Below are 48,712 nucleotides of genomic sequence, written 5' to 3'. Positions count from 1 at the left end.
CACGCTGGTTATCTCGTTTGCCAGATTAAAGACCTGATTGACCTCAAAGGCCATTTGCCGCAAAACGGCGACGTGGCGGTCTTTAACCCGGACTGATAGTGTTTTGGTCTGAATGTTCACACTGTATGTATATACAATGTTTGTGCAGTTATTATTGACGGGCATCAATGAGCGGGCTGTCGCCCGCTTCGCTCTACCTCCCAGACCTAAAAGGACGGGGCTTCCCGCGAAAAGACCTGGTGAAATCGCGGTCAAAGGGCCGATTGTGGTCGATGAGCCGGAGATGCTCACCCCCATCGCGCTGGCTGGAGTGGGTATCGCTTACCAGTTTGCTCATCAGGTTGACGGTTGGTTAGCGTCAGGGCAGCTGGTTCAGCTCCTGCCTGAATGGACGCCCGCCTTCCCCGGCTTTTACGTTTACTACCCGAGCCGTAAGCAAATGGCGTCGCCGCTGCGGGCGTTTGTCGATTATCTGCGGGTTGAATGCGGCGAATAAGCCCATAGCGGATTTGCCCGATACGTACCAACTGCGCGCTCGCACTATATTTTGCTTTTATTACACAGCTTTATGAAAGCCTTTCGTTCAGCGATAATACAACTCTATGAGTTTTACCCTGGGGTCGGAATGAATAAACTAGCGCAGCAGGCTGCGCCCGCGCGTAAACGTCCAATGAGTATGAAGCTGAGCACCGCCGTCACCTTAATGATTGGCAGCGTGATCGGTTCAGTACTGATTCTGGTCTATGCCCTGTGGTTTATGCAGATAAGCGGCGCAACCCGCGACGGGGTGAAGGACACTGCGCTGGCGGTGGCAAGGACGTTGGCGGACACCCCGGAGGTCAAACGCGGTCTGGCGCTGCCGCCGGATAGCGGTATCATCCAGCCGCTGGCGCTGGCCGCCACCAAACGTAATGGCCTGCTGTTCGCCGTGGTCACCAATATGGACGGCATCCGCTATTCGCATCCCAACAGCCAAATTATCGGCAAACCTTTTATCGGCGATGACATCCTGCCGACGCTGAAGGGTAAAGAGAACGTCGCCGTCAACCACGGCGTACTGGCCCCGGCGCTACGGGTATTTACCCCAGTATTTGACGATAGCCACCAGCAAATTGGCGTGGTGGCTATCGGGATTTCGTTGAGCAAAGTCGATACGCAAATCGCCGCCAGCCGCTGGGATGTGATTTTAACCGTGCTGTTCAGTGCGCTGGTTTGCGCCATTGGTACCTGGAGCCTGGTCCGCGGTCTGAAGCGCGTACTGCTGGGCCTTGAACCTCAGGAGATCTCAACTCAGTTCCAGCAGCGTCAGGCCATGTTGCATTCATTAAAAGAAGGCGTCGTAGCGGTGGATGCTGACGGCCAGGTCACGCTGATTAACCCCGCCGCGCGCAATATGCTGTTTAGCAGCCCCAACCACGATATTGCGCAAACGCCGCTGTTGGCGGATTTGCAGGAGGTGCTGCAAACCGGGGAGCCGATTTACGATCGGGAGCTGGGCTGTAACGGCCTACTGCTGATCAGCAATACCGTTCCCGTCCGTAGCCAGAATGATGTGGTCGGCGCAATCAGCACCTTTCGCGATAAAACCGAAGTCAGCCAGCTTCTACAGAGACTGGACGGGATGGTGAACTATGTTGACGCCCTGCGCACCACTTCACATGAATTCATGAACAAGCTGCATGTGATTCTCGGCCTGCTGAATATGAAAAGCTACGGCAAGCTGGAAGAGTACGTGCTGCAAACAGCCCATACCTACCAGGCGGATATCGGTGAAATCCAGAACCGCATTAAATCACCGGTCGTGGCGGGCTTTTTAATCGGTAAAATTCAGCGTGCGAAAGAGCGTGGCTTTACCCTCACGCTTGCGGAAGAGAGCCTGGTGCCGGACTGTCCGAATGAAAAACAGGTTACCGTACTGGTCACGGTGCTGGGCAATTTAATCGAGAACGCGCTGGATGCTATGAGCGGCCAGGCCGAAGGCGAAGTGGGTCTGTTGCTGCACTACCAGAACGGCTGGTTGAGCGGCGAAGTCAGCGATGATGGCCCCGGGATCCCGGAAGCGTTTATTGATGATATTTTTAATAAAGGATTCTCCACTAAAGGCGAGAATCGCGGGGTCGGGCTGTTTCTCGCCAGCCAGCAGCTTCGTGAACTGGGCGGGTCGCTGGCCGTCGAATCCGAACCCGGCGTGTTTACCCAATTTTTTGTTCATCTTCCCTGGGATAGTAAAAGGAAAAGTGCGTGATAAATGTATTAATTGTTGACGATGATGCCATGGTTGCCGAACTGAACCGCTTGTACGTGGCGCGGGTCAGCGGCTTCCGCTGCAGCGGCACGGCGTCGACGTTGAGTAAAGCCAGGGAGATGATTAACGATAAGGATCTGGAGATAGATCTGGTGCTGTTGGATGTGTATATGCAGCAGGATAGCGGCCTGGATCTGCTGCCGACCATTCGCGCTTCCGGGCGAGCCATCGACGTGATTATGATCACCTCCGCCGCTGACGCTGCGACGGTGCAGACCTCGATGCACTATGGCGTGGTTGACTATCTCATCAAGCCTTTCCAGTTCCCGCGCTTTGAAGAGGCGCTAACTGCCTGGCGCGAAAAGCGTAAGCTGATGACCGGTCAACCCTATTATGAACAAGCAGATGTTGACCGCCTGCTGCACGGCGGGGTGCCAGAAGCTACCGATGCACGTAAGCTACCGAAAGGTCTGACCGCTCAGACGCTACGTACGCTTTGCCAGTGGATTGATGCCCACCCGGACATCGAGTTTTCTACTGACGAACTGGCGGCGGCGGTGAATATCTCACGGGTATCTTGCCGTAAATATCTGATCTGGCTGGCGCAGATTAATATCCTCTATACCAGCATTCATTATGGCGCCACCGGTCGTCCAGTGTATCGCTATCACCTGATAGCCGAGCAGTACGGCTTGCTTAAGCAGTACAGTCAATAAGGCTATAGCTGTCGTCCAGCAGCCGGAAGCGAAAATGGCGCTGTGAAGAGAGGATAACGTCGCGGTTTTTGGTCACAAAAATCGCTTCGATATCTTCGCGCTGGCGCAGCGCCGCGCAGCCTTTCTCAACGCCAAGGCCGTAAATCAGGGTGGTCCAGATATCACCGTCCAGAGAGTCGGCGGAAATTATGGTCACGCTTTCCAGCTCGTTATCCAGCGGGTAGCCGCTTCGCGGATCAAGAATATGATGCCAGCGTTTACCGTCCTGTTCGAAGTAACGCTCGTAAATTCCCGATGTCACCACCGACTGCCCCGCCACTTCAATGCTACCAACCAGCGCCTCCGCCTCTGAGAACGGTTTTTTTAAGCCGATCGCCCAGTCACCGAGAGTGTGCACGTTGCCGCCCAGGTTAATCAGCGCGGCACCCACGCCCTGTTGCTGCAAATAGTCGCGTACCCGATCGGCAATGTAGCCTTTAGCAATGGCGCCGAGGTCAATCTCCATTCCCGCCTGGACGAGATAGACGCTGCCGGCAGTCTCATCGAGGATCACATCCTGTGGACGCGTTAACGCCAGTCGGGCGGCGATATCCTGCGCCTCGGGGACGCGGTGCCCCTGAAAACCAATACGCCACAGCTTAACCAGTGGACCAATCGCCAGATTAAACGCGCTATCGCGCACCATACTGGCGGCTTTGGCGCATTTAATCAGCGCATAGACCGGGCGGCTCACCGCGACCGGATGACGTCCGGCGGCATGGTTAATGTCCATCACCTGCGACTGCGCGCGGTTAACGGTAAGCAGGTCTTCGTAGCCTTTAATCAGTTGAAAGACGCGCGAGGCGAGAGATTCATCATGAACATAGAGCTTAAGCAGAATGGGCGAACCCATCAGAACGGCAGAGTAGCTGTAGACGCGATTATCTGACATAACGTACCCCTAAGAAGACGTTTACGCCGGGCCGCGTTATCGCTTGCCCGGCAGGTATCGCCTGTGCGTTAACCTCTGGCGCGTTTCGCCGCCTGATGGCCCGCGAGGGTGCCGAAGATAATGATATCGGCCACCGCGTTACCGCCGATACGGTTGCCGCCGTGGATGCCGCCAACCACTTCACCCGCAGCAAAAGCGCCTGGAATCACCTGATGCCCGGCGTTCAGCACCGCGGTTTCGGTGTTGATGGTCACGCCGCCCATGGTGTGGTGAACCCCCGGCGCGATACGAATCGCATGATAGGGGCCTTCATTAATTGGCGCACGGAGCGCGGTGGTACGGCCAAAATCATCGTCATGCTGTTTTTCGACAAAACCGTTGTAGCGCTCCAGGGTTGCGAGGAAAGCATGGTAATCCATCCCCAGTTTCTCCGCCAGCTCACGCGGCGAGCTGGCGCTGGTGACAAAGCCTTTGGCGATATATTCATCGGCGGCTTTGTTTTTCGCCCTGACGTGCTCATCGAACACGATGTAAGCATAGTGCTCCGGCAGCGCGATAATCGATGCCGAGACTTTATCGCGGGTTTCCATCTCGTTGAAGAAACGGTTGCCCTGCTGACTCACCAGGATAGCCCCGCCGCCGCGAATCGATTCGGAAATCAGATACGAGGTTTGCTGTTCCACCGTCGGGTGGATCTGGATTTCGCCCATATCCACCGTGCCCGCGCCGATGCGTTCCAGCAGCGCAATACCTCCGCCGGTCGCCCCTTTATGGTTAGTGGTCACGAAGCCCGCCAGGTCCGGGCGATATTTCACGACCATCGCGCTATTGGCGCTGAAGCCACCGGTCGCCACCACAATACTCTTCGTCTGTACTACAACGGTTTCTTGTTCATCATTAAGCAAGCGTACGCCGCTTACTTCATCGCCGGTCATCAGGACCTCTTCCACCGAGGTATCGAGCAGAACATCGATGCCGCGTTTGGTGATATTGCGCACCAGGCCGCTGATTAAGTAACCGCCAACCGCCGACCCGTCGCGCGGACGGTGAGTACGGTCAATGCTCATCCCACCGGTAGTGGTGATATCGTTGAGCATAATGCCGCGACGCGCCAGCCATTCAATAGCTTCCGGCGCATTTTCGACAAAGCGACGTAGCAGCGCTGGGTTGTTTTTGTTTTGCCCGCCTTTCAACGTTTCCTGATAGAACAGCTCTTTGCTGTCTTCAATACCTTTCACGCGCTGAAAGCGAGTTTCTGCCGCATTCATTCCGGCAGAAGCTTTAATCGTGTTACCGCCGATAGTCGGCATTTTCTCGACGATCAGCACGCTTGCGCCTTCATCGTGCGCCTGAATCGCCGCAGCCAGACCAGCTCCGCCGCTGCCAACCACCACCACATCATAGCTTTTCGGCGTTGCATCGCCTTCGCCTTCTTCGGCGGCCAGCGCTTTGCTGGACTTCAGCATCGCTTTGGAGACCGCTTTTTTCACCGCTTCGCTCTGGCTGGTTGCGCCGGAGATCGCATCCACATGCGGGGTATTCGCGGTCAGAATGCGTTCGCGGATCTCTTCAAAACTGGTGGTGAATTCGACGGTTTGTACCGGGCTGGCGGCCAGTTCGATATCGGCAATACGATCGTTTTCCAGACTGACGTTAATCACCAGTTCGTTGGCGTCGTCCTGAACGGTTTCGACGAACATCCCCGGTTTGAATTTCGCATCACCCATGCTCATATCGCGGATCATCGCTTCTACCAGCGAGAAGCGCCACAGCGGTTCCGGGATGTTCAGCGCTTCACGCTGGGTGCTGTCGATAAACAGCTCCAGCTCTTCACCGGCGGCAATTCGCCTCGTCCAGTCAGGATAAGCGATACAGGCGCGGCCCACCGCCATCAGATCGTAGCCGTGATCCAGCCCCTGTTCGGCATCGGCGGCGTTCACCACGCCACCTACGCCCATTACCGGCACCTGAGCCAACGTTTCAGAGCGCATAGCACAGTATTTTTCAATCAGCGGAGTCGGGTCAGTGGTATCGACAATGGACGGACGCAAGGTTGCGCCAACCGAGAAATGCAGATAATCCACGCCGCGAGCGGCCAGTTTTTCCAGCAGGTACATGGTGTCATCAAAACGGATGCCGGGGACTTCCATCTCCTCAGGGGAGAAGCGATAGCCGATGATAAAGGCATCATCAGCGTACTGGCGGGCCATTTTGTGGGTAATATCCAGCACCGCCAGCGGGAATCTAGCGCGGTTGTCTCGGCTACCACCCCACTCGTCGTCGCGCTGGTTGGAGTTCGGCGAGTAAAACTGCTGAATCAGATAGGTGTTCGCGCCGTGAATTTCAACGCCGTCAAAACCCGCCTGAATTGCGCGGCGCACGCCTTCGCCAAACTTGGCAATCATGCCTTCAACTTCTTCACCGCTCAGCGCACGGGGAGTTGCTGCGCCATCACGCGGCGCGGCAATCGCGCTGGGCGCTACCGGCTGACGTCCGCCGATAAGCTGCGGGTCAACCATCCGTCCACCGTGATAAATTTGCAGAATCGCTTTTGAACCTTCCGCTTTAATCGCCCCGGCAATTTTGGCCAGACCGGCGACTTTTTCATCATTATCAATGCCGATTGCGCCCGGGAACGCCAGGCCGTAATCATCGATAAAGCAGCATTCAACAATAATGGTGCCGATACTGCCGGCACGAGCGCGGTAGTACTCCACCAGCTCGCTGGTCACGGTACCGTCAAAATAACCGGTACAGGTGGTCATTGGCGCCATCAACAGGCGGTTTTTTAATTCAGTACCGTTCGGCAAAGTAAAAGGACGCAGAATTCGTTGGTTACTGGTCATAATGACGCTCCAGATTTTAAATATTGAAAATTCAGAATTGGGTGACGGAATTGTTTTTAGTTGTATTTGGTAATTCCTTAAGTCATAGCCATAATATAGCGCTATTTTTAGTTACCAAAGTAATTACGTTAGTTAAAAAACTATTTAATACCAGCAATAACACCAATACCTCTATTGTATTATTAAATTTAAATACATCATTCACATAACGCAAACACACCATAACAAAAAAGAAACTTTTGTTAATGATTTAAAATCTCAAAGGCAATAATTTTATTATGCAAAACAGTCACATGGAAAAATAAAGACAAATGTTATTTTATTGAATTTAACATTTATCGTTATTTTAAACAAATAACCACCTCATCATATAGGGTTATCAATAAATTAAAAAAAGTCGCTAGCAACCTGCTTTTCTTGATCTCAATCAATTGCAACAGCGTATGAAAGCGCAATATATAAATATCCAAACATTTTAATTTAACGCCCAACAAACAGCGTTAAATAATCGTCATCGCACTAACCAGATCCGACAATTAATAATTAAAGAAAGTTTTGCAACTAAAGAAATCGCATGGTTGCCCGGTGACAGAACCTTATTTTTAACTACTTGCAGATACTCATTATGAAAGAGAAAAAGACAACCATACCGCCTGCCGGTGCAGCAACCAATGCTGCTTACAAACGTCTACTGATGATGGCAATGCCCATTATCGTCGCCGTTCTCCTGCTGTTCGTCCCGGTGCCCGATGGCCTGCCTCCTTATGCCTGGCACTACTTTGCTATTTTCGTCGGCGTGATCGTCGGCCTGATCTTCGAACCGCTGCCTGGCGCGGTGATTGGCATCACGGGCGTGGTGGTGATTGCCCTGTGCAGCCAATGGTTACTGTTCAGCCCTGAACAGCTGGCCGCGCCAAACTTCAAGCTCGCAGGCGCTTCCTTTAAATGGGCGGTGAGCGGTTTTGGTAACTCCACCGTGTGGCTTATCTTCGGTGCCTTTATGTTTGCCGCAGGCTACGATAAAACCCAGTTTGGCCGCCGTCTGGCGCTGATTCTGGTGAAATATCTGGGCCGCCGCAGCCTGACGCTGGGCTACGCCATTACCTTCGCTGACCTGCTGTTGGCACCGTTTACACCCTCTAACACCGCACGTAGCGGCGGGACTATCTACCCGATTATCGCTAACCTGCCGCCGCTGTATGGTTCTAAACCTAACGACCCGAGCGCGCGCCGCATTGGTTCTTATCTGATGTGGGTAGCCATCACCGCCGCCTGCATCACCAGCTCCATGTTCCTCTCTGCGCTGGCGCCGAACCTGCTGGCGCTGGCGCTGGTGAAAAGCATCGTTGGCATTAACATCTCCTGGGGCACCTGGTTTATCGCCTTCCTGCCGCTGGGTATCCTGCTGATTCTGGCAATGCCGCTGCTGGCCTACTGGTTCTACCCGCCGGAAGTGAAGGTTAACAATGAAGTGCCGCTGTGGGCTGCCCGCGAACTTGAGAAACTCGGTCGTCTGTCACGTAATGAAATCCTGCTGCTGGTTTTTGTCTGCTTCGCGCTGATGATGTGGATCTTCGCCGCCGAATGGATTGAACCCGCGCTGGCCGCCCTGCTGGTTATCGTGTTGATGTTGTGGACCGGCGTACTCTCCTGGAACGATATCACCAGTAACAAAGCGGCATGGAATACCTTCGCCTGGTTCGCCACCCTGGTTGCGCTGGCCGACGGCCTCTCCTCTACCGGCTTTATCGCCTGGCTGGGCAAAGAAGGCGGCGCGCTGATGAGCGGCATCTCCCCGGGCGTGGCCACCGTCGTGCTGCTGCTGGCGTTCTATCTGCTGCACTATCTGTTTGCCAGTACCACTGCGCACACCACCGCGCTGCTGCCGGCAATGCTGACCATCGCCTCTACCATTCCGGGTATGAATATGCAGGTGTTCGTTCTGCTGATGGTGACCTCACTCGGCGTGATGGGAATCATCACCCCGTACGGCACTGGCCCAAGCCCAATTTACTACGGCAGCGGCTATCTGCCGACCAAAGACTACTGGCGTCTCGGCACCATCTTCGGCGCCATCTTCCTGGCCGCCCTGCTGCTGATTGGCTATCCGTGGATGTCCATGATGTTCTGATTCATAACCGTCGGGCGTGAAACCCCGGCGGTTTTTACTCTTAGGGAGCAAAGCAATGTCGACTAAACCCTTTGTCTATCAGGAAGCGTTTCCGTTAGCAAAAGATGAAACTGAATATTATCTGCTGAGCAATGAGCACGTTTCCGTGGCCGAATTTGAAGGCCAGGAAATCCTTAAAGTAGAGCCTGAAGCCCTCACTCTTCTGGCGCAGCAGGCCTTCCACGATGCGGCGTTTATGCTGCGCGTTTCCCACCAGAAACAGGTCGCGCAGATCCTTCTCGACCCGGAAGCCAGCGACAACGATAAATACGTGGCGCTACAGTTTCTGCGTAACTCAGAAATCGCCGCCAAGGGCGTGCTGCCAACCTGCCAGGATACCGGTACGGCGATTATTATGGGTAAAAAAGGCCAGCGTGTGTGGACCGGCGGTGGCGATGAAGCAGCCCTCGCCCGCGGCGTCTATAACACCTATACCGAAGACAACCTGCGCTACTCGCAGAACGCCGCGCTGGATATGTATAAAGAGGTCAACACCGGCACTAACCTGCCCGCGCAAATCGATCTCTACAGCGTCGATGGCGACGAATACAAGTTTCTGTGCATGGCTAAAGGCGGCGGCTCAGCCAACAAAACCTACCTGTATCAGGAAACTAAGGCGCTGATCACTCCGGCAAAACTGAAAAACTACCTTGTAGAGAAGATGCGCACCCTCGGCACCGCCGCCTGCCCGCCGTACCATATCGCTTTTGTGATTGGCGGGACGTCGGCGGAAGCCACGCTAAAAACGGTCAAGCTGGCCTCCACCCACTACTACGACGGGCTGCCGACCGAAGGCAACGAGCACGGTCAGGCTTTCCGCGATATTCAGTTGGAACAGGAGCTACAGCTTGAGGCGCAAAACCTCGGCCTCGGCGCACAGTTTGGCGGCAAATACTTCGCGCACGATATCCGCGTCATTCGTCTGCCGCGCCACGGCGCATCCTGCCCGGTGGGCATGGGCGTCTCCTGCTCGGCAGACCGTAATATCAAAGCCAAAATCAACCGCCACGGTATCTGGATTGAGAAACTGGAGAGCAATCCGGGCCAGTATATTCCTGAACACCTGCGCCAGCAGGGCGAAGGCAACGTGGTTAGCATCAACCTGAATCAGCCGATGAGCGACATTCTGGCTCAGCTTTCCGCCCACCCGGTATCAACTCGCCTGACCCTCAACGGCACGATTATTGTGGCTCGCGATATCGCCCACGCGAAGCTGAAAGAGCTGATTGATAACGGTGAAGAGCTGCCGCAGTACGTGAAAGATCACCCGATTTACTACGCAGGTCCGGCGAAGACTCCGGAAGGCTACGCTTCCGGCTCTCTCGGCCCAACCACCGCGGGTCGGATGGATTCTTACGTCGACCTGCTGCAATCTCACGGCGCCAGCATGGTAATGCTGGCCAAAGGCAACCGCAGTCAGCAGGTGACCGATGCCTGCCACCAACACGGCGGTTTCTACCTCGGCAGCATCGGCGGCCCGGCGGCGGTGCTGGCGCAGCAGAGTATTAAGAGCCTGGAGTGCGTGGCGTATCCGGAGTTGGGGATGGAGGCCATCTGGAAAATCGAAGTGGAAAACTTCCCGGCGTTTATCCTGGTGGATGACAAAGGCAACGACTTCTTCCAGCAGATCCAGAATAAGCAGTGCGCGGGTTGTTCACAGCGTTAAAAAGGGGTTAACCTGACTTTTACGGCCGCCGAATGGCGGCCTTTTTGCAATCAGCGCTGGCTCGATTTCCGTGTTTTCAGCCGCCCGGCAAGCGTCACGTGGGTTGCGGCATCTTCCTCGTTGCACAAATACTCAACGGCCAGACGTCCCAGTTCACTGTAGGGTAACTGAATACTGGTCAGGGGCGGGGTGAGCTGTTCAGAAATTTTCTGGTCGTCATAACCCGCCACCAGAATATCCTCAGGGATCGCGATGCCCTGCATTGCCAGCGCCTGATAGCAACCAATCGTCAGCCAGTCGCTGGCGCAGAAGATAGCATCGGGGCGCGTTTCCAGCGCCAGCAGCTTTAACGTCGCCTGATGGGACTCGCTGAACTGCCAGTTGGTTTCACAAATCCATTCGTCCTGAACGGTGATCCCCGCCTGTTCCAGCGCCGCACGCCATCCCGCCAGTCGCTGTTTTGTCGCTTCCATCCACGCTTCGCCGGTGATATGCGCTACCCGCTGCGCCCCCTGATTAATCAAATGGCGCGTCACCTGAAAGGCGTTAGCGTAATCATCCGGGACAAAAGACGGCAGCAGTGGAGAATCAGGATCGCGCTGGTTGAGCAGCACCAGCGGCAGTTCAGTACAATCGCGAAACTGCGACATGTCAGTGATAGTGGTCACCGGCGAAGCCAGGATAATCCCTACGCAGTTACGCTTCTCAAGCTGACGGATAATGTTGATCGCCAGCTCGGCATCATCGCCATATTCATACACCGTCAGCAGAATTTCATTGCGCCACGCCGCTTCTCGGGCCTGGCTGATGGCATCAATAAACGGATCGTAGCTCTGCAGCGAGCTAATGAGCAGGGCTATCTCTTGCTGATTGCGCGGGGAGTGAATCGCGGGTAGACGGTCGTAACCCAGCGCGGTTGCCACCTCAATAACTCTCTGGCGGGTCTCTTCGCTAAGTTTTATATTGCGTGACTGATTGAGCACCAGCGACACCGTTGCCTGAGAAACCCCAGCGGCTCTGGCAATATCGTTCATCGTCACTTTGGTTTTGCGTTTCATCATCCCTTCCCTTCGCGTACGGAACCAACATCATAACCGTAGATTGCGTTAGCTGCGCTTTCGCTCACGTTTCTTTGCCCTGCCACCGCCAGGATTGTGATCCTCTTCGCTTTTTTTTACTTCGCCATTTGCTCATTTATACACCAACTAATATTTATTAGCTAATTATTATCAGCTAATGAGGCAACGATGAAACAGCAGTGGACAACAGAACAGGCGCAGAACTGGTATCAGCAGCAGGGCTGGCTATGCGGTTTTAATTATCTACCATCGACGGCGGTGAACTGGACCGATATCTGGCAGGCGGAAACCTTTGATGCAAAAACTATCGACCGTGAACTGGGCTGGGCGGCAGATGTGGGCTACAACTCCCTGCGCATCAATCTGCCGTTTATTGTCTGGCAGCACGATCGCGATGGGTTGATTGCCCGTATCGATCGGTTTCTGGAGCTGGCCGATAAACGCGGCCTTCGCACAATGCTCACGCTGATGGATGATTGTGGATTCTCTGGCGATGAACCCTATCTTGGTCCGCAAAAAGCCCCGGAGCCCGGTAAACACAACAGCCAGGCAGCCGCCAGCCCGGGGCGGGAAATCGTCTGCAATCGTGACGCCTGGCCGGAAGTCGAACGCTATTTACGCGATATCGTGCGTCAGTTTCGTGACGATCGCCGCGTGCTGCTTTGGGATCTGTATAACGAGCCAGGTAATCGCGGGATTTTTTCTACCGGCACTGTGGAAGTGCTGTATGACGAAAAGCTGGAGCATTACGCCCTCGAACTCATGCAGTCGGCATTTCGCTGGGTGCGGGAAGAGGATCCGACGCAGCCGCTCACCGTCTGCGCATGGAAATTGCCGGAGGAAAAGGAAAACGAAGTCTTCTATCAGCACCCTTTAGACCAGGCGGCGCTGGCGCTCTCTGATGTCATTAGTTTTCACGCCTATACCAACACTGCGCGAATGGTCGCCATTATTCACCAGCTTCAACAGCATGGGAGGCCGTTGTTCTGCACCGAGTGGCTGGCGCGCCATGTCGGCAGCCTGATTGAGGAACAGCTCCCGCTCATGCATACCGCCAATATTGCCCCTTATCAGTGGGGGCTGGTACGCGGAAAAACACAGACCTGGCTGCCGTGGCCGGTAGTAATGAAAAACACTCCTGACTACTGCCGTCTGTGGTTCCACGATGTATTTGATGAAAACGGCATTCCGTTTGCTAAAGCCGAAATGGCGCTGGTACACAAACTGAGCCGGATTGGGCTGCATCCTAATAAAGCATAAAAACATTATCTCTACAGACGCTCCGACCAATGCGGACGGAGCTTGAGGGAACACACGATGGCAAGCACCATGAAAATACCTTCTCGCGAGTTATGGTCCTATTTTGGCTATGGTTTAGGTCAGTGTTTTAGCTTTGGTTTAGTGGGTTCATTTATTAACTATTTTTATACCGACGTGCTGGGGATCTCCGCTCTGGCGGCGAGCACCATCTTTTTAATCGCTCGTGCCTGGGACGCGATTCATGACCCGCTCTTCGCCAGTATTATGGATACGCTAAACAGCCGTTTCGGTAAGTTTCGTCATTTCCTGCTGATCGCGCCGCTGCTGATAACCGGGGTCACCCTGCTGGCGTTTTACAAAATAGAGGCCGATCTCACCACGAAGATCCTTTACGCCGGAGTGACCTACATTCTGTGGGGCACCCTGTACGCAATTTCCGATATTCCGTTCTGGTCGATGTCGTCGGTGATGACCAACGATTCTGGTCAACGCACCCGTGCGGTAACCGCCGCCATGCTCGGGGTTAACGCCGGCATCGCCTGCGCGAATATTTTCTTCCCTAAACTGGCAGCGTTCTTCGCTCAGTACAGCAATGACAAAGGCTATTTCATGGCCGCGCTGGTGATGATGCTGGTGGGTCTGCCGCTGATGCTTAACGGCTTTCTGCAGATTAAAGAACGCGTACCGCCCAGCCCGGAAAAGGTCACCATTCGCGACACTTTCCGTAATCTGCGGCACAACAAACCGCTATTTATCATTCTGCTGTCGTTTTTCTTTTGCGTCTTTCACAACGTCGCGAACGGTATTTATATCTACTTCTTTATCTACAACCTGGGCGATGCCAGCCTGCAGATGGCAATCGGCATAATGGGAATTGTTGCCGCCGTGATCTGCCTGGTTGCCCCGCTTCTCACCCGGCATATGCAAAAGCGCCGCCTGTTTATGATCCTTTGCACGCTGGATATCGTTGTGCGTCTGCTGATGTGGTTTATCGGTTACCAGAACGTGGTGCTACTCTTCCTGCTACTTGGCCTCAGTACGCTATTTGTGATGATGAGCAATATCCTGACTTCGTCGATGATTGCCGACACCATCGAGTATGCCGAATATCACACGCATCGTCGTTGCGCGGCCATCACCTTCTCCGGTCAGACATTTACCGGCAAGATGTCAGTAGCGGTAGGTGGTGGTCTGATTGGTATCTGGCTAACGATGATTGACTACATTCCGCAGGCGCAAAGCCAGAGCGACGGTGTTCTGACCGGTCTGTTCTTCGGTATCTGCCTGCTTCCGGCTATCGGATCGTTGATTCGTTTGCTCTGCATGTCCCGCTTTACTTTCACCGAGGAGAAACACGCGGAGATTTGTCGGCTGCTGGCGCTGCGCCGCCAGGGCGCGGAAGCGGCAACAGAGGAGCCGAACGCTGAGGCGCGCCCGGCATAGCTAATATAACTCCAGTGCCGGGTAGATACATTCCGCCCGGCGCATGTTATCGCCAGTGACTACAGCAGCTGTTGCGTAATAAATACCTTCGTTCTTACATAGAAGTAAGCCTGAGAAATAGGTAATCCATCCCAATTTGGATAAAACAATTTGTTTTTTCCCCGTTTATCCCTCCACATTTTCTTCACAATCAAATATATTGTCGCGGCGAATATTTTAGATCACAAAACGAAATGCAAATTGTTACTGAATCCACGTAGCTTCAGCGCGGAAAAACCCTGAAAGACAGATTAATCATATTGTTGATTAAGGTCGGCTAGCTTTTTGAACGAGCTAACCAGGACTTGATAAAAAATCACCCTCATAGAGTGATATTAGAGTGGCGAATATGCAGTACAAAAGAATTCAAAAAGATCAGTCGCAGTATTTTCCCTTCATTGATGGATTGCGTGCCCTGGCGGTTATCGCGGTGATTATCTACCACCTCAATGCCGCATGGTTACCCGGAGGATTCGTTGGCGTCGATGTATTCTTCGTGATATCCGGGTTTGTCGTCAGCGCCTCAATTACCCACTTCAAAGGGCAAGGTTTCTGGCGTTTTCTGGCATTCTTCTATGCGCGCAGGATAAAGCGTATTTTCCCCGCCCTCATTGCCTGCTTACTGATCACCGGCTATGTCTCCGCACTCTTTATTCCTGGCTCCTGGCTAAGTGACGTCAACCAACAAACTGGCTTATTTGCCTTTGTTGGCCTGAGTAACTTTATTCTGGCGGCTAACGGACGCGACTACTTCGCCCCCACTACAGAATTCAACCCCTTTACCCATACCTGGTCTTTAGGCGTTGAAGAGCAGTTCTACCTGATATTCCCGATACTATTTGTTGCGTGGCTGCACGGCCAGCGCGGTAGAAAAGCATCAGCAATACTGTTCGCCGTCGGGCTGCTGATATCTTTGATTTTCTCAGCGTGGGAATCACAGGCCAACCCTACCAATGCTTATTTTCTAAGCCCCGGACGCTTCTGGGAACTGGCTTCAGGTGTACTGCTCTATCAGTTGATTACGCTGAATAGCGCAGAGGCGAAACGACGGGAAAACTGGTTTTCCGGCCCTATCGCGCTGATTTCACTGGCTGGACTTTTTGTCGCATTTGCGATCTCAACGCCTGACAACTTCCCTATGCCGGGAGCAGTACTCGCCGTTATCTCAACGCTGCTATTACTATTTTCGTTGTATAAACAGAACAGTTTCCCCTGGCTGCACCGCTTGCTGGGAAATCGCTACATTCTGTTTTTTGGCAAAACATCCTACTCATTATATTTATGGCATTGGCCTGTTTTCGTTCTCTTCCGCTGGACGTATGGCCTTGAGACGCCGTTGACCAAAGCGCTTGCTGTCGCGTTAACCCTCGTGATGGCTACGCTCTCTTTCTATATTGTCGAAACCCCTATGCGGCGCAGCAAAATGGCAAGACAGATGCCTGGTCCTGCAATCATCGCCGTGGGTTTTTGCGTTATTGCCATCAGTTGGTGGGGTGCTTCGGCAATGAATGCGCGGGCCGGAAAAATTTCCTTGAGCCAGGTTAGCGCCGATGCCGATTTATGGTACCCGGATCGCGGCCCCGCGACGCCAGATTACCCTGGTTGTCGTGCCGATCCGCAAACCATCATTCAAGATGGCGTCGAGGTGATAGTTTTCAAACCGGAAGGCTGCGTGCAGGAAAAAGCGTCAAGATACCAGGTATTACATGTTATCGGCGACTCACACACCCTGGCTTACGCAGCATTGTATAAACAATTCGCTATTCGCAATAATCTTGAGATCAATGTGTATCGCAACGGCGGTTGCCCGTTCATCAGTTTTCAGAGCGAACGCGATATTGATAATCCGCAATGTCGCGAACAGGCTGAAAACTCGCTACACGCAATACATCAACGAATCCAGCCCGGCGACGTGCTTTTCCTCGCCTCATTGCGCCTGCCTCGCTTTAGCGACCAGTGGGTCTACTTTGGTTCTCAGGGACATCAACAATCGTTCTTTAGCGCCCAGGCCGAGGAAAACCGGCAGCGCTCAGTTGATTACGCCATTGATAAGCTCCGTAGCTTTGTGGACCAGGGAGTTCATGTCGTTTTTGAAGCGCCGAAACCCATCTTCTCCTTACCGCCTTTCCGCTGTTCGGACTGGTTCAACCGTAGCAACCCTATCTGCGCGAAAGGTATGACCATGCCGCAAGATCTGCTGCAAAAGTATCGTGCGCCTGTTCTGGCAAGCTATAACAAAGTTATCCGCGCGCTGCCTGCGGTTGCTATCTGGGATCCCTTCCCGATCCTCTGCGATGGCCCGGAGTGTCACGTCTGGAAAAACGGTCACTCGATGTTCTTCGATGGCGATCATCTCAGCGCATTTGGCAGCATGACGCTGCTACCCTCTTTTAGTGAGTTCATGCTGCCAAAGCTCGAAAAGTCAGCGCAGTCAGCCGCAAGCCAAATCCCGGCACAGGGTTATCAGTTTAATCAACCTGGCGTTCCTGATTTTCTCGAAAGTTTCGCCGGATTATCCCATGCCGAAGACTGGGGTCGCTGGAGCGATGGTAACTCGGCACCAGCAGTGGTCCTCTCCTTTATCCAGCCTTTACCTAAAGGGTTTACGCTGCAGGTAATCAGTAAAGGCTACGGCCCTAATATTGGTCAACAGGCGCGGGTGATTGTTGATAATGAAGAGCAACGTCTCAATCTCGGAGAGCAAGCGGCGGAAGAGGCATTGCATTTCGCTAACCATGCGGGTGCAAAACGCATCGAGATTATCCCGCCTTACCCTCAAAGCCCTAAAGACGCCGGTGAGTCTGCCGATGGTAGAAAACTTGGTATTGGCTTGCTGAGTATTAAAATTATTGCCGATTAACCGGCGCAGGCAGCAACGCCAGGGATTAACCTGGCGTTGCTGTTTCTACCCCCGATTCGCATCCATCTCATCAAAAACCTGCTGCGCCAGATGCATCGTGGCGTTGGCGGCAGGCAGGCCGCAGTAGAGCGCGGAGTGCATAATCAGCTCTTTAAGCTCGTCGCGGGTGACGCCGTTATTAAACGCCGCGCGCAGGTGCATTTTCAGCTCAGCTTCGCGGTTCAGGGCGATCAGCATGGCAATGGTTATCATGCTACGGGTATGGTGATCGAGCCCAGGACGGGTCCAGGTCTCACCCCAGGCATAGCGGGTGATAAAATCCTGAAACTCCTCGTTCAGCGGCGTCAATTTTTGCAATGTTTTATCGACATGGGTATCACCGAGAACCTTGCGGCGAACCGTCATTCCCTGCTGATAACGCTGTTTATCGTCCATGCTGTTCTCCCTGAGTAAAAGCCAGCAGCGCCGAGCTGAACGCCTTAGGCGCTTCGATATTTGACAAATGCGATGCCGCCAGCACCACCACTTCAGAGACAGGGATCTGCTGGTGCAGGAAGTTTGCATCCGCCACCGTAGTGACAGGGTCACTTTCACCAGCAAGAATAAGTACCGGAATGGAGATTTGCGCGACTTCCCCGCGCAGGTCGGCGGCGGCCAGCGCTTCGCAACAGGTCGCGTAGCCTTCGGCATCGCTGTGGGTCAACTGGTGACATAAGGCTTCCACCACTTCCGGCGTCTTCTGCCGAAATTCGTGGCTAAACCAGCGATCCGCGGCCCCCGCAGCCACAACATCCATCCCTTCCTGACGAACCGCCCGGGCGCGCGACAGCCAACCTGCCTGATCGCCAATACGCGCTGCGGTGTTGGCGACAACCAGGCCGTAAAAACGTTCAGGCGCAAAACGGCCCAGCCACAGGCCGGTCAACCCGCCCATTGAAATCCCGCAGAACCAGGCTTTTTCGATATTAAGATGATCGAGCAGCGCTATTACATCTTCGCCAAGCTGCGCCAGCGTCACTTTGCCGCTTTTACGGGTTACGCCATGACCGTGGGTGTCGTAGCACAGCACGCGGAAATGCTGCGTTAACGCCTCAATCTGCGGCTGCCACATCGCCCGGGTGGTTCCCAGCGAGTTAGAGAGCACGATAACCGGCGCGTCCTGCGGCCCGTCAATCTGATAATCAACATTCATTACGTTGCTCCTTATAGCGCGCCACGACCTGGCGCACGAAAAGTTCAGCGCTGCCGGTCGCCGTTGTCGGATCCAGCAGTTGAGTTAAGCGACTGGCGGATAGGTGCTCGCTGACCAGCGGATCGTTTTCCAGCACATTAAGTAGCGAACGGGATTCGTCCAGCGCCTGGCGACACAAAGCCTCAACCCGATGGTGGGCTTCGGCTTTACCGATAAACTCCGCCAACGCCAGCGTCACCGCCTCGGCCATGATCAGGCCATGAGTCATATCCAGATCGGCACGCATCTTCTGCGGGAAAACCTGCATGTCGCGCACCAGCGCTTCGCTCTGCGCCAGCGCGCCGCCAACGAGAGTTATCAGCTCCGGCAGCGTTTCCCACTCCGCCTGCCAGCCGCCCAGCGCCCGTTCATGCTGCTGGATCTGACCGGCGTATAGCGTCGCCACCAGCCCGGGCGTGCGCTGGGCAGCGGTTAAAATTGCGGCACAGGAGATGGGGTTACGCTTGTGCGGCATGGTTGACGACCCGCCACGCCCTTCGGCAACCGGCTCAGCGACTTCCGCAACTTCCGTTTGCATCAGCAGAGAAAAGTCGTTGGCGAATTTGCCGAGGGTACCGCAGACGCCGGCGTACCACGCCCCTACCTCTAATAGCCGATCGCGCTGGTTGTGCCAAGGGGTATCAGGAAGCTGCAGGTTGAGCGCTTTTGCCAGCGCGACGGCAACCTGTGGAGCCTGCATTTTAAGCGAGTCAAGGGTTCCCGCCGCGCCGCCGAATTGCAGTACCAATACCCGTGAACGCATCTCGCGCAGCCGCACCTGCCAGCGCAGCAGCGCGTCCAGCGTTCCCGCTAGCTTCAGACCAAAGGTGACCGGCAGCGCATGCTGCATCCAGGTACGACCAGGCATGACGGTATTCTGATGGCGCTCGGACTGGCAGGCGAGAGTATCGAGCAGTCGCTGCAACATCGCGTCTGTTTCATTCAGCGTACCGCGTAGTTGCAGGACAAAACCAGTGTCGATAGCATCCTGGCTGGTCGCCCCCCAGTGAACATAACGCGCTGCGGCTTCATCGCGTTCTTTGACCCGCGCGGTCAGCTGTTTTACCAACGGGATAGCCAGATTTCCCGCGCTGGCGGCGGCCTGTCCCAACGCAGCAAAGTCGATTTGCTGATGCTGGCAAGATTTAATAATCGGGTTAAGCACCGCCTGCGGCACCAGGCCACATTCAACCTGAGCACGCGCCAGCGCGGCTTCGAAATCCAACATTCCCTGCACCCGCTGCGCATCGCTGAGCCACGCGGTCAGCGGGCTGTTGCGCATCATCGGGGTCAACAAACTCATTCTGGCTCCTTAAACGCGTTCAATAATCAGCGCGATCCCTTGACCAACGCCGATACACATGGTGCACAGCGCATAGCGCCCGCCGGTGCGGCGCAGTTGATACGCTGCAGTCATCACCAGACGACCGCCGGAGGCTCCCAGCGGATGACCAAGGGCAATGGCGCCACCGTTAGGGTTTACGTGCGGGGCATCATCAGGCAGCCCCAGCTCCCGCGTTACCGCCAGCGCCTGGGCAGCAAAGGCTTCATTCAGTTCAATAACGTCCATTTGCCCAAGAGTCAGGCCCGTTTGCGCCAGCACCTTTCGTACCGCCGGCGCGGGGCCAAACCCCATAATACGTGGCGCAACCCCTGCCGTCGCCACGCCGACCACCCGGGCCAGCGGCTGTAAATCATTGGCGGCCAGCGCCTGTTCGCTGGCTAATAGCAGTGCACAAGCGCCGTCATTAACCCCGGAGGCATTACCCGCCGTGACCGTACCCTCGGCTCTGACCACGCCGCGTAGCTTTGCCAGCGCTTCAGCGGTGGTGCTGCGCGGGTGCTCATCGCGGGTAAAAAGCAGCGCTTCACCCTTGCGCTGCGGGACCGAAACGGCGATCAGCTCGTCGGCAAAGCGTCCGGCCTCCTGCGCCGTCGCCGTACGCAGTTGGCTACGCAGTGCAAATGCATCCTGGTCCACGCGCGAGATGGCAAAATCACCCGCTACGTTTTCCGCCGTTTCCGGCATCGAATCCACTCCGTACAGCGCTTTCAGCTGTGGGTTGATAAAGCGCCAGCCAATGGTGGTATCTTCCATCTGCATCGTGCGGCTAAAGGCGCTTTCCGCCTTACCCATTACAAACGGCGCGCGCGACATGCTTTCGACGCCACCAGCAATCATCAGTTGAGTTTCGCCGCTTTTAATCGCACGCGCTGCGATGCCGATCGCATCAAGGCTGGAACCACACAGGCGGTTTACGGTACTGCCCGGCACGCTTTCCGGCAGTCCGGCCAGCAGCAGCGCCATACGTGCAACGTTGCGGTTATCTTCGCCAGCCTGGTTAGCGCAGCCGTAAATCACATCGTCAATACGCGCAGGATTGAGACCGGGGTTACGTTCCAGCAGCGCTTTAAGCGGTAGCGCTGCGAGATCGTCAGCACGCAGGGTTGCCAGGGCACCGCCAAAACGACCAAACGGCGTACGTACTGCATCACAGATAAATGCCTGATTCATCATAGTTCCTTACGCGCTTTCCGCCAGTTGTGCAAAAGTCAGCGTCACCGGAGTGATACGCTGTAGTTCCTCAAAAGAGAGGCCATTAAAGATTTCTCGCACCACCGGGCCGCTTTCGCTGATATCGATAACCGCCAGATCGGTATATATCCGGCTCACGCAGCCGACGCCGGTCAACGGATAAGTGCAGTGTTCCACCAGCTTGCATTCGCCGTCACGGGTCAGGTGGTCCATCATCACAAACACCTGACGCGCACCAATAGCCAGATCCATCGCCCCTCCGACGGCAGGGATCGCGTCGGGCGCGCCGGTGCTCCAGTTCGCCAGGTCGCCGCTGGCGGAGACCTGGTAGGCTCCGAGGACACAGATATCAAGATGGCCGCCGCGCATCATGGCGAAGGAGTCGCCGTGGTGGAAATAGCAGCCGCCCTGAAGCAGGGTCACATACTCTTTCCCGGCGTTAATCAGCTCAGGATCCTCTTCGCCCGGCTGCGGTTTCGGCCCCATTCCCAGCAGGCCATTTTCACTATGCAGGAATATTTCCTTGTCGGCAGGAAGATAGTTGGCGATACGGGTCGGTAAGCCGATACCCAGATTGACATAAGCACCTTCGGGTATATCGCGGGCCACACGCTGGGCCATCTCATCGCGAGTCAGTTTTTGCATAGTGGGTTCCTCAGGCGCTTTTTGCGGTAATCAGGTTTTCCAGGGAATAGACACGCTGGACAAAAATCCCCGGCGTGATAATGCTTTCCGGGTCGAGGTCACCAAGGGGCACCAACTGTGAGACTTCCGCAATGGTGGTTTGGGCGGCGGTTGCCATGATCGGGCCAAAGTTGCGCGCCGCTTTGCGATAAACCAGGTTGCCCCAGCGGTCGCCCTGATGGGCTTTGATCAACGCAAAATCGGCTTTGATGGGATATTCAAGAACGTAATGACGACCGTCAATTTCGCGAGTTTCTTTACCCTCCGCCAGCGGCGTGCCGTAACCGGTGGGGGTAAATACCGCGCCGAGACCCGCGCCAGCCGCCTGAATACGCGCGGCAAGATTCCCCTGCGGAACCAGCTCCAGCTCCACTTTGCCGCGGCGGTAAAGATCGTCAAAAATCTGTGAATCCACCTGGCGTGGGAACGAGCAGATCATTTTGCGCACCCGCCCGGCTTTCAGTAACGCCGCCAGGCCTACTTCGCCGTTACCCGCGTTATTGTTAATGATGGTTAAATCGCGGGCCCCCTGTTCTATCAGAGCATCTATCAGATACGTCGGCTGACCGGCGGGACCAAATCCGCCAATCATAATGGTCGCCCCGTCGTGGATCCCAGCGATGGCATCACTTAACGTCGACACGCTTTTATCAATCATCAGGTCGCTCCCGTATGTGCGGTAATCGCACTTTTATTCGCTGTTCGCACAAAATGTGACCCGCTTAACGATGCTGGTCAAGGGCGATAATCGAAATATGGTGCGATAATCGAACATCGTGTATGTTTAGCGAAAGAATGTGATCGATGACAAATACGGAGAAAAAAATGGAGAAACATCCAGACGATTTACTGACGGGCGATAGCGATCCGTTTAAAGGCGATCCGAACTTTATGGCCTCGCTGGCGCGCGGGCTGGAGGTTATCCAGGCTTTTACTCCGCAACGCCCGCTGCTCTCAATTTCGCAAATCAGCCAGAAGACCGGCATTCCGCGCGCGGCGGTGCGCCGCTGTCTGTATACGCTGAGCAAGCTGGGGTTTGTTTATGCCGAGGACGGTAAGAATTTCCAGCTGCGACCGCGCATTCTGGCGCTGGGCCACGCCTGGCTGGCTTCCACGCCGCTGGCGCGTTCGGCGCAGCCAGTGCTGAAGCATTTAAGTGAAATGCTCAATGAGTCCTGCTCAATTGCCACTCTCGACGGTGACGATATTCTTTACATCGCCCGCGCATCGAGTTCGCGAATTATGACCATCGATCTGGACATTGGCAGCCGCCTGCCCGCCTGGGCGACCTCAATGGGACGCGTGCTATTGAGCCATCAACCGGAAGAGAGGCTCAACGATATGCTGGGCCGGGTAACGATGATTCGCTATACCCCGCAAACCGTCGATTCGGTGACTAAGCTGCGCGCCGAGCTCAAGCGCGTGCATCAGCAGGGCTATGCGCTTAACGACCAGGAACTGGAGATGGGACTGCGCTCGCTGGCGGTGCCGCTGTTTAACCCGCAGGGGCAAATTCAGGCGGCGCTAAACGTCGGCGTACACGCCGGACAGATGTCAGCGCACGAGATGCTGGAACGAGTTTTGCCCGAGCTACAGAAAGCAGCCCGGGAGCTCACGCTGCTGATGCGCTAGCGGCTATGTTTGGCGTGGCGCTCCCAGTTTTCCTGTTTGGCTTCAGCCGATTTACGCAGCGCCACATAACAGGCGCCGCTGCCCCCGTGGTGCCCTAACGCCGTGCAGAAGGCCTGCACTTCAGGGAGTTCGACCAGCCACCGCGCCAGGTAGCTGCGAATAATATTGGCGTGCGCATTATCGTCGCGCCCTTTACCGTGAACGATCAGCAAATTACGCAGCCCCTCCTTCTGCGCTTGCACCACAAAAGCAAACAGCATTTGCCGGCACTTCTCGACCGGCTGGCGCAGCAGGTTAAGGCTTGCCTGCTGGCTGTACTTACCGCGACGAAGCTTTTCCAACACGCCGCTTTGCAGACCTTCGCGCTTAAATTCCAGCGCGGTTGCCAGCGGCACGATATCGAGATAGCCGGTGGTAAGGAAATTATCAAGCTGCAGGGTGTCAATCCGCTGCACCGCGCGGGTGTTGCGCTCGGGGTGCCAGTGAACGTCGTTATTGCGTTTCAGAGGCTGAACGTCCTCCATGGCGCCAAGAAATAAGGATTTGTCGTCAAGGTTCATGCGCGTTCCTCCAGCTACTACCGGGGAGTTACTATAGCCGCGACGCCCTGCACCCTCAATGCGTTTACGTTGTTTTACGCCGCGAATGCTCACAGATAACGCACCGCGACGATGTGGGCGTTTTATCTTTTGGGGGTATAGTTGCCCGCATCATGCGCATGATATCTTGTTGATCTGATGAAAGGTGACAAGGAAAAACGATGCTGACTCTGCTGCAGGATAAAATCGATACCCCGATGGGGCCGTTATGGATTATTTGCGATGAGCAGTACCGTCTGCGCGCCGTAGAGTGGGAAGAACATAGCGATCGTATGGAGCAGTTGCTGGAGCTGCACTATCGTAACGAAGGCTATCAGCGCGTTACCGCGAGGGACCCCGGCGGATTAAGCCGCAAACTCGCCGATTATTTTGCCGGCGATCTGGGGATCATCGACACACTCCCTACCGCAACCGCGGGCACGCCGTTTCAGCGGGAAGTCTGGAAAGCGCTGCGCACCATTCCCTGCGGGCAAGTAATGCACTATGGTCAGCTCGCGGAAACGCTGGGTCGGCCAGGGGCGGCGCGCGCGGTGGGCGCAGCTAACGGTTCAAACCCCGTCAGTATTGTCGTACCCTGCCACCGCGTGATCGGGCGCAACGGTACCATGACCGGATATGCCGGCGGCGTGCAGCGAAAAGAGTGGTTATTGCGCCACGAGGGGTATTTGCTTCTTTGACCGTAAGTGCCTTTTTGGAATTTTCCGGTAATTTTACAATCAAATCACGCCTGATAATTCATTCGCAATCAAATAGATAAGATGGGTAATTGATTTACCCTCTTAATATTACGTGTTTCAGGGGTTCGAGACTTACCTGCTCACCAAAAAGATGTTAAAATTGACCAATATCAATTAAAGCCTGAGCAGACTTATGATCCCGGAAAAGCGAATTATACGACGCATTCAGTCTGGCGGTTGTGCAATCCATTGCCAGGATTGCAGCATCAGCCAGCTTTGCATCCCTTTTACTCTGAACGAGCATGAGCTTGATCAGCTTGATAACATCATCGAGCGGAAAAAGCCTATCCAGAAAGGACAAACCTTGTTCAAAGCCGGTGATGAGCTGAAATCGCTGTATGCAATTCGTTCTGGCACCATTAAAAGCTACACCATCACCGAACAGGGCGATGAGCAAATCACCGGTTTCCATCTGGCGGGCGATCTGGTGGGCTTTGATGCCATCGGCACTGGCCACCACCCGAGCTTTGCTCAGGCGCTGGAAACCTCAATGGTTTGCGAAATTCCTTTCGAAACGCTGGACGATCTCTCCGGTAAAATGCCGAATCTGCGCCAGCAAATGATGCGCCTGATGAGCGGCGAAATTAAAGGCGATCAGGATATGATCCTGCTGCTTTCCAAAAAGAACGCCGAAGAGCGTCTGGCAGCCTTTATCTATAATCTCTCTCGTCGTTTCGCGCAGCGTGGCTTCTCCCCGCGTGAATTCCGCCTCACCATGACCCGCGGCGATATCGGCAACTATTTGGGGCTGACGGTTGAAACCATCAGCCGACTGTTGGGCCGTTTCCAGAAAAGCGGCATGCTGGCGGTTAAAGGTAAATATATCACCATCGAAAACAGCGACCTGCTGGCGCAGCTTGCTGGTCAGGCCCGCAACGTCGCCTGATAGCTCTCCCGTCTCAGGCCAGATCGCGAATTTTTTTCTAATTTGTTGATCTGGCCAGGCTCATCCCCTGTTTCATTTCATCCATATAGGTTATCTTTTTAATTACAAACTGTGGTTACAGTTGTAAGGAGACCCTGTATGGCGAAGTATCAGAACATGCTGGTAGTAATCGACCCCAATCAGGACGACCAGCCTGCATTGCGGCGTGCGGTGTATCTGCACCAACGGATTGGTGGACGCATCAAAGCCTTTTTGCCGATCTATGATTTTTCCTATGAAATGACCACCCTGCTGTCCCCCGACGAACGCACGGCTATGCGCCAGGGCGTCATCGGACAGCGTACCGCCTGGATCCGCGAACAGGCTAAGTTTTATATTGAGTCCGGCGTGCCCATTGATATCAAAGTGGTGTGGCACAACCGTCCCTTCGAGGCCATTATTCAGGAAATCATCAGCGATAAGCATGATCTAGTTCTGAAGATGGCGCACCAGCATGACAAGCTGGAAGCGGTAATTTTCACCCCAACGGACTGGCACCTGCTACGCAAATGCCCGTGTCCGGTCTGGATGGTTAAAGATCAGCCGTGGCCGGAAGGCGGTAAAGCGCTGGTGGCGGTTAATCTCGCCAGTGAAGAAAACTACCACAACGCACTCAATGAGAAGCTGGTAAGAGAGACAATTGAGCTGGCGGAACAGGTTAACCATACCGAGGTTCATCTGGTGGGCGCTTATCCGGTGACGCCTATCAATATCGCGATAGAGCTGCCTGATTTTGACCCCAGCGTTTACAACGACGCCATTCGCGGCCAGCATCTGTTGGCGATGAAGTCACTGCGGCAGAAATTCGGTATTGATGAGAGCCGCACCCATGTTGAAAAAGGGTTACCTGAAGAGGTGATCCCCGATCTGTCGGAGCATCTGCAGGCAGGGATCGTGGTGCTGGGTACGATTGGTCGTACCGGGCTGTCGGCGGCCTTCCTCGGCAATACCGCCGAACAGGTTATCGACCACCTGCGCTGCGACCTGCTGGCGCTGAAGCCGGATCAGTACCAGACACCGGTTGAGCTTGATGACGAAGAAGACGATTAGTCAGCTGCTCTAGCCCGTTGTAATAAAACCATCCCCTGCCAGCGCGGGGGATTTTTTTGCATCCTGCATAAAAAAGGGCCTTTCGGCCCCCAGTCTTTAACTGCTATATCGGTAACGTAAACGTTAGTGGATACCTAAACGCCAGGCGTGATCGATCTCTTCTTTAAGCTCCATGGATGAGAGCGCCATTAAATCGGCGAACTCCAGCTCCAGTAGTTTCAGCTTTTTCAGATACTGCGCGGGGGTCAAAGCAGTGGGGTCACGACGCAGAAATTCGATGGCCAGTTGCGTGGGGGTTAACTCGGTATCCATAATATCCTCAGTTTGGGTGAAAAACAGGCTTATTATAACACTCAGAACTGATGATTTTATGAGCAAATAATGACTTCGTTACATATATAAAAAAGCCGTCTCAGAAGAGACGGCTTAAGAAGTAAAGGTTTTAAACGCTTAACATTACAGCGCTTTCAGAATCGCATCGACGCTGGCCTTAGCATCGCCAAACAGCATGTGGGTGTTCTCTTTAAAGAACAGCGGGTTCTGAACGCCAGCATAGCCGGTATTCATCGAACGCTTAAACACGATGACGTTCTGCGCTTTCCACACTTCCAGCACCGGCATACCGGCGATTGGGCTGTTTGGATCGTCCTGCGCCGCCGGGTTAACGGTGTCGTTAGCGCCAATAACCAGCACGGTGTCGGTATCGGAGAAATCATCGTTGATTTCATCCATCTCCAGCACGATGTCATACGGTACCTTCGCTTCCGCCAGCAGTACGTTCATGTGACCCGGCAGACGCCCGGCAACCGGGTGAATACCGAAACGCACCTTGATTCCACGCGCGCGCAGTCTCTCAGTGATTTCCGCCACCGGATACTGCGCCTGCGCCACTGCCATGCCGTAGCCCGGGGTGATGATGACCGACTGAGAGCCTTTCAACATCTCAGCGGTTTCTTCGGCGCTGATCTCGCGGTGCTCGCCCACTTCTTCATCGCCCGAGGAAACCGTACCGTCAGAACCGAAACCACCGGCAATAACGCTGAAGAATGAACGGTTCATCGCCTTACACATGATGTAAGACAGAATCGCACCAGAAGAACCCACCAGCGCACCGGTTACGATCAGCAGGTCGTTGCTGAGCATAAAGCCCGCCGCCGCCGCCGCCCAACCGGAGTAAGAGTTCAGCATTGACACCACAACCGGCATATCCGCGCCGCCGATAGAGGCCACCAGATGCCAGCCGAACGCCAGGGCGATAACGGTCATCACCAGCAGGCACAGTACCTGCATACCGATGCTGTCGGTACGAACGAACACCACCAGCAGCAGGAAGGAAACGACCAGCGCCGCCAGGTTCAGCTTATGACGGTTCGGCAGCATCAGCGGTTTGGAAGACATCTTGCCGCACAGCTTGCCAAACGCCACGACGGAACCGGTGAAGGTCACCGCACCGATGAAGATACCGAGGAACACTTCGGTCAGATGAATATTGACCAGAATCTGTTCCATGCCGGTTTCATGCTGCAGGTAACTGTTAAAGCCAACCAGCACCGCCGCAAGACCGACGAAGCTATGCAGAATGGCCACCAGCTCCGGCATTTCAGTCATTTCAACTTTCTTCGCCAGACGAATACCGATAGCGCCGCCGATAACCATCGCCAGCAGGATCCACGCGACGTTGCTGCTGTCCGGCCCCAAAATGGTCGCCACCAGCGCAATCGCCATCCCGGCAATACCGTAGTAGTTGCCCTGCTGAGAGGTTTCGTGTTTGGAAAGCCCCGCCAGGCTAAAAATAAACAGGATCGCGGCAACAATGTATGCAGCTGTAACTAATCCACCAGACATTTGTTACCCCTTATCCTTTGCGGAACATTTTCAGCATGCGCTGAGTGACGGTGAAACCACCAAAAATATTAATGCTGGCGATCAGCACCGCGATAAAGCTCAGAAAGCTAACCCAGCCGCCGTGGCCTATCTGTAGTAATGCCCCAACCACGATAATGCCGGAAATAGCGTTAGTGACCGACATCAGCGGCGTATGCAGCGCATGGGAGACGTTCCACACTACGTAGTAGCCGACCACGCAGGAAAGCGCGAAGACGGTAAAGTGGCCGAGGAACTCTTTCGGGGCTACGCTTGCCAGCCAGCCGAACAGAATAATCGCCAGCGCCATCAGCGCATACTTGCGCCACGGCGAGCTCGGTTTCGCCTCTGCTTTTGGCGCTTCAACTTTTTTCGCTGCCGCCTGCGGCTGAGCAGAAACCTGAATGGGTGGCGCAGGCCAGGTGATTTCACCTTCGCGAACCACGGTAACGCCGCGGATAACGACATCATCAAAATCGATAACGACATTGCCGTCTTTCTCTTTGCACAGCAGTTTAAGCAGGTTAACCAGGTTGGTACCGTACAGCTGGGATGACTGAGTCGGCAGACGGCCCGGCAGATCGGTATAGCCGATAATCTTCACGCCGTTGGCGGTCGTGACGACCTGACCCGGTACGGTGTATTCGCAGTTACCACCGTTTTGCGACGCAAGGTCAACCACCACGCTGCCCGACTTCATGGAGTCGACCATTTCGCGGGTAATCAGCTTAGGCGCCGGTTTGCCTGGAATCAGGGCCGTGGTGACGATGATATCGACATCTTTAGCCTGCGCGGCAAACAGTTCCATTTCAGCTTTGATAAAAGCTTCAGACATGACTTTGGCATAGCCATCGCCGCTGCCCGCTTCTTCTTTGAAATCCAGCTCAAGGAACTCGGCGCCCATACTCTGCACCTGCTCTTTGACTTCCGGACGGGTATCAAACGCGCGGACGATCGCGCCGAGGCTGTTCGCCGCGCCGATGGCTGCCAGACCGGCAACCCCTGCCCCGATAACCATCACCTTCGCAGGCGGAACCTTCCCTGCGGCAGTGATTTGCCCGGTAAAGAAGCGGCCAAACTCGTGGGCGGCTTCAACGATCGCACGGTAGCCGGCGATGTTGGCCATCGAACTTAACGCATCCAGCGACTGAGCGCGCGAAATACGCGGAACCGAGTCCATCGCCATCACGTTAATGTTACGCGCCGCCAGTTTTTCCATCAGCTGCGGATTTTGCGCAGGCCAGATGAAACTGATGAGCGTCGTGCCGGGATTCAGCAGCAGGATCTCATCGTCATCAGGGGCGTTAACTTTCAGAATGACGTCAGACTGCCATACGTCATCACCGCTAACGATCTCCGCTCCAGCCTGAACGAAGGCTTCGTCGTCGAAACTGGCCAGTTTACCGGCACCGCTTTCTACCGCGACGCTGAACCCGAGTTTCAGCAGCTGCTCCACCGTTTTCGGCGTGGCGGCGGCCCGGGTTTCCAGGGCGAGTCTCTCTCTTGGTACACCAATACGCATAGTTTTCCCTTCCATCGGTTTTTGATGATGGTTTACTTTTCTTACAAACGACCGTCCGGAGGCGATCATTCGCCCCCCAACATATGTCTGAAAAAATGAAACAGTAACAAACTTTTTATAACCTACTGAAAATACCGATTGTGATCTACAGCGATAAAACAGAAATTTTGATTTTATTGGTAAAACTCACGACTAACCGTGTCAGGCAGCAATATTTACCTCATTTTTATTCCAGCACCTGATAATTCGCCTGGATGATGGATTAATTCGCCATTTATCGCCACTTAGATCATTACATTAACATTATGCTAACTTATGAAAGTGATATGGATTATCGATTTTGCTGGTCAAGCGGCTGTTTTTTCAACATATCGGGAAATGTTATATTTCTGTGCTATACGTTTCGGGCGACAACTGAAAATTGACGCAGACAGTCACTGACGATAAATGCAATAATCAAACGTTTTCAGTCAACAACAACACCAGTACATGGTTTGCGCAAGGCAAAGGATTATTTTTATGAAGCTTAAGAACTCACTCCTGGCGTCTGCTCTTCTGGCTACAACCGCGTTGTCTGCCCATGCAGCGACCGAGCTGACTCCGGAGCAGGCGGCAGCGCTGAAGCCCTACGATCGCGTTGAGGTCACCGGCCGTTTTAACGCCATTGGCGACGCAGTGCAGGCAGTTTCCCGTAAAGCCGACAAAGAAGGCGCAGCTTCCTTTTATGTTGTCGACACGTCTGATTTTGGCAGCGGCGGCAACCTGCGCGTAACGGCCGATTTTTATAAAGAAAATGCCCCGCAGGCCGACGCGCCGAAAAACCGTATTATTAACGGCATAATGGAATTACCGAAAGATCAGGCCGTTGAGCTGGAACCTTTCGATACCGTCACCGTGCAGGGCTTCTACCGCAGCCAGCCGGAAGTCAACGACGCTATCACCAAAGCGGCTAAAGCCAAGGGCGCAGCTTCCTTCTTTATCGTCCGTCAGGTTGATGCCAACCAGGGCGGAAACCAGCGCATTACCGCTTACGTCTATAAAGCGGATGCGAAAAAACGCGTCCTGCAAAGCCCGGACGCGATCCCGGCGGATTCAGAAGCCGGTCGCGCTGCGTTGGCCGAAGGCGGCGAAGCGGCTAAGAAAGTTGAAATTCCAGGCGTTGCGACTTCCGCAGCCGTGGGTTCAGGCACCGGCGTAGGCCGCTTCTTCGAAACGCAATCCTCTAAAGGCGGACGTTACACCGTCACGTTGCCGGACGGCACCAAAGTTGAAGAAGTGAATAAAATCACTGCCGCGCAGATGGTTCCTTACGACAGCATCAAGTTTACCGGCAACTACGGTAACATGACGGAAATCTCCTACCAGACGGCTAAGCGCGCTGCTAAGAAAGGCGCTAAGTACTATCACATTACCCGTCAGTGGCAGGAACGCGGTGGCAACATCACCATCAGCGCCGACCTGTATAAATAACAGCATTCAGTCTGAGCAAAAAGGCGGCGATTTGCCGCCTTTTTGCTTTTTTTCATTTCTCTCCATTGCATGCATACAAAACACTCCGTAAAATCCCGCGCCTTAGCGCAATCCTCCATTTTTATGCGATTTCGCAAAATAAATATTCTTAATTTGATGATTGTCACCTCGGGAATGCAATGGAAAAGAAACTGGGCCTCAGCGCCCTGACCGCACTGGTACTCAGCTCAATGCTGGGCGCCGGTGTATTCAGTCTGCCGCAAAATATGGCAGCCGTCGCCAGCCCTTCCGCACTGCTTATCGGCTGGGGCATTACCGGCGTGGGGATCCTGTTCCTCGCCTTTGCCATGCTGCTGCTCACCCGTATTCGTCCCGATCTCGACGGCGGTATATTTACCTACGCCCGGGAAGGTTTCGGTGAACTAATTGGCTTCTGCTCCGCATGGGGCTACTGGCTATGTGCGGTTGTTGCCAATGTCTCCTACCTGGTTATCGTTTTCTCAGCGCTGAGTTTCTTTACCGATACGCCGGAGCTGCGCCTGTTTGGTGATGGTAATACCTGGCAGTCCATCATCGGCGCGTCTGTTCTGCTGTGGATCGTGCATTTCCTGGTCCTGCGCGGTGTACAAACGGCAGCGGGTATCAACCTGGCGGCCACCCTGGCTAAGCTGCTGCCGCTCGGCGCGTTTATCGCATTGGCCGCCATTGCGTTTCGCATGGAGACATTTCGTCTTGATTTCAGCGGTCTGGCGCTGGGCGTGCCGGTGTGGGAACAGGTGAAAAATACCATGCTGATCACCCTGTGGGTGTTTATCGGCGTAGAAGGCGCGGTCGTGGTTTCCGCCCGCGCGCGTAACAAACGGGACGTAGGGCGCGCGACCCTTTTAGCGGTTCTTTCCGCGCTGGCGGTCTATCTGCTGGTGACCCTGCTCTCTTTAGGCGTCGTTCCGCGCAGTGAATTGGCAGAAATCCGCAATCCGTCGATGGCCGGGCTGATGGTCAAAATGATGGGTAACTGGGGCGAGATTGTTATCGCTGCGGGGCTGATTATCTCCGTCTGCGGCGCTTACCTGAGCTGGACGATTATGGCGGCGGAAGTCCCTTATCTGGCGGCAACCCATAAAGCATTCCCGCGCCTCTTCTCCCGCACCAATAAAAACAACGCCCCGTCGGCTTCGCTGTGGCTCACTAATATCAGCGTGCAGGCTTCACTGGTGATGATTTGGCTAACAGGGTCGGATTACAACACGTTGTTGACTATCGCCTCCGAAATGATTCTGGTTCCTTATTTCCTCGTCGGCGCTTTTCTGTTGAAGATAGCCAAACGCCCGCTACATAAGGCGGTAGGTGTCGGAGCCTGCGCTTATGGCTTATGGTTATTATATGCATCCGGCCCTGTGCATTTATTGTTGTCGGTGATACTTTACGCTCCGGGTCTTCTGGTTTTCCTGTATGCCCGTCGTACACACCAGCACGAGCGCTCGCTCAAACGCCGTGACCTGGCATTAATTGGTTTTTTGCTGGTTGCCGCCGTACCGGCAACGTGGATGTTGGTGGGGTAAGCGGTTACCCTGCCGCTGAATTCAAAGGAGATACCCATGGCTGACCTCCAGCCTCGCCCGATCCTGATTACCGGCGGCGGCCGCCGTATCGGCCTCGCCCTGGCCCGCCATTTTCTGGCTCAGCAACAGCCCGTTATCGTCAGCTACCGTACGTACTACCCGGCCATCGATGCGCTACGGGAAGCGGGAGCCGTTTGCCTGCACGCGGATTTCAGCACCGACCAAAGTATTCTGGCATTCGCTGAAGAGGTCAAAGCGCTGGCAAGCAGCGGCCTGCGCGCCATTATTCATAATGCCAGCGGATGGATGGCGGAAAAGCCGGGAATACCATTAACCACGGTACTCGCCAGCATGATGCAAATTCACGTTAACGCCCCTTACCTGCTCAACCATGCGCTGGAGAGCCTGCTGCGCGGCAACGGTCATGCGGCCAGCGACATTATCCACATTACCGATTACGTCGTGGAACGCGGTAGCGATAAACACATTGCCTACGCCGCGAGTAAGGCCGCGCTGGATAATATGAGTCGTTCGTTTTCCCGCAAGCTGGCGCCGGAAATTAAGGTCAACGCCATCGCCCCGTCGCTTATTTTATTTAATGAAGGCGATGACGCGGAGTACCGCAAGCAGGCGCTCGATAAATCGCTGATGAAAATCGCGCCGGGTGAGAAAGAGATTATTGAACTTGTCGAATATCTGTTCAACAGTCGCTATGTGACCGGACGCTCATTCGCCGTCGATGGCGGCCGCCATCTGCGCTAATGGAAACGGCTCCAGCCGATAATTAACAGCCACGCGCACAAACTCCAGCACACGACAGCGCCTGCCAGGGCAAACGGCAGGCGCATGATTCCGGTGAAATACCATAAAGAAAGAAGATAAATAAAGTACGGAATGATCGACCACATACCGAATACAATGGTGGTCCGCAGCGCTTCGATACCCCGCTCGCTGGCGACGATATAGTGCGCAATCAGGGCGAAGGTAGGAAATAGAGGAATTAACCCGGCGATATAGTAGTTTTTCGTTTTGGACAGCACGCCGATCAGGACGACAACCAGTGCCCCAAGCAGCGCTTTTATCAACAGCCCCATTCCTTTTGCCTTAACATTTAAACAACAAGAACCCGCAGCATAGCGGAAGAACATTTGTTTATAAAAGAATAATGGCAGGTAAATTAACGGCAGTGTATGTTAAGTCTTTTATATATGCGCCAAAAATATGAATAAGATCGTTTTTGTTGAGGATGAGCCGGAAGTCGGTGCGCTGATTGCCGCTTATCTGGGAAAGCACGATATGGACGTCGTCGTTGAACCGCGAGGCGACCGCGCAGAAGAGGTTATCGCGCGCGAGCAGCCGGACCTGGTGCTGCTGGATATCATGCTGCCGGGCAAAGACGGCATGACGCTGTGCCGGGATTTACGCGGCCAATGGCAGGGCCCCATCGTACTGCTTACCTCCCTGGACAGCGATATGAACCATATTTTATCGCTCGAAATGGGCGCCAGCGACTATATCCTGAAAACCACGCCGCCCGCAGTACTGTTGGCCCGCCTGCGCCTGCATCTGCGCCAGCATACCGCTACGCCAGGTACCAGCGCCCCCTCCTCGCTTACGCCGCATAAATCCATTAGCTTTGGCTCCCTGACCATCGATCCGGTTAATCGTCAGGTGATGCTCAGCGGCGAAAGCGTGGCGCTGTCGACGGCCGACTTCGATCTGCTATGGGAACTCGCGACGCACGCCGGGCAAATTATGGACCGGGATGCTCTGCTGAAGAATCTGCGCGGCGTCAGCTACGATGGCATGGACCGCAGCGTCGACGTGGCCATTTCGCGCCTGCGTAAAAAGCTCCTCGATAATGCCACTGAGCCTTATCGTATCAAGACGGTACGCAATAAAGGCTACCTGTTCGCCCCTCACGCCTGGGATAATTAAGTTACGGGTCTGGCTATGAAAAAGCTGTTTGTGCAGTTTTACCTGCTGCTGTTCGTCTGTTTCCTGGTGATGACCATGATGGTTGGCCTGGTGTATAAATTCACCGCCGAACGCGCAGGACGCCAGTCGCTGGATGATTTAATGAAAAGCTCGCTGTACCTGATGCGCAGCGAACTACGGGAGATCCCGCCGCGCGACTGGAGCAAAACGCTCAAAGAGCTGGACCTGAATCTCTCTTTCGATCTGCATATCGAACCCATCAGCAAATTCAAACTCTCGGAAAACTCGATGCAGCATCTGCGCGCCGGGGATATCGTCGCCCTCGATGACCAGTACACCTTTATCCAGCGCATCCCACGCAGCCATTATGTGTTGTCCGTCGGTCCGGTGCCCTATCTCTATTTTCTGCATGAGATGCGCCTTCTCGATCTCGCACTAATGGCCTTTATCGCTATCTCTCTGGCCTTCCCGGTATTCATCTGGATGCGCCCCCACTGGCAGGACATGTTACGCATTGAAACCGCCGCCCAGCGCTTCGGCGAAGGACATCTTACCGAGCGGATCCATTTCGATAGCATGTCCAGTTTCGAGCGGCTGGGCGTGGCGTTTAACCAGATGGCCGATAATATCAACGCGCTTATCGCCAGCAAAAAACAGCTGATCGACGGTATTGCCCACGAATTACGCACCCCGCTGGTGCGTCTGCGCTATCGCCTGGAAATGAGCGAAAACCTCACCGAGGCGGAATCACAAGCGTTAAACCGAGACATCGGCCAACTGGAAGCGCTGATTGAAGAATTGTTAACCTATGCGCGTCTCGACCGCCCGCAAAATGAACTGAAATTAACCTCCCCCAATTTCCCGGCATGGATTAATGCCCACGTTGAGGATATTCAGATGGTTAATCCACAGCGCGAAGTCATGTTAAAGGAAGTGACGCCCGGGAATTACGGCGCGCTGGATATGCGCTTAATGGAGCGCGTGCTGGATAATCTGGTGAATAACGCTCTGCGCTACAGCAACCAGCGTATTCAGGTTAGTCTGACGTTGCAGGGGTCGCGTGCGACGTTACGAGTTGAGGATGATGGTCCGGGTATTGCGCCTGATGAGCGGGAGCGGGTTTTCGAACCCTTCGTGCGCCTCGACCCCAGCCGCGACCGCGCCACCGGCGGCTGCGGCCTCGGTCTGGCTATCGTTCACAGCATTGCTCAGGCGATGTCAGGCGAGGTTCATTGTGAGGAAAGCCCGCTCAGCGGAGCCTGTTTCTCTTTTAGCTGGCCGATTTATCACCCATTGCCAGATTTTACCTCTGCTTGATTAGCCCTTGCGCAGGTGCCAGGGCCTGCGTATGATTTAAAAATCATCTAGTATGTTGTAACTAAAGCGGAGAGATATGGCTAGCTATGACCTCGTAGAACGTCTAAACGACACCTTTCGGCAACTCGAGCGTGAACTGCAGGAGCTCAAACAATCCCTGAGCAACTGCCGACTGCTGGCGGCCCGCGTTTTTGAGCTGCCGCCAGTAAGCAAAGATGCTGAACACCAGCCGCTGGACAGCATCAATGTCGTTCAACATACCGGTAAAACCGCGCTGGAGATGGCGCTCAGGCACTATAGCCATCTGTTTATCCAACAGCAGTCGGAAACGCGCAGCAGCAAAGCCGCCGTGCGCTTGCCCGGCGCGATTTGCCTGCAAACCGATGCTGATGAACAGGCTGAGTTATTACGCAAAATTCATCATATCAACGCCCTTAAGGCGACCTTTGAGAAAATTGTTACCGTCGACTCCGGCCTCCCTGGCGCCGCGCGATTTGAATGGGTCCACCGCCATCTGCCGGGACTTATCACTCTCAGCGCCTATCGCACGCTAACGCCGTTGCTTGACCCAAGCACCATCAGATTTGGCTGGGCCAATAAGCATGTGATTAAAAACCTTACCCGCGATCAGGTATTGGTTCAGTTGGAAAAAAGCCTTCAGTCGCCGCGCGCGGTTCCGCCATGGACCCGCGAGCAGTGGCAAAGCAAGCTGGAGCGTGAATATCAGGATATCGCCGCCCTGCCGCAGCGGGCAAAGCTGAAGATAAAGAGGCCGGTGAAAGTACAGCCTATCGCCCGGGTCTGGTATAGCGGGGAGCAAAAACAGGTGCAATACGCCTGTCCGGGGCCGATGATTGCGTTGATATCCGGCACAAAGGGAGTAAGCGTGCCGGATCTTGGCGAGTTACTGAACTATGATGCCGATAACGTGCAGTATCGCTATAAACCGCAGGCGCAGTCGCTCAGATTGTTGATTCCGCGACTGCACCTGTGGCTGGCTAGCGAGTAGCCATACTGCCGACCATCTCTTCCGGGCGCACCCAGCCATCAAACTCGGCTTCCGTCAGGTAGCCGAGCGCCAGCGCGGAAGCCTTCAGGGTTAGCCCTTCTTTATGCGCCTTCTTGGCAATTTCCGCCGCTTTATCGTAGCCGATATGGGTATTCAGCGCGGTCACCAGCATTAGCGACTCATTCAGCAACTGGCTGATGCGTTCCCGATTAGGTTCAATCCCCACCGCGCAATGCTCGTTAAAGCTCTCCATTCCGTCAGCCAGCAGCCGCACGGATTGCAGGAAGTTGTGGATAACCATCGGGCGGTAGACGTTAAGCTCGAAGTTGCCTGATGCGCCGCCGATATTCACCGCCACATCGTTACCCAGAACCTGACAGCACAGCATCGTCAGGGCCTCACACTGGGTCGGGTTGACTTTACCCGGCATAATCGACGATCCCGGCTCATTCTCCGGGATCGCAATTTCACCAATACCACAGCGCGGGCCGGAAGCCAGCCAGCGAACATCGTTGGCAATTTTCATCAACGAAGATGCCAGCCCTTTTAACACCCCGTGCGCGTGCACCAGCGCATCCACGGTGGCCAGCGCTTCAAATTTATTCGGCGCGGTGACAAACGGCTGTCCGCTTAAGCTCGCCAGCTCAGCAGCAACGCGCACCGCATATTCCGGATGCGTGTTCAGTCCGGTGCCGACAGCCGTGCCGCCCAGCGCCAGTTCCGCCAGATGCGGCAGGCTATGGTCGATATGTTTAAGGTTATGTTCAAGCATCGCTACCCAACCGGAGATCTCCTGGCCCAGAGTCAGAGGCGTGGCGTCCTGTAGGTGAGTACGGCCAATCTTGACGATATCGCTGAAGGCAACGGATTTATCGTGGAGGGTGCGTTTCAGCACATTAAGCTGCGGAATAAGTTTTTCCCGTAGAGCAATAATCGCCGCTACATGCATCGCCGTCGGGAAGACGTCATTAGAGCTTTGGCTTTTGTTCACATCATCGTTAGGGTGGACTTTACGTTCCATCCCGCGCGCGCCGCCCAGCAGTTCACTGGCGCGGTTTGCCAGCACCTCATTCATATTCATATTACTTTGGGTACCGGAGCCAGTTTGCCAGATGGCCAGCGGAAATTCATCCGGGTGCTTGCCTGCCAGTACTTCATCCGCTGCCTGGATAATCGCTTGCGCTTTCTCCGTGTCCAGCAGGCCGAGATCGTTATTCACCTTTGCCGCCGCGCGCTTGGTTAGCGCCAGTGCACGAATGAGCTCAACCGGCATTTTTTCCGTCGAGATGCGGAAATGTTCCAGCGAGCGCTGGGTCTGCGCGCCCCATAGCTTATCAGCAGGCACATCAATTGCGCCCATAGAGTCTTTTTCACTGCGATGCGTTGTCATTACATTCTCCTTGAATTCAAAGTACGTATAGCGACAAGGCTCACCTGCTTAAAGCATTAAGTATTGGACAGATTTATAAGTTGTTTTAGTGGTTCGTGCCGTTAAGCGGCATAAAAAAACCGCCCCGAAGGGCGGCTGAGATCATTTCACGCAACGGGTGCATTGTGAGCTCTGGATCTGCTGGAAGAAGTCATTGCCCTTATCATCCACCAGGATAAATGCCGGAAAATCTTCAACTTCAATTTTCCAGATTGCTTCCATCCCCAGCTCCGGATAGGCCACGCACTCGAGGCTACGGATGCTCTGCTGCGCCAGCACCGCCGCCGGGCCGCCGATGCTGCCGAGATAGAAACCACCGTGCTTGTGGCAGGCGTCGGTCACCTGCTGGCTGCGGTTACCTTTGGCTAACATGATTTTGCTCGCCCCATGCGCTTGCAGCAGGTCGACGTAAGAGTCCATCCGGCCCGCGGTGGTTGGACCAAGGGAACCGGAAGCGTAGCCGTCCGGGGTTTTCGCCGGGCCCGCGTAGTAAATCGGATGATCTTTCACGTACTGCGGCAGCTCATCGCCGTTATCAATTATCTCTTTCAGCTTCGCGTGGGCAATATCGCGCGCCACGATAATCGTACCGCTCAGCGACAGGCGGGTCGACACCGGGTACTGCGACAGCAGCGCCAGAATGTCGCTCATCGGCTGGTTCAAATTAACCTTAACCGCTTCGCCCTCTCCGGCCTGACGCAGATGCTCAGGAATATATTTCCCCGGATTGCTTTCCAGTTTCTCCAGCCAAATCCCCTCACGGTTGATCTTCGCTTTGATATTACGATCCGCTGAGCAGGAGACGCCCATGCCCACCGGGCAGGATGCGCCGTGACGCGGCAGACGTACCACGCGGATATCGTGGGCGAAGTATTTACCGCCGAACTGCGCGCCGAGGCCGAGATTCTGCGCTTCCAGCAGCAGCTCTTGCTCGAGCTGAATATCGCGGAAGGCCTGACCGTGCTCGTTGCCTTCGGTCGGCAGGCCGTCATAATATTTGGTTGAAGCCAGCTTAACCGTTTTCAGCGTTGATTCCGCCGAAGTGCCGCCAATTACAAAGGCAATATGGTACGGCGGGCAGGCTGCAGTGCCCAGGGTGCGCATCTTCTCGACGAGATAGTTTTTCAGTTTTGCCGGCGTGATCAGCGCCTTGGTTTCCTGATACAGATAGGTTTTGTTGGCCGAGCCGCCGCCCTTGGCGATGCAGAGGAATTTATATTCCTCACCATCAGTGGCGTAGAGATCAATTTGCGCAGGCAGGTTAGTACCGGTGTTCACTTCTTTATACATATCCAACGGCGCGTTCTGCGAATAGCGCAGATTATCCTGGATATAGGTGTTGTAGACGCCCTGCGCCAGCGCCGCTTCATCGCCGCCGCCGGTCCACACACGTTGACCTTTTTTGCCGGTGATAATCGCGGTGCCGGTATCCTGGCAGGTTGGCAGCACGCCTTTAGCGGCGATGTCCGAGTTGCGCAGGAACTGTAGCGCCACGTATTTATCGTTTTCGCTGGCTTCAGGATCGTTGAGGATATCGGCAACCTGCTGCTGGTGCGCCGGGCGAAGCATAAAGGAGGCGTCGTGGAAAGCGTGTTGTGCCAGTAAAGTTAGCGCCTGAGGTTCAACTTTCAGAACTTCCTGGCCGGCGAATTCGGCGACGGAGACGTAATCACTGCTGAGGAGGTAGTACTCTGTATCGTCCTTTTTCAGTGGAAAAGGATCCTGATATACAAACGGTTTATTCGACATTGTGCTCTCACTTACTGCTTGGCTGATTATATTTCAGGCAGACACTCCATTTGCCCGTAGAAAAGCGAGTCGATCGATTTTACACAATTTTTTAACAAAAACTGAGACAAGGACGACTTTTTCTTCGCGCCAGTTGCTTCTCGGTCGATTGCTGGTTTAATAGTGCCATCAATTATCACGTGGAACAGGGATTGAGAATGCAAAAGCTCATCAACTCAGTGCAAAACTACGCCTGGGGAAGTCATACCGCCTTAACCGAACTGTATGGAATTGCTAACCCGAACAACCTGCCGATGGCGGAGCTGTGGATGGGCGCGCATCCGAAGAGCAGCTCGCAGATTCTGGATAATACCGGGGCTCCGCATTCCCTGCGCGAAGTGATCGAAGGCGATAAAGCGGCCCTGCTTGGCGCAAAAGTCGCCGAGCGTTTCGGTGAATTGCCATTCCTGTTCAAAGTCCTGTGCGCCGCGCAGCCGCTGTCTATTCAGGTACACCCGAATAAGCAGGCTTCAGAAATCGGTTTCGCCAAAGAGAACGCTGCGGGGATCCCACTTGATGCCGCCGAGCGTAACTATAAGGATCCGAACCACAAGCCAGAGCTGGTTTTTGCCCTGACTCCGTTCCTTGCCATGAACGCGTTCCGCGAATTTGCCGATATCGTCAATCTGCTGCAGCCGGTAGCCGATGCCCATCCAGCGATTGCGCAATTCCTCGCGCAGCCTGACGGCGAACATCTGAGCCAGCTGTTTGCCAGCCTGCTGAATATGAAGGGCGAAGAAAAAGCCCATGCGTTGAAGGTGCTGCAGAAGGCGCTGGATAGTGAGCAGGGTGAACCGTGGCAGACTATCCGCCTGATCGCCGAATTTTATCCTGACGATAGCGGCCTCTTCTCTCCGCTGCTGCTCAACGTGGTGAAGCTGAATCCTGGCGAAGCGATGTTCCTGTTCGCAGAAACTCCGCACGCCTACCTGCAGGGCGTGGCCCTGGAAGTCATGGCTAACTCGGACAACGTCCTGCGCGCAGGCCTGACGCCGAAGTACATTGATATTCCTGAACTGGTGGCGAACGTCAAATTTGAGCCCAAGCCTGCGGGCGAGCTGCTGACCCAACCGGTTGTTCATGACGCTGAACTGGATTTCCCAATCCCGGTGGATGATTTTGCCTTCTCTCTGCACGATTTGTCGGCGCAGACGTCAACTATCGCCCAGGACAGCGCGGCAATTCTGTTCTGCGTTGAGGGGGAAGCGGTTATCACGAAAGACGAGCAGAGCCTGACGCTGAAGCCGGGTGAGTCGGCGTTTGTTGCCTGTAACGAATTTCCGGTACAGGTAAGCGGTAAAGGTCGCGTGGCGCGCGTGTTTAATAAGCTCCAGTAAGTTACTGAACTTTTTAACCACAGTTGCTAGACTTTCACCCATCATGACAACACAACCAGGCGGCTCAATCCGCCTGGTTTCATTTATGGACAAATGCTATGAAAAAATCGCTGGTCGCAGCAGGAGTTATCATCGCGCTGGGCGTCGTCTGGACAGGCGGCGCCTGGTACACAGGTAAACAGCTGGAAAACCGCATTGATGATATGGTGCAGCAGGCTAATGCTCAGCTGCAAAGCAGCGCGCCGCAGGCAGGCGTTGAGCTGTCTTATCAAAACTATCAGCGCGGCCTGTTCAGCAGCCATTTACAGTTGGTGGTTAAACCGGTTGCTGGTAAAGAAACACGTTGGCTTGCCGCCGGGCAATCGCTGGTGTTTGATGAAGTTGTCGATCACGGCCCCTTCCCGCTGGCCTCGCTGAAAACCTTCAACCTCGCCCCCTCGATGGCTTCTGTTAAAACCACGTTGGTCAATAACGATGCCAGCAAGGCGCTGTTCGATATCGCGAAAGGTGAAACACCGTTTACCATTGATACCCGCATCGCCTGGAGCGGCGACAATCAATCCGCTATTGTGCTCAAACCGCTTGATTACGCCAAAGGTGATGAGAAAGTGACCTTCAGCGGCGGCCAGTTCCAGCTGAATGCTGACCGTGAGGGGAAAACCCTGAGTCTGACCGGCGAAGCCGGCAGCGGGCAGATTAATGCAGTGAACGAGTATAATCAGAAGGTCCAGCTTACCTTCAATAACCTGAAAACCGATGGCTCCACCGAAATGGCCAGCTTCAACGAGCGTATTGGCAAGCAGGCCATCTCGCTGGAAAAACTGTCGATTGGCGTTGAAGGCAAAGAGCTGGCGCGGTTCGAAGGGATGAAAATCGACGGTAACTCTACGCTCACCGCCGACGGTAAAGGCATTAATAGCCAGCTGGATTACACCGTCAACAGCCTGAAGCTGCAAAATCAGGATATTGGCAGCGGCAGGCTGACCCTGAAGCTGGATAATATTGATGGCGAAGCGTTCCATCAGTTCAGCCAGAAGTATAATGCCGAAGCGCAGGCGCTGATGGCGGATCCGCAGCTGGCGCAGAATCCCGAGCTGTATCAGCAGGCGATAATGCAAACCTTCTTTAGCTCGCTGCCTATTATGCTCAAAGGCAACCCATCCCTGACCATTTCACCACTGAGCTGGCGTAATGCGAAAGGCGAAACCACCTTTAATCTTTCCGTTCTGCTGAAAGATCCGTCGCTGGTTACCACACCGCCGCAAACCCTGGCGGATGAAGTAGATCGTAGCGTCAAATCTCTCGACGGCAAGCTGGTGATCCCGGTCGATATGGCAACCGCGTTTATGACTCAGATTGCCGGGCTTGAAGGCTATCAGCCCGAAGACGCCGCTAAGCTGGCGGATCAGCAGGTAAAAGGCCTGGCAGCAATGGGCCAGATGTTCCGCATTACTACTATGGAAGATAACGCCATTACCTCCAGCCTGCAGTACGCTGACGGCCAGGTGACGCTGAATGGGCAGAAAATGCCGCTGGATGAGTTTGCCGGGATGTTCGGTTTAGCGCTTCCAGCCGTTTCCGAGCCAGCAGCACCGCAGGAAACTGTGCCGCAAGAAACCACGCCGCAAGACGTGGTTCCGCAGCAGTAAACCATAAGTAGCCCCTTACGAGGGGCTATTTTCGGGTGATCAGCCGGGGGGAGATTATCTGATTTCTCGCCACTCCCTGCCCCTCTTCCATCCGTCGTAAAATGCAGTCCGCCAGGCTTTGCCCCATCTCCCGAGCGGGTGTCGTCACCCAGGTCAACGGCAGGTCGTCCAGCGCATCCTCAGGCAATTCAGCAAATGCCGCCAGCGCCACCCGCTGTTCAAAATAGCTTTCAACGCCATCTTCGCCGCTCTGCCGCCCAGCACGCATCAGCCCAAACCACGCCCCGGTGGCAATCACGCTGTTGTAGCACAGCACGGCGCTGATCGTCGGGTTTTGCCGCAGCAAAGCAGTCATTGCCTCCGCCGCCTGCTTCTGGCTCGAATCACACTCAAGCACCCATTCGCTATGAAACGGCAGGCCATACTTCAATAAAGTGGCACAGTAACCGCCTACCCGTTCAGCACGCGTCAGCGAGGAACTTTGCCCTCCCAACCACGCAATGCGCTGATGGCCCCGGCGGATCAGGTGCTCGGTAACCATCTGCGCCGCCTGCATATTATCCGGGCGGATCAGGTCGACGTCGTCGAGATAGCTGGCGCGGGAGGCAAAAACCAGCGGCATACCGGCCTCGATCGCACGATCGCGCAGCTCGGCCCCCTGGTCAATCGCCCCGGCAATCACCACGCCATCGACCCCTTGCGAAACCAGAGTATCAAAACGCTGGAGCATTTTTTCACCGCTGTGGCCCCCCTGGGTGAGGAACACCATTTTGCCCTGCGACTCAAGCGCATCGGTTAGTCCGGCGGTCATCTCCGCGTAGAAAGGCTTCGATAAGTCGCTGATTATCAGACCAATAACTCCGCTCTGACCGCCGCGTAGAGACGCCGCCTGGCGGTTACGCACAAAGCCCAGTTGCTCAATAGCGTGATTGACTCGCTCGCCGGTGGCCGACGAAATACGCCCCTTGCCGCTCAGCACCAGCGATACCGTGCTGACCGAAACCCCCGCCGCCTGCGCGACATCATTAATGGTGATTTTTTTCGCGATAGCCATAACAGCAGGCCGACTCCCTTTGGCTGTCGATAAAACGTTTTATCAATGTGTCCTATTTATAAACCTTATTATCGCCCGAATATGTGATTTTTATCGCACTAAAATTTGGTAAAACGTTTTATCTTTCCGTTGCGTTACATCCTACCGATAACTTAAAGAACCAGGATTCGTGTTATGACGGCGAAAACAGCAACCAAAATTACCTTGTGGGAGTTTTTCCAGCAGTTAGGGAAAACCTTTATGTTGCCCGTGGCGTTACTCTCCTTTTGCGGGATCATGCTGGGGATCGGCAGCTCTTTAAGCAGCCATGATGTTCTTACGCTTCTGCCATGGCTGGACGTGCCGCTGTTGCAGGCCGTTTTCGTCTGGATGAGCAAAGTCGGCTCCTTTGCCTTCAGCTTTCTGCCGGTGATGTTTTGTATTGCCATCCCGTTAGGTCTGGCCCGCGAAAATAAAGGCGTCGCCGCGTTTGCCGGTTTTGTCGGCTATGCGGTGATGAACCTGGCGGTTAACTTCTGGCTGACGGCAAAAGGTATTCTGCCGACCACCGATGCCGCGGTCCTCAAAGCCAATAACATCCAGAATATTATCGGTATTCAATCCATCGACACCGGGATCCTCGGCGCGGTCATCGCCGGGATCATCGTCTGGATGCTGCATGAGCGTTTCCACAACATCCGCCTGCCGGACGCACTGGCCTTCTTCGGCGGCACCCGCTTTGTCCCGATCATTACTACCGTGGTTCTCGGTCTGGTCGGTTTGGTTATCCCACTGGTATGGCCAATTTTCGCGATGGGCATTAATGCCCTCGGTCATGTCATCAATAGCGCAGGCGATTTTGGGCCGATGATTTTCGGTACCGGAGAGCGCCTGCTGCTGCCTTTCGGCCTGCACCATATTCTGGTGGCGCTGATCCGCTTTACCGAAGCGGGCGGCACCATGGACGTTTGCGGCCATAGCGTCAGCGGCGCGCTGACGATATTCCAGGCCCAGCTCAGCTGTCCGACCACTCACGGCTTCTCCGAAAGCGCGACCCGCTTCCTGTCGCAAGGGAAAATGCCGGCATTTCTTGGCGGCCTGCCCGGTGCGGCACTGGCGATGTATCACTGCGCTCGCCCGGAAAATCGTCATAAAATTAAAGGCCTGTTGATCTCTGGCGTGATCGCCTGCGTGGTGGGCGGCACCACTGAACCGCTGGAGTTCTTGTTCCTGTTCGTCGCCCCGGTACTGTACGTTATCCACGCTTTATTGACCGGTCTGGGCTTCACCATGATGGCTATCCTGGGAGTCACTATCGGTAACACCGATGGCAACGTTATCGACTTTGTGGTCTTCGGCATCCTGCACGGCCTGTCCACCAAGTGGTATCTGGTGCCGGTTGTCGCGGCAATCTGGTTTGCGGTTTACTACGGTATCTTCCGTTTCGCGATTACCCGCTTTAACCTGAAAACGCCGGGACGCGATATTGAAACTAATAGCGTATTTGAGAAGGCCGTCACCGGCGTCACCGGAAAATCAGGTTATAACGTTCCGGCGATTCTGGCAGCGCTCGGCGGTGCGGAAAATATCGTTTCGCTCGATAACTGCATTACCCGCCTGCGTTTGTCAGTTAACGACATGAGTAAAGTCGATAGCGCCGCGCTGAAAGCGAATCGCGCCATCGGTGTGGTGCAGCTCAACCAGCATAACCTGCAGGTGGTTATTGGCCCGCAAGTGCAGTCGGTGAAAGACGAAATGGCTGTTCTGATGAATACCGTCGAGGCATAAGCTCCGTCCCCCTCCGCACAGGAGGGGGACATGATTAAGGAAGTACAGATGTTTGATTTTTCAACGCCGGTCGACCGTCATGGTACCTGGTGTACGCAGTGGGATTACGTGGCCGACCGCTTCGGCGCAGCTGACCTGCTTCCCTTCACTATCTCCGATATGGACTTCGCCACCGCCCCGTGCATCCTTGATGCAGTGAGTAAACGTCTGGCGCACGGTGTTTTTGGCTATAGCCGTTGGAAAAACGATGAGTTCCTCGGCGCAGTGAGCCACTGGTTCGCCAGTCGTTTTCATAGTCCTGTCGATCGCGAAGCCATTGTTTATGGTCCGTCAGTTATCTATATGGTGGCAGAGATGATTCGCCAGTGGTCGGCAGAAGGTGATGGCATTGTGGTACACACACCGGCCTACGACGCGTTTTATAAAACCATAGAAGGCAACCAGCGGCGCATTGCCCCGGTTCCTCTGACGTTCGATAACAACCAATGGCGCTGCGATATGACGCAGTTGGAAGCGGTACTGGCTCAGCCGCACAATACCGTTCTGCTATTGTGTAGCCCACATAACCCTACCGGCAAAGTATGGACCCGCGAAGAGCTGGAAACCATGTCACAACTGTGTGAGAAGCACGGCGTGAAGGTGATTAGCGACGAGATCCACATGGATATGACGTGGGAAGGGCACCGACATACACCGTGGTGCGACGTGGCGCGCAGTTCCTGGGCTCTCTTCACTTCCGTCTCAAAAAGCTTCAATATCCCGGCGTTTACCGGCGCATACGGGCTGATTGACGATGCCGCGGCGCGTGAGAGCTATCTGCACGCGCTTAAGAGCCGCGATGGGCTCTCTTCCCCTTCCGTACCGGCGCTGGTCGCCCATATCGCCGCCTATCGCGAGGGCGAGCCCTGGCTGGATGCCCTGCGCGGATATCTACAAGAAAATATGCGCTACATTGCCCAAGAGCTGAATCAGGCATTTCCTGAGCTCAACTGGCAACCGCCAGAGGCAACATATCTGGCGTGGATTGACCTGCGACCGCTGGCAGTTGACGAGCGCGCTCTGCAAAAAGCGTTAATCGAAGAGCAAAAAGTCGCCATTATGCCGGGCTACACCTATGGCGATGAGGGTAAGGGGTTTGTTCGTCTGAACGCTGGCTGCCCGCGAGAGAAGCTGGAAAAAGGCGTACAGGGTTTAATTGCCGCCCTGCATTCATTACGTCGTTAGTCACTCAAACGGTAGCGGCCTGCCCGCTACCGCTGACGTTACAGATCGTCCCGCCGCCGAAATGCCAGATACCCTGCTCCCAAGGTAAAAATTCCGACAATCACCACCAACAGGATAAAGCCGTGGTGGTTAGTCGATAGCGGGATCCCGCCGACGTTCATGCCGAAGAAACCGGCGACGATATTTATCGGTAATGCCAGAACGGTAATGACCGTCAGGGTATAGAGCGTGCGGTTGCTCTGTTCCAGTTGCCTGGCGCTGATCTCCTCCTGCAACAGGCTGATTCGTTCAATCAGACCGGAGAGATCGTTCAACACCACGGTAAACTCCTCCGTAAACTGGCGGAATTCCTGAACCGCCGAGCGATCAATCCACGCCGGTGGACGATTAAGTAAACGGAACATGGCCGCCGGTTCAGGGGCCAGCAGACGCTGAAAACGCAGCAGCATTCGGCGTAATCGCGCCAGGTCGGCGCGGTTACGCTGCACGTGGTTACTTAACAGGCGTTCTTCAATCACGTCCACATGCTGGCTGGCCTGACGAACAACCTGTTCCAGAACCTCTTCTTGTTCTTCGAGCAAAAAAGCCAGTAGTTCAGTTGAGGAGCTTACTTTCAGGGTTTGCAGACGTTGCAGCATCCATTCTATAAAGCGCAGCGGCTTGTATCGCGCCGTGACCACCAGCTTCTGGCTGCAATAGAGCCACAGCGTAGAGGTTTCCGACGCCGTCTCTTTCGGGTGAAAAATGACATCGTTAAGCACCGCATAGAGGTTGTCGCCCTGGCGCTCAATTCGCGTAGTATGCGAGCCGCTACGGATCTCTTCGAAGAAAAAATCCGCCACGGTAAAGTGACTTTTGAGCCATTTCTCCGCCGTGGCATGATTCAGATTCAGGTGCAACCAGACAAAATCATTTTCCTCGTCCAGTTCCTGATACTGAGCGCATACCTCATTTGAGGCGATTCGCAACGGTGAATTCCCTTCACGAAACACATACCCATGCACTAAGCCAGACACTTCCATATCAAAATCAGGCTTTAACATCTTGCTGGTGACGTCTTGACTCATATATCCCTCAGGATTTTCAGTGAGCGCTAATTAAGCCCGAATAGCACCATCTTTCGCTATTTTTGCA

Annotated in this window: 39 protein-coding genes and 1 pseudogene; 22 read left to right on the top strand and 18 right to left on the bottom strand. The window is 54.6% G+C overall.

All coding sequences use genetic code 11. From position 1 onward, the window contains the following. Positions 1 to 241: 241 nt before the first annotated feature. The 3 genes and pseudogenes from FN082_RS30330 to dcuR form a co-directional block, all read left to right on the top strand. Positions 242 to 496: pseudogene (locus FN082_RS30330) on the top strand (LysR substrate-binding domain-containing protein); the annotation flags it as partial. A gap of 129 nt (positions 497 to 625) precedes the next feature. After that, positions 626 to 2,245 carry a sensor histidine kinase gene (locus FN082_RS06355; protein WP_112214343.1) on the top strand — a complete coding sequence of 540 codons (1,620 nt, stop codon included), beginning with the start codon at positions 626 to 628 and terminating at the stop codon, positions 2,243 to 2,245. After that, positions 2,242 to 2,961 (top strand): two-component system response regulator DcuR, encoded by a 720-nt coding sequence (gene dcuR / locus FN082_RS06350; protein ID WP_112214344.1) that lies wholly within the window; start codon positions 2,242 to 2,244, stop codon positions 2,959 to 2,961. Before FN082_RS06355 ends, dcuR begins: the two co-directional genes overlap by 4 nt. Here dcuR and FN082_RS06345 read toward each other — a convergent pair. Together FN082_RS06345 and FN082_RS06340 are read right to left on the bottom strand one after the other, a co-directional pair. Continuing rightward, positions 2,942 to 3,892, bottom strand: coding sequence for an FAD:protein FMN transferase (locus FN082_RS06345; RefSeq protein ID WP_142467280.1), 951 nt, complete (start codon positions 3,890 to 3,892; stop codon positions 2,942 to 2,944). The two genes, dcuR and FN082_RS06345, sit on opposite strands and share 20 nt — an antisense overlap. A 68-nt stretch (positions 3,893 to 3,960) precedes the next feature. Further along, positions 3,961 to 6,738 carry a flavocytochrome c gene (locus FN082_RS06340; RefSeq protein ID WP_142981308.1) on the bottom strand — a complete coding sequence of 926 codons (2,778 nt, stop codon included), beginning with the start codon at positions 6,736 to 6,738 and terminating at the stop codon, positions 3,961 to 3,963. A gap of 625 nt (positions 6,739 to 7,363) precedes the next feature. On the opposite strand from FN082_RS06340, the gene FN082_RS06335 reads away from it, so the two are divergent. Both FN082_RS06335 and fumA (FN082_RS06330) read left to right on the top strand, forming a co-directional pair. Further along, positions 7,364 to 8,869: an anion permease gene (locus FN082_RS06335; protein ID WP_142981307.1), complete on the top strand. Its 1,506-nt coding sequence runs from the start codon at positions 7,364 to 7,366 to the stop codon at positions 8,867 to 8,869. A 55-nt stretch (positions 8,870 to 8,924) separates the two neighbouring features. Beyond that, the gene (gene fumA, locus FN082_RS06330) at positions 8,925 to 10,574 is read left to right on the top strand and encodes a class I fumarate hydratase FumA (protein ID WP_139540016.1); all 1,650 of its coding nucleotides are present in this window, start codon (positions 8,925 to 8,927) and stop codon (positions 10,572 to 10,574) included. A gap of 50 nt (positions 10,575 to 10,624) precedes the next feature. Here the strand turns inward: fumA (FN082_RS06330) and FN082_RS06325 are convergent, their stop codons facing one another. Beyond that, positions 10,625 to 11,632 carry a LacI family DNA-binding transcriptional regulator gene (locus FN082_RS06325; protein ID WP_139540115.1) on the bottom strand — a complete coding sequence of 336 codons (1,008 nt, stop codon included), beginning with the start codon at positions 11,630 to 11,632 and terminating at the stop codon, positions 10,625 to 10,627. 189 nt (positions 11,633 to 11,821) lie between these two features. Here FN082_RS06325 and FN082_RS06320 point away from each other — a divergent pair, with 189 nt between their 5' ends. From FN082_RS06320 to FN082_RS06310, 3 genes are all read left to right on the top strand, one after another. Continuing rightward, positions 11,822 to 12,913, top strand: coding sequence for a cellulase family glycosylhydrolase (locus tag FN082_RS06320; RefSeq protein WP_139540017.1), 1,092 nt, complete (start codon positions 11,822 to 11,824; stop codon positions 12,911 to 12,913). Positions 12,914 to 12,970: 57 nt separating this feature from the next. Beyond that, a complete protein-coding gene (locus FN082_RS06315) occupies positions 12,971 to 14,356 on the top strand; it encodes an MFS transporter (protein WP_142981306.1) in 1,386 nt (461 codons plus the stop codon). Between the two features lie 388 nt (positions 14,357 to 14,744). Then, entirely contained in the window at positions 14,745 to 17,255 is a 2,511-nt protein-coding gene (locus FN082_RS06310; protein ID WP_139540019.1) for an acyltransferase family protein, read from the top strand. A gap of 45 nt (positions 17,256 to 17,300) precedes the next feature. On the opposite strand, the gene pcaC is transcribed toward FN082_RS06310, so the two are convergent. The 6 genes from pcaC to FN082_RS06280 are packed head-to-tail and all read right to left on the bottom strand — an operon-like array spanning position 17,301 to position 22,364. Beyond that, entirely contained in the window at positions 17,301 to 17,690 is a 390-nt protein-coding gene (gene pcaC, locus FN082_RS06305) for a 4-carboxymuconolactone decarboxylase (protein WP_139540020.1), read from the bottom strand. After that, positions 17,680 to 18,447, bottom strand: coding sequence for a 3-oxoadipate enol-lactonase (gene pcaD / locus FN082_RS06300; RefSeq protein WP_139540021.1), 768 nt, complete (start codon positions 18,445 to 18,447; stop codon positions 17,680 to 17,682). The genes pcaC and pcaD overlap by 11 nt, the downstream gene beginning before the upstream one ends. Next, complete coding sequence (locus tag FN082_RS06295) at positions 18,437 to 19,789, bottom strand: 3-carboxy-cis,cis-muconate cycloisomerase (protein ID WP_142981305.1); 1,353 nt, start codon at positions 19,787 to 19,789, stop codon at positions 18,437 to 18,439. Before FN082_RS06295 ends, pcaD begins: the two co-directional genes overlap by 11 nt. A gap of 9 nt (positions 19,790 to 19,798) precedes the next feature. Beyond that, positions 19,799 to 21,001, bottom strand: coding sequence for a 3-oxoadipyl-CoA thiolase (gene pcaF, locus FN082_RS06290; RefSeq protein WP_139540116.1), 1,203 nt, complete (start codon positions 20,999 to 21,001; stop codon positions 19,799 to 19,801). A 9-nt stretch (positions 21,002 to 21,010) separates the two neighbouring features. Then, on the bottom strand, positions 21,011 to 21,667 hold the full coding sequence (locus FN082_RS06285) for a 3-oxoacid CoA-transferase subunit B (protein WP_139540023.1): 657 nt from the start codon (positions 21,665 to 21,667) through the stop codon (positions 21,011 to 21,013). 10 nt (positions 21,668 to 21,677) lie between these two features. Then, entirely contained in the window at positions 21,678 to 22,364 is a 687-nt protein-coding gene (locus tag FN082_RS06280) for a 3-oxoacid CoA-transferase subunit A (RefSeq protein ID WP_142463183.1), read from the bottom strand. A 167-nt stretch (positions 22,365 to 22,531) separates the two neighbouring features. On the opposite strand from FN082_RS06280, the gene FN082_RS06275 reads away from it, so the two are divergent. Continuing rightward, complete coding sequence (locus FN082_RS06275; RefSeq protein ID WP_139540025.1) at positions 22,532 to 23,338, top strand: IclR family transcriptional regulator domain-containing protein; 807 nt, start codon at positions 22,532 to 22,534, stop codon at positions 23,336 to 23,338. Here the strand turns inward: FN082_RS06275 and smrA are convergent. Next, on the bottom strand, positions 23,335 to 23,898 hold the full coding sequence (smrA, locus tag FN082_RS06270; protein ID WP_142467273.1) for a DNA endonuclease SmrA: 564 nt from the start codon (positions 23,896 to 23,898) through the stop codon (positions 23,335 to 23,337). The two genes, FN082_RS06275 and smrA, sit on opposite strands and share 4 nt — an antisense overlap. Positions 23,899 to 24,098: 200 nt before the next feature. On the opposite strand from smrA, the gene ogt reads away from it, so the two are divergent. From ogt to uspE, 3 genes are all read left to right on the top strand, one after another. Continuing rightward, the gene (ogt, locus tag FN082_RS06265) at positions 24,099 to 24,614 is read left to right on the top strand and encodes a methylated-DNA--[protein]-cysteine S-methyltransferase (protein WP_142981304.1); all 516 of its coding nucleotides are present in this window, start codon (positions 24,099 to 24,101) and stop codon (positions 24,612 to 24,614) included. Positions 24,615 to 24,807: 193 nt separating this feature from the next. Next, positions 24,808 to 25,560: a fumarate/nitrate reduction transcriptional regulator Fnr gene (fnr, locus tag FN082_RS06260; protein ID WP_004102577.1), complete on the top strand. Its 753-nt coding sequence runs from the start codon at positions 24,808 to 24,810 to the stop codon at positions 25,558 to 25,560. 138 nt (positions 25,561 to 25,698) lie between these two features. Then, positions 25,699 to 26,649 (top strand): universal stress protein UspE, encoded by a 951-nt coding sequence (gene uspE, locus FN082_RS06255; RefSeq protein WP_139540027.1) that lies wholly within the window; start codon positions 25,699 to 25,701, stop codon positions 26,647 to 26,649. A 123-nt stretch (positions 26,650 to 26,772) separates the two neighbouring features. On the opposite strand, the gene FN082_RS06250 is transcribed toward uspE, so the two are convergent. The 3 genes from FN082_RS06250 to pntA form a co-directional block, all read right to left on the bottom strand. Next, a complete protein-coding gene (locus FN082_RS06250) occupies positions 26,773 to 26,961 on the bottom strand; it encodes a YdiH family protein (RefSeq protein WP_139540028.1) in 189 nt (62 codons plus the stop codon). A gap of 144 nt (positions 26,962 to 27,105) precedes the next feature. After that, positions 27,106 to 28,494 carry a Re/Si-specific NAD(P)(+) transhydrogenase subunit beta gene (gene pntB, locus FN082_RS06245; RefSeq protein ID WP_139540029.1) on the bottom strand — a complete coding sequence of 463 codons (1,389 nt, stop codon included), beginning with the start codon at positions 28,492 to 28,494 and terminating at the stop codon, positions 27,106 to 27,108. A 10-nt stretch (positions 28,495 to 28,504) separates the two neighbouring features. After that, a complete protein-coding gene (gene pntA, locus FN082_RS06240; protein ID WP_139540030.1) occupies positions 28,505 to 30,034 on the bottom strand; it encodes a Re/Si-specific NAD(P)(+) transhydrogenase subunit alpha in 1,530 nt (509 codons plus the stop codon). Positions 30,035 to 30,553: 519 nt separating this feature from the next. Between pntA and ydgH the strand changes: the two genes are divergently transcribed. The 3 genes from ydgH (at position 30,554) to folM (ending at position 33,828) form a co-directional block, all read left to right on the top strand. Beyond that, positions 30,554 to 31,504: a DUF1471 family protein YdgH gene (gene ydgH / locus FN082_RS06230; RefSeq protein WP_139540031.1), complete on the top strand. Its 951-nt coding sequence runs from the start codon at positions 30,554 to 30,556 to the stop codon at positions 31,502 to 31,504. A 179-nt stretch (positions 31,505 to 31,683) separates the two neighbouring features. Beyond that, the gene (locus FN082_RS06225) at positions 31,684 to 33,066 is read left to right on the top strand and encodes an amino acid permease (protein ID WP_142981303.1); all 1,383 of its coding nucleotides are present in this window, start codon (positions 31,684 to 31,686) and stop codon (positions 33,064 to 33,066) included. Positions 33,067 to 33,102: 36 nt separating this feature from the next. Next, the gene (gene folM / locus FN082_RS06220; RefSeq protein WP_139540033.1) at positions 33,103 to 33,828 is read left to right on the top strand and encodes a dihydromonapterin reductase; all 726 of its coding nucleotides are present in this window, start codon (positions 33,103 to 33,105) and stop codon (positions 33,826 to 33,828) included. On the opposite strand, the gene FN082_RS06215 is transcribed toward folM, so the two are convergent. Continuing rightward, complete coding sequence (locus tag FN082_RS06215; RefSeq protein ID WP_004102593.1) at positions 33,825 to 34,160, bottom strand: GlpM family protein; 336 nt, start codon at positions 34,158 to 34,160, stop codon at positions 33,825 to 33,827. The two genes, folM and FN082_RS06215, sit on opposite strands and share 4 nt — an antisense overlap. 127 nt (positions 34,161 to 34,287) lie before the next feature. On the opposite strand from FN082_RS06215, the gene rstA reads away from it, so the two are divergent. The 3 genes from rstA (at position 34,288) to tus (ending at position 37,330) form a co-directional block, all read left to right on the top strand. Next, positions 34,288 to 35,004, top strand: a complete 717-nt coding sequence (gene rstA, locus FN082_RS06210; RefSeq protein ID WP_139540034.1) for a two-component system response regulator RstA — start codon at positions 34,288 to 34,290, stop codon at positions 35,002 to 35,004. Between the two features lie 15 nt (positions 35,005 to 35,019). Further along, a complete protein-coding gene (rstB, locus tag FN082_RS06205; protein WP_139540035.1) occupies positions 35,020 to 36,321 on the top strand; it encodes a two-component system sensor histidine kinase RstB in 1,302 nt (433 codons plus the stop codon). Between the two features lie 76 nt (positions 36,322 to 36,397). Then, a complete protein-coding gene (gene tus / locus FN082_RS06200) occupies positions 36,398 to 37,330 on the top strand; it encodes a DNA replication terminus site-binding protein (RefSeq protein WP_139540036.1) in 933 nt (310 codons plus the stop codon). Here the strand turns inward: tus and fumC are convergent. Continuing rightward, positions 37,320 to 38,720 (bottom strand): class II fumarate hydratase, encoded by a 1,401-nt coding sequence (gene fumC / locus FN082_RS06195; RefSeq protein ID WP_142981302.1) that lies wholly within the window; start codon positions 38,718 to 38,720, stop codon positions 37,320 to 37,322. The two genes, tus and fumC, sit on opposite strands and share 11 nt — an antisense overlap. A 141-nt stretch (positions 38,721 to 38,861) precedes the next feature. Beyond that, the gene (gene fumA, locus FN082_RS06190) at positions 38,862 to 40,508 is read right to left on the bottom strand and encodes a class I fumarate hydratase FumA (RefSeq protein WP_139540038.1); all 1,647 of its coding nucleotides are present in this window, start codon (positions 40,506 to 40,508) and stop codon (positions 38,862 to 38,864) included. Positions 40,509 to 40,705: 197 nt separating this feature from the next. On the opposite strand from fumA (FN082_RS06190), the gene manA reads away from it, so the two are divergent. Together manA and FN082_RS06180 are read left to right on the top strand one after the other, a co-directional pair. After that, positions 40,706 to 41,884 (top strand): mannose-6-phosphate isomerase, encoded by a 1,179-nt coding sequence (manA, locus tag FN082_RS06185; protein ID WP_142463176.1) that lies wholly within the window; start codon positions 40,706 to 40,708, stop codon positions 41,882 to 41,884. Between the two features lie 98 nt (positions 41,885 to 41,982). Then, positions 41,983 to 43,533 carry a YdgA family protein gene (locus FN082_RS06180; RefSeq protein ID WP_139540040.1) on the top strand — a complete coding sequence of 517 codons (1,551 nt, stop codon included), beginning with the start codon at positions 41,983 to 41,985 and terminating at the stop codon, positions 43,531 to 43,533. A 25-nt stretch (positions 43,534 to 43,558) separates the two neighbouring features. Here FN082_RS06180 and FN082_RS06175 read toward each other — a convergent pair whose 3' ends face one another. Beyond that, positions 43,559 to 44,587, bottom strand: a complete 1,029-nt coding sequence (locus tag FN082_RS06175; protein ID WP_139540041.1) for a Mal regulon transcriptional regulator MalI — start codon at positions 44,585 to 44,587, stop codon at positions 43,559 to 43,561. Between the two features lie 174 nt (positions 44,588 to 44,761). Between FN082_RS06175 and malX the strand changes: the two genes are divergently transcribed. Both malX and FN082_RS06165 read left to right on the top strand, forming a co-directional pair. Then, on the top strand, positions 44,762 to 46,354 hold the full coding sequence (gene malX / locus FN082_RS06170; RefSeq protein ID WP_139540042.1) for a maltose/glucose-specific PTS transporter subunit IIBC: 1,593 nt from the start codon (positions 44,762 to 44,764) through the stop codon (positions 46,352 to 46,354). Positions 46,355 to 46,402: 48 nt separating this feature from the next. Then, positions 46,403 to 47,578 (top strand): MalY/PatB family protein, encoded by a 1,176-nt coding sequence (locus FN082_RS06165; RefSeq protein WP_142981312.1) that lies wholly within the window; start codon positions 46,403 to 46,405, stop codon positions 47,576 to 47,578. Between the two features lie 38 nt (positions 47,579 to 47,616). Here FN082_RS06165 and FN082_RS06160 read toward each other — a convergent pair whose 3' ends face one another. Continuing rightward, on the bottom strand, positions 47,617 to 48,645 hold the full coding sequence (locus FN082_RS06160) for a CorA family divalent cation transporter (protein WP_139540043.1): 1,029 nt from the start codon (positions 48,643 to 48,645) through the stop codon (positions 47,617 to 47,619). Between the last annotated feature and the right edge of the window lie 67 nt (positions 48,646 to 48,712).

Source organism: Klebsiella spallanzanii, from assembly GCF_902158555.1.
Taxonomy (GTDB): domain Bacteria; phylum Pseudomonadota; class Gammaproteobacteria; order Enterobacterales; family Enterobacteriaceae; genus Klebsiella; species Klebsiella spallanzanii.
Note: the sequence above shows the minus strand (reverse complement) of the source record. Positions and strands in the feature narration are given on the sequence as shown.

Coding starts and splice junctions, on each gene's coding strand:
- pcaD (WP_139540021.1), bottom strand. CDS start 18,447: ATGAATGTTGATTATCAGATTGACGGGCCGCAGGACGCGCCGGTTATC.
- rstA (WP_139540034.1), top strand. CDS start 34,288: ATGAATAAGATCGTTTTTGTTGAGGATGAGCCGGAAGTCGGTGCGCTG.
- manA (WP_142463176.1), top strand. CDS start 40,706: ATGCAAAAGCTCATCAACTCAGTGCAAAACTACGCCTGGGGAAGTCAT.
- fumC (WP_142981302.1), bottom strand. CDS start 38,720: ATGACAACGCATCGCAGTGAAAAAGACTCTATGGGCGCAATTGATGTG.
- FN082_RS06340 (WP_142981308.1), bottom strand. CDS start 6,738: ATGACCAGTAACCAACGAATTCTGCGTCCTTTTACTTTGCCGAACGGT.
- FN082_RS06160 (WP_139540043.1), bottom strand. CDS start 48,645: ATGAGTCAAGACGTCACCAGCAAGATGTTAAAGCCTGATTTTGATATG.
- FN082_RS06355 (WP_112214343.1), top strand. CDS start 626: ATGAATAAACTAGCGCAGCAGGCTGCGCCCGCGCGTAAACGTCCAATG.
- FN082_RS06165 (WP_142981312.1), top strand. CDS start 46,403: ATGTTTGATTTTTCAACGCCGGTCGACCGTCATGGTACCTGGTGTACG.
- smrA (WP_142467273.1), bottom strand. CDS start 23,898: ATGAACCTTGACGACAAATCCTTATTTCTTGGCGCCATGGAGGACGTT.
- rstB (WP_139540035.1), top strand. CDS start 35,020: ATGAAAAAGCTGTTTGTGCAGTTTTACCTGCTGCTGTTCGTCTGTTTC.
- FN082_RS06180 (WP_139540040.1), top strand. CDS start 41,983: ATGAAAAAATCGCTGGTCGCAGCAGGAGTTATCATCGCGCTGGGCGTC.
- FN082_RS06175 (WP_139540041.1), bottom strand. CDS start 44,587: ATGGCTATCGCGAAAAAAATCACCATTAATGATGTCGCGCAGGCGGCG.
- ydgH (WP_139540031.1), top strand. CDS start 30,554: ATGAAGCTTAAGAACTCACTCCTGGCGTCTGCTCTTCTGGCTACAACC.
- FN082_RS06250 (WP_139540028.1), bottom strand. CDS start 26,961: ATGGATACCGAGTTAACCCCCACGCAACTGGCCATCGAATTTCTGCGT.
- FN082_RS06285 (WP_139540023.1), bottom strand. CDS start 21,667: ATGCAAAAACTGACTCGCGATGAGATGGCCCAGCGTGTGGCCCGCGAT.
- malX (WP_139540042.1), top strand. CDS start 44,762: ATGACGGCGAAAACAGCAACCAAAATTACCTTGTGGGAGTTTTTCCAG.
- tus (WP_139540036.1), top strand. CDS start 36,398: ATGGCTAGCTATGACCTCGTAGAACGTCTAAACGACACCTTTCGGCAA.
- FN082_RS06335 (WP_142981307.1), top strand. CDS start 7,364: ATGAAAGAGAAAAAGACAACCATACCGCCTGCCGGTGCAGCAACCAAT.
- fumA (WP_139540038.1), bottom strand. CDS start 40,508: ATGTCGAATAAACCGTTTGTATATCAGGATCCTTTTCCACTGAAAAAG.
- FN082_RS06295 (WP_142981305.1), bottom strand. CDS start 19,789: ATGAGTTTGTTGACCCCGATGATGCGCAACAGCCCGCTGACCGCGTGG.
- pcaF (WP_139540116.1), bottom strand. CDS start 21,001: ATGAATCAGGCATTTATCTGTGATGCAGTACGTACGCCGTTTGGTCGT.
- FN082_RS06275 (WP_139540025.1), top strand. CDS start 22,532: ATGGAGAAACATCCAGACGATTTACTGACGGGCGATAGCGATCCGTTT.
- fnr (WP_004102577.1), top strand. CDS start 24,808: ATGATCCCGGAAAAGCGAATTATACGACGCATTCAGTCTGGCGGTTGT.
- FN082_RS06345 (WP_142467280.1), bottom strand. CDS start 3,892: ATGTCAGATAATCGCGTCTACAGCTACTCTGCCGTTCTGATGGGTTCG.
- fumA (WP_139540016.1), top strand. CDS start 8,925: ATGTCGACTAAACCCTTTGTCTATCAGGAAGCGTTTCCGTTAGCAAAA.
- FN082_RS06215 (WP_004102593.1), bottom strand. CDS start 34,160: ATGGGGCTGTTGATAAAAGCGCTGCTTGGGGCACTGGTTGTCGTCCTG.
- ogt (WP_142981304.1), top strand. CDS start 24,099: ATGCTGACTCTGCTGCAGGATAAAATCGATACCCCGATGGGGCCGTTA.
- pcaC (WP_139540020.1), bottom strand. CDS start 17,690: ATGGACGATAAACAGCGTTATCAGCAGGGAATGACGGTTCGCCGCAAG.
- pntA (WP_139540030.1), bottom strand. CDS start 30,034: ATGCGTATTGGTGTACCAAGAGAGAGACTCGCCCTGGAAACCCGGGCC.
- folM (WP_139540033.1), top strand. CDS start 33,103: ATGGCTGACCTCCAGCCTCGCCCGATCCTGATTACCGGCGGCGGCCGC.
- FN082_RS06225 (WP_142981303.1), top strand. CDS start 31,684: ATGGAAAAGAAACTGGGCCTCAGCGCCCTGACCGCACTGGTACTCAGC.
- uspE (WP_139540027.1), top strand. CDS start 25,699: ATGGCGAAGTATCAGAACATGCTGGTAGTAATCGACCCCAATCAGGAC.
- FN082_RS06320 (WP_139540017.1), top strand. CDS start 11,822: ATGAAACAGCAGTGGACAACAGAACAGGCGCAGAACTGGTATCAGCAG.
- FN082_RS06315 (WP_142981306.1), top strand. CDS start 12,971: ATGGCAAGCACCATGAAAATACCTTCTCGCGAGTTATGGTCCTATTTT.
- FN082_RS06325 (WP_139540115.1), bottom strand. CDS start 11,632: ATGAAACGCAAAACCAAAGTGACGATGAACGATATTGCCAGAGCCGCT.
- pntB (WP_139540029.1), bottom strand. CDS start 28,494: ATGTCTGGTGGATTAGTTACAGCTGCATACATTGTTGCCGCGATCCTG.
- FN082_RS06280 (WP_142463183.1), bottom strand. CDS start 22,364: ATGATTGATAAAAGCGTGTCGACGTTAAGTGATGCCATCGCTGGGATC.
- FN082_RS06310 (WP_139540019.1), top strand. CDS start 14,745: ATGCAGTACAAAAGAATTCAAAAAGATCAGTCGCAGTATTTTCCCTTC.